This window comes from Burkholderia sp. BCC0405 (genome assembly GCF_902833075.1).
GTDB lineage: Bacteria > Pseudomonadota > Gammaproteobacteria > Burkholderiales > Burkholderiaceae > Burkholderia.
Window position 1 is genome coordinate 1 of the sequence record NZ_CADFEO010000031.1, and the last position, 56,890, is coordinate 56,890.

Annotated in this window: 54 protein-coding genes and 1 pseudogene (1 of these 55 cut by a window edge); 19 read left to right on the top strand and 36 right to left on the bottom strand. The window is 66.8% G+C overall.

All coding sequences use genetic code 11. The features are described from left to right. The 9 genes from vgrG to HWX36_RS34050 form a co-directional block, all read right to left on the bottom strand. Positions 1 to 887: type VI secretion system tip protein VgrG (vgrG, locus tag HWX36_RS34010; RefSeq protein WP_175958139.1), on the bottom strand; the 887-nt coding region annotated here is incomplete at its 3' end. Then, the gene (gene tssH / locus HWX36_RS34015; RefSeq protein ID WP_175958140.1) at positions 878 to 3,574 is read right to left on the bottom strand and encodes a type VI secretion system ATPase TssH; all 2,697 of its coding nucleotides are present in this window, start codon (positions 3,572 to 3,574) and stop codon (positions 878 to 880) included. The genes vgrG and tssH, both read right to left, overlap by 10 nt. A gap of 2 nt (positions 3,575 to 3,576) precedes the next feature. Next, a complete protein-coding gene (tssG, locus tag HWX36_RS34020) occupies positions 3,577 to 4,530 on the bottom strand; it encodes a type VI secretion system baseplate subunit TssG (protein WP_175958141.1) in 954 nt (317 codons plus the stop codon). After that, a complete protein-coding gene (gene tssF, locus HWX36_RS34025) occupies positions 4,527 to 6,389 on the bottom strand; it encodes a type VI secretion system baseplate subunit TssF (RefSeq protein ID WP_175958142.1) in 1,863 nt (620 codons plus the stop codon). The genes tssG and tssF overlap by 4 nt, the downstream gene beginning before the upstream one ends. A gap of 16 nt (positions 6,390 to 6,405) precedes the next feature. After that, entirely contained in the window at positions 6,406 to 6,834 is a 429-nt protein-coding gene (locus tag HWX36_RS34030; RefSeq protein ID WP_175958143.1) for a GPW/gp25 family protein, read from the bottom strand. A 74-nt stretch (positions 6,835 to 6,908) separates the two neighbouring features. Continuing rightward, positions 6,909 to 7,436 (bottom strand): type VI secretion system tube protein Hcp, encoded by a 528-nt coding sequence (locus tag HWX36_RS34035; RefSeq protein WP_175958144.1) that lies wholly within the window; start codon positions 7,434 to 7,436, stop codon positions 6,909 to 6,911. Between the two features lie 150 nt (positions 7,437 to 7,586). Then, entirely contained in the window at positions 7,587 to 9,095 is a 1,509-nt protein-coding gene (gene tssC / locus HWX36_RS34040; protein ID WP_175958145.1) for a type VI secretion system contractile sheath large subunit, read from the bottom strand. Next, entirely contained in the window at positions 9,092 to 9,643 is a 552-nt protein-coding gene (gene tssB / locus HWX36_RS34045; RefSeq protein WP_175958146.1) for a type VI secretion system contractile sheath small subunit, read from the bottom strand. The genes tssC and tssB overlap by 4 nt, the downstream gene beginning before the upstream one ends. Before the next feature lie 22 nt (positions 9,644 to 9,665). Beyond that, positions 9,666 to 10,562, bottom strand: coding sequence for a type VI secretion system ImpA family N-terminal domain-containing protein (locus HWX36_RS34050; RefSeq protein ID WP_175958147.1), 897 nt, complete (start codon positions 10,560 to 10,562; stop codon positions 9,666 to 9,668). 601 nt (positions 10,563 to 11,163) lie between these two features. Here HWX36_RS34050 and HWX36_RS34055 point away from each other — a divergent pair. Further along, a pseudogene (locus HWX36_RS34055) lies at positions 11,164 to 11,422 on the top strand (IS3 family transposase); the annotation flags it as partial. Between the two features lie 497 nt (positions 11,423 to 11,919). Here HWX36_RS34055 and HWX36_RS34060 read toward each other — a convergent pair. From HWX36_RS34060 to HWX36_RS34070, 3 genes are read right to left on the bottom strand one after another with little or no spacing between them, the layout of a single operon-like run. After that, the gene (locus HWX36_RS34060; RefSeq protein ID WP_175958148.1) at positions 11,920 to 12,219 is read right to left on the bottom strand and encodes a hypothetical protein; all 300 of its coding nucleotides are present in this window, start codon (positions 12,217 to 12,219) and stop codon (positions 11,920 to 11,922) included. Positions 12,220 to 12,232: 13 nt separating this feature from the next. Beyond that, positions 12,233 to 13,315: an IS630 family transposase gene (locus HWX36_RS34065; RefSeq protein WP_175958149.1), complete on the bottom strand. Its 1,083-nt coding sequence runs from the start codon at positions 13,313 to 13,315 to the stop codon at positions 12,233 to 12,235. A gap of 22 nt (positions 13,316 to 13,337) precedes the next feature. Continuing rightward, complete coding sequence (locus HWX36_RS34070) at positions 13,338 to 13,568, bottom strand: hypothetical protein (protein ID WP_175958150.1); 231 nt, start codon at positions 13,566 to 13,568, stop codon at positions 13,338 to 13,340. Between the two features lie 769 nt (positions 13,569 to 14,337). On the opposite strand from HWX36_RS34070, the gene HWX36_RS34075 reads away from it, so the two are divergent. Beyond that, positions 14,338 to 14,646: a helix-turn-helix transcriptional regulator gene (locus tag HWX36_RS34075; protein ID WP_175958151.1), complete on the top strand. Its 309-nt coding sequence runs from the start codon at positions 14,338 to 14,340 to the stop codon at positions 14,644 to 14,646. An 82-nt stretch (positions 14,647 to 14,728) separates the two neighbouring features. After that, positions 14,729 to 15,790 carry an alkene reductase gene (locus HWX36_RS34080; protein WP_175958152.1) on the top strand — a complete coding sequence of 354 codons (1,062 nt, stop codon included), beginning with the start codon at positions 14,729 to 14,731 and terminating at the stop codon, positions 15,788 to 15,790. An 18-nt stretch (positions 15,791 to 15,808) separates the two neighbouring features. Here the strand turns inward: HWX36_RS34080 and HWX36_RS34085 are convergent, their stop codons facing one another. Then, the gene (locus HWX36_RS34085) at positions 15,809 to 16,336 is read right to left on the bottom strand and encodes a GNAT family N-acetyltransferase (RefSeq protein WP_175958153.1); all 528 of its coding nucleotides are present in this window, start codon (positions 16,334 to 16,336) and stop codon (positions 15,809 to 15,811) included. A gap of 87 nt (positions 16,337 to 16,423) precedes the next feature. Between HWX36_RS34085 and HWX36_RS34090 the strand changes: the two genes are divergently transcribed. The 3 genes from HWX36_RS34090 to HWX36_RS34100 all read left to right on the top strand — a co-directional run bounded on the left by HWX36_RS34090 (position 16,424) and on the right by HWX36_RS34100 (position 18,450). Beyond that, a complete protein-coding gene (locus HWX36_RS34090) occupies positions 16,424 to 17,035 on the top strand; it encodes a LysE family translocator (protein WP_175958154.1) in 612 nt (203 codons plus the stop codon). A 106-nt stretch (positions 17,036 to 17,141) separates the two neighbouring features. After that, positions 17,142 to 17,444 (top strand): hypothetical protein, encoded by a 303-nt coding sequence (locus HWX36_RS34095; protein ID WP_175958155.1) that lies wholly within the window; start codon positions 17,142 to 17,144, stop codon positions 17,442 to 17,444. Positions 17,445 to 17,493: 49 nt separating this feature from the next. Continuing rightward, the gene (locus HWX36_RS34100) at positions 17,494 to 18,450 is read left to right on the top strand and encodes an alpha/beta fold hydrolase (protein ID WP_175958156.1); all 957 of its coding nucleotides are present in this window, start codon (positions 17,494 to 17,496) and stop codon (positions 18,448 to 18,450) included. Here HWX36_RS34100 and HWX36_RS34105 read toward each other — a convergent pair. After that, complete coding sequence (locus tag HWX36_RS34105) at positions 18,447 to 19,367, bottom strand: phosphatidylinositol-specific phospholipase C (protein WP_175958157.1); 921 nt, start codon at positions 19,365 to 19,367, stop codon at positions 18,447 to 18,449. The genes HWX36_RS34100 and HWX36_RS34105 overlap by 4 nt on opposite strands. A gap of 6 nt (positions 19,368 to 19,373) precedes the next feature. Here HWX36_RS34105 and HWX36_RS34110 point away from each other — a divergent pair, with 6 nt between their 5' ends. Further along, the gene (locus HWX36_RS34110) at positions 19,374 to 20,396 is read left to right on the top strand and encodes a LacI family DNA-binding transcriptional regulator (protein ID WP_175958158.1); all 1,023 of its coding nucleotides are present in this window, start codon (positions 19,374 to 19,376) and stop codon (positions 20,394 to 20,396) included. A 32-nt stretch (positions 20,397 to 20,428) separates the two neighbouring features. On the opposite strand, the gene HWX36_RS34115 is transcribed toward HWX36_RS34110, so the two are convergent. The 11 genes from HWX36_RS34115 to HWX36_RS34165 form a co-directional block, all read right to left on the bottom strand. Beyond that, on the bottom strand, positions 20,429 to 21,316 hold the full coding sequence (locus HWX36_RS34115) for a carbohydrate ABC transporter permease (RefSeq protein WP_175958159.1): 888 nt from the start codon (positions 21,314 to 21,316) through the stop codon (positions 20,429 to 20,431). Beyond that, the gene (locus HWX36_RS34120; protein ID WP_043179796.1) at positions 21,286 to 22,155 is read right to left on the bottom strand and encodes a sugar ABC transporter permease; all 870 of its coding nucleotides are present in this window, start codon (positions 22,153 to 22,155) and stop codon (positions 21,286 to 21,288) included. The genes HWX36_RS34115 and HWX36_RS34120 overlap by 31 nt, the downstream gene beginning before the upstream one ends. A 34-nt stretch (positions 22,156 to 22,189) precedes the next feature. Then, positions 22,190 to 23,428 (bottom strand): ABC transporter substrate-binding protein, encoded by a 1,239-nt coding sequence (locus HWX36_RS34125; protein WP_175958160.1) that lies wholly within the window; start codon positions 23,426 to 23,428, stop codon positions 22,190 to 22,192. A 343-nt stretch (positions 23,429 to 23,771) separates the two neighbouring features. Continuing rightward, complete coding sequence (locus HWX36_RS34130; protein WP_175958161.1) at positions 23,772 to 24,980, bottom strand: porin; 1,209 nt, start codon at positions 24,978 to 24,980, stop codon at positions 23,772 to 23,774. 167 nt (positions 24,981 to 25,147) lie between these two features. After that, entirely contained in the window at positions 25,148 to 26,086 is a 939-nt protein-coding gene (locus HWX36_RS34135) for a helix-turn-helix domain-containing protein (RefSeq protein ID WP_175958162.1), read from the bottom strand. Between the two features lie 63 nt (positions 26,087 to 26,149). Beyond that, a complete protein-coding gene (locus tag HWX36_RS34140; protein WP_175958163.1) occupies positions 26,150 to 26,737 on the bottom strand; it encodes a DUF3156 family protein in 588 nt (195 codons plus the stop codon). Further along, the gene (locus tag HWX36_RS34145; RefSeq protein ID WP_175958164.1) at positions 26,734 to 28,236 is read right to left on the bottom strand and encodes an APC family permease; all 1,503 of its coding nucleotides are present in this window, start codon (positions 28,234 to 28,236) and stop codon (positions 26,734 to 26,736) included. The genes HWX36_RS34140 and HWX36_RS34145 overlap by 4 nt, the downstream gene beginning before the upstream one ends. Before the next feature lie 246 nt (positions 28,237 to 28,482). Next, on the bottom strand, positions 28,483 to 29,823 hold the full coding sequence (locus HWX36_RS34150; RefSeq protein WP_175958165.1) for an aspartate aminotransferase family protein: 1,341 nt from the start codon (positions 29,821 to 29,823) through the stop codon (positions 28,483 to 28,485). A 72-nt stretch (positions 29,824 to 29,895) separates the two neighbouring features. Continuing rightward, positions 29,896 to 31,398, bottom strand: a complete 1,503-nt coding sequence (locus HWX36_RS34155) for an aldehyde dehydrogenase family protein (protein WP_175958166.1) — start codon at positions 31,396 to 31,398, stop codon at positions 29,896 to 29,898. Positions 31,399 to 31,718: 320 nt separating this feature from the next. Further along, on the bottom strand, positions 31,719 to 32,459 hold the full coding sequence (locus HWX36_RS34160; RefSeq protein WP_175958167.1) for a LuxR C-terminal-related transcriptional regulator: 741 nt from the start codon (positions 32,457 to 32,459) through the stop codon (positions 31,719 to 31,721). A 171-nt stretch (positions 32,460 to 32,630) separates the two neighbouring features. Beyond that, positions 32,631 to 33,509, bottom strand: coding sequence for a neutral zinc metallopeptidase (locus HWX36_RS34165; protein ID WP_175958168.1), 879 nt, complete (start codon positions 33,507 to 33,509; stop codon positions 32,631 to 32,633). A gap of 394 nt (positions 33,510 to 33,903) precedes the next feature. Here HWX36_RS34165 and HWX36_RS34170 point away from each other — a divergent pair, with 394 nt between their 5' ends. From HWX36_RS34170 to HWX36_RS34190, 5 genes are all read left to right on the top strand, one after another. Continuing rightward, positions 33,904 to 34,695 (top strand): SDR family oxidoreductase, encoded by a 792-nt coding sequence (locus tag HWX36_RS34170; RefSeq protein ID WP_175958169.1) that lies wholly within the window; start codon positions 33,904 to 33,906, stop codon positions 34,693 to 34,695. A 184-nt stretch (positions 34,696 to 34,879) separates the two neighbouring features. Continuing rightward, the gene (locus HWX36_RS34175; RefSeq protein ID WP_175958170.1) at positions 34,880 to 35,956 is read left to right on the top strand and encodes a LysR family transcriptional regulator; all 1,077 of its coding nucleotides are present in this window, start codon (positions 34,880 to 34,882) and stop codon (positions 35,954 to 35,956) included. A gap of 101 nt (positions 35,957 to 36,057) precedes the next feature. Then, positions 36,058 to 36,744: a DUF4286 family protein gene (locus HWX36_RS34180; RefSeq protein WP_175958171.1), complete on the top strand. Its 687-nt coding sequence runs from the start codon at positions 36,058 to 36,060 to the stop codon at positions 36,742 to 36,744. 78 nt (positions 36,745 to 36,822) lie between these two features. Continuing rightward, a complete protein-coding gene (locus HWX36_RS34185; protein WP_175958172.1) occupies positions 36,823 to 38,142 on the top strand; it encodes an MFS transporter in 1,320 nt (439 codons plus the stop codon). Between the two features lie 49 nt (positions 38,143 to 38,191). Next, the gene (locus HWX36_RS34190) at positions 38,192 to 38,893 is read left to right on the top strand and encodes a DUF2848 domain-containing protein (protein ID WP_175958173.1); all 702 of its coding nucleotides are present in this window, start codon (positions 38,192 to 38,194) and stop codon (positions 38,891 to 38,893) included. A gap of 408 nt (positions 38,894 to 39,301) precedes the next feature. Here HWX36_RS34190 and HWX36_RS34195 read toward each other — a convergent pair whose 3' ends face one another. Together HWX36_RS34195 and HWX36_RS34200 are read right to left on the bottom strand one after the other, a co-directional pair. Next, entirely contained in the window at positions 39,302 to 40,663 is a 1,362-nt protein-coding gene (locus HWX36_RS34195) for an RtcB family protein (protein ID WP_244136599.1), read from the bottom strand. Between the two features lie 161 nt (positions 40,664 to 40,824). Further along, positions 40,825 to 41,808 carry an NAD-dependent epimerase/dehydratase family protein gene (locus HWX36_RS34200; protein ID WP_175958175.1) on the bottom strand — a complete coding sequence of 328 codons (984 nt, stop codon included), beginning with the start codon at positions 41,806 to 41,808 and terminating at the stop codon, positions 40,825 to 40,827. Positions 41,809 to 41,905: 97 nt separating this feature from the next. On the opposite strand from HWX36_RS34200, the gene HWX36_RS34205 reads away from it, so the two are divergent. Beyond that, positions 41,906 to 42,808, top strand: a complete 903-nt coding sequence (locus HWX36_RS34205; protein ID WP_175958176.1) for a LysR family transcriptional regulator — start codon at positions 41,906 to 41,908, stop codon at positions 42,806 to 42,808. Positions 42,809 to 42,859: 51 nt separating this feature from the next. Here the strand turns inward: HWX36_RS34205 and HWX36_RS34210 are convergent, their stop codons facing one another. Both HWX36_RS34210 and HWX36_RS34215 read right to left on the bottom strand, forming a co-directional pair. Beyond that, positions 42,860 to 43,180 carry a hypothetical protein gene (locus HWX36_RS34210; RefSeq protein WP_175958177.1) on the bottom strand — a complete coding sequence of 107 codons (321 nt, stop codon included), beginning with the start codon at positions 43,178 to 43,180 and terminating at the stop codon, positions 42,860 to 42,862. A 58-nt stretch (positions 43,181 to 43,238) separates the two neighbouring features. After that, positions 43,239 to 44,111, bottom strand: coding sequence for a LysR family transcriptional regulator (locus tag HWX36_RS34215; protein ID WP_175958202.1), 873 nt, complete (start codon positions 44,109 to 44,111; stop codon positions 43,239 to 43,241). 170 nt (positions 44,112 to 44,281) lie between these two features. Between HWX36_RS34215 and HWX36_RS34220 the strand changes: the two genes are divergently transcribed. Beyond that, positions 44,282 to 45,742 (top strand): MFS transporter, encoded by a 1,461-nt coding sequence (locus HWX36_RS34220; RefSeq protein ID WP_175958178.1) that lies wholly within the window; start codon positions 44,282 to 44,284, stop codon positions 45,740 to 45,742. A gap of 75 nt (positions 45,743 to 45,817) precedes the next feature. On the opposite strand, the gene HWX36_RS34225 is transcribed toward HWX36_RS34220, so the two are convergent. The 7 genes from HWX36_RS34225 to HWX36_RS34255 all read right to left on the bottom strand — a co-directional run bounded on the left by HWX36_RS34225 (position 45,818) and on the right by HWX36_RS34255 (position 51,902). Continuing rightward, a complete protein-coding gene (locus HWX36_RS34225; protein ID WP_175958179.1) occupies positions 45,818 to 46,015 on the bottom strand; it encodes an oxidoreductase-like domain-containing protein in 198 nt (65 codons plus the stop codon). Between the two features lie 25 nt (positions 46,016 to 46,040). Next, positions 46,041 to 46,241, bottom strand: coding sequence for a hypothetical protein (locus HWX36_RS34230; RefSeq protein ID WP_175958180.1), 201 nt, complete (start codon positions 46,239 to 46,241; stop codon positions 46,041 to 46,043). 185 nt (positions 46,242 to 46,426) lie between these two features. Beyond that, positions 46,427 to 47,812, bottom strand: coding sequence for a cell envelope integrity protein CreD (gene creD / locus HWX36_RS34235; RefSeq protein WP_175958181.1), 1,386 nt, complete (start codon positions 47,810 to 47,812; stop codon positions 46,427 to 46,429). Positions 47,813 to 47,916: 104 nt separating this feature from the next. Next, a complete protein-coding gene (gene creC, locus HWX36_RS34240) occupies positions 47,917 to 49,368 on the bottom strand; it encodes a two-component system sensor histidine kinase CreC (protein WP_175958182.1) in 1,452 nt (483 codons plus the stop codon). A gap of 15 nt (positions 49,369 to 49,383) precedes the next feature. Then, positions 49,384 to 50,094, bottom strand: coding sequence for a two-component system response regulator CreB (gene creB, locus HWX36_RS34245; protein ID WP_175958183.1), 711 nt, complete (start codon positions 50,092 to 50,094; stop codon positions 49,384 to 49,386). A 79-nt stretch (positions 50,095 to 50,173) separates the two neighbouring features. Continuing rightward, complete coding sequence (locus HWX36_RS34250) at positions 50,174 to 50,887, bottom strand: SDR family NAD(P)-dependent oxidoreductase (RefSeq protein ID WP_175958184.1); 714 nt, start codon at positions 50,885 to 50,887, stop codon at positions 50,174 to 50,176. Between the two features lie 106 nt (positions 50,888 to 50,993). Further along, positions 50,994 to 51,902: a sterol desaturase family protein gene (locus HWX36_RS34255; protein ID WP_175958185.1), complete on the bottom strand. Its 909-nt coding sequence runs from the start codon at positions 51,900 to 51,902 to the stop codon at positions 50,994 to 50,996. A gap of 690 nt (positions 51,903 to 52,592) precedes the next feature. Here HWX36_RS34255 and HWX36_RS34260 point away from each other — a divergent pair. The 5 genes from HWX36_RS34260 to HWX36_RS34280 form a co-directional block, all read left to right on the top strand. Beyond that, positions 52,593 to 53,648, top strand: coding sequence for a hypothetical protein (locus HWX36_RS34260; protein ID WP_175958186.1), 1,056 nt, complete (start codon positions 52,593 to 52,595; stop codon positions 53,646 to 53,648). Between the two features lie 94 nt (positions 53,649 to 53,742). Next, positions 53,743 to 54,048, top strand: coding sequence for an EF-hand domain-containing protein (locus tag HWX36_RS34265; protein ID WP_175958187.1), 306 nt, complete (start codon positions 53,743 to 53,745; stop codon positions 54,046 to 54,048). Between the two features lie 43 nt (positions 54,049 to 54,091). Then, positions 54,092 to 54,805 (top strand): response regulator, encoded by a 714-nt coding sequence (locus tag HWX36_RS34270; RefSeq protein ID WP_034198023.1) that lies wholly within the window; start codon positions 54,092 to 54,094, stop codon positions 54,803 to 54,805. After that, positions 54,805 to 56,151 (top strand): ATP-binding protein, encoded by a 1,347-nt coding sequence (locus HWX36_RS34275; RefSeq protein ID WP_175958188.1) that lies wholly within the window; start codon positions 54,805 to 54,807, stop codon positions 56,149 to 56,151. Before HWX36_RS34270 ends, HWX36_RS34275 begins: the two co-directional genes overlap by 1 nt. Positions 56,152 to 56,554: 403 nt before the next feature. Continuing rightward, on the top strand, positions 56,555 to 56,890 hold the 5' end (the start) of the coding sequence (locus HWX36_RS34280) for a DUF4410 domain-containing protein (RefSeq protein ID WP_175958189.1). Its footprint extends 432 nt past the window's final position; the window shows 336 of its 768 coding nt (coding positions 1-336); it begins with the start codon at positions 56,555 to 56,557; the stop codon falls past the right edge of the window.

The window sequence follows — 56,890 nt, forward strand, 5'->3', positions numbered from 1 at the left end:
CCGCGCGCGTTGGCCTCACCCACCAGCACATGCGCTTCCGCCTGGAACGCCTCCAGCCTCAAGCGCGCAAGACGCTCCCCCGTCTGCTCGTCCTGGTAGCCCGCCGCATAGTCGTAGTACTCCAGTTGAACACCCGACAGCGCCGGCTCAGGCTGCATCTGCGCATCACTGTCCAGACGATTCGATGGCGTCAGGTAGTTGAAGTCGCGCAACGCGACGTTGTTCGGCCGCACACGTCGTATCTGCTGCAGCCGCTGTACCCCTTCCCGGCCCTGGATAGCTCGCGCTTCCTCGCCGTCCGGCAAGTACTGAAGCTGCCCGTACGGCGACGGCTGGTCGGAAAAACGCTGCGTGTCGGACACCACCACCACGTGACGGTCCGTCTCGTGCTCGACCCAGAAGTAGATCCCTTCGTCTTCCAGCAGCCGCTTGACGAAGTTCAGGTCGGTTTCCTGGAATTGCACGCAGTACTCGCGCACGTCATACGCGCCTTCCAGCTCGAGGCGGTAGTCGGTGCGCCCATGTCCCTGAAACACCTGCTCAACGATCTGCGGCACCGTCAGGTTCTGGAAGATCCGGCTGTTCTGGTTCTCTTCCAGAAACGACAGCCAGCTTCCCAGTTCCAGCGTATAGGTGTACTGGCCGCTCAGCTGACCGGTGTCGTAGCCACCGAACACGTAGGTGCTGAAGGTCCGTACCGCCCCGTTGCCCAAATCGATGTCAGCCGACAGTGACGTGCCCAGCAACACGTCCAGGTCCAGATCCGGGTCGCTGCTCAACAGGTCCAGTCGATAGGACGCCTCCCGCGAGACGTGCTCTTGAACCGTCAACGCGAGCGCCACCGCACTCGGGGCCAGCGCATCACTGCGCAGTTCGATCAGACGCACACCGACCCTCCCTCTGATCCGGTATAGATCGACGCATCATGTTCGTGCGATGCCGCCCCGCCTTCGGCCACGACAGCGTCGCCAGACGGCCATGCGTCGGCCGAAGTCGGCTCGTCGTCGAACGCGAGCGACAACTTGTCGGCGGCCGAGAGCCGCACCGTCCGCAGCACACGGCCTTCCGCGCGCGCGGCGAGTACGCCACGCGCCACGGCGGGCATCACGTGCTGTCGCAGCAAGTCTCGCACCGCGCGCCCGTTGGCCGGGTGCTGTGCAACGGCCCGCGCGATCCAGCCGGCGACATCGTCGTCGGCGCGCCAGCCGAGTCCGTTCTGTGCAAGCCGCTCGCCGAACTCATCCAGCGCCTGATGTGCGATGCCCGTCAACGCGTCGAGATCGAGCGGCCGGAACACGACGATCTGGATGCGCGCCAGCAACGCCGGGGAAAAGCGCGCCTGTAGCCGCTCGCGCACCAGCGCCTCGAGTTTCGCCTGCGACACGTGCGGATCGGCCTTGCACGATGCTTCGATCTCCGCATCGCCTAGATTGGTGGTCAACAGGATCAGGCTGTTACGGAAGCTGATCCTCCGCCCCTCTCCGTCCTCCATCCAGCCTTGGTCGAACACCTGATAGAACACTTCATGGATGTCCGGATGCGCGCGATCGAACTCATCGAGCAGCAACACGCTGTATGGCTTCTTGCGAATCGCCTCGGTCAGCCGCCCGCCCTTGCCGTAGCCGACGTAGCCCGGCGGCGCGCCCTTCAGCGTCGACGCCGTATGCGCCTCCTGGAATTCATTCATGTTGAACTGCACGAGATTGCGCTCGCCGCCGAACAGAAGTTCGGCAAGCTTCACCGCCGCCTGGCTTTTCCCCGTACCGGTCGGTCCTGCGAGCAACATCACGCCAAGCGGCCTCTGCGGATCGCCAAGACCGGAGTGCGACACGTGCAGCGCCTGCGCGATCGAGCGCACACCGCCCGCCTGCCCTTGAATGCACGCACCGAGCGAGCGCTCCAGATCGACGATCCGCTGCGCTTCGTCCTGCGCGAGCTGGGCGACCGGTACGCCGGTCCATTCCGCAAGGACCTCGGCGATCACGTGCTCGTCGACCCACGGCCGTACCCAGCGGTCGGCGTCAACGCACGTGACCGATGCCGTCGCGTCGCTATCGTCCGCCGGTGAATCTGGCGCCGCTCGCATTCGCGCAAGCCAGTCGTTCACTTCCTCTCGTTGCGTCTCGACGACACGCTCGAGTGCACTCGCCTGCAACGCAAGACGATCGCGCTGCGTCTCCAGGTCGGCTTCGTCGCCCGGCGTCGGCACGCCCATCCGGCGGTCGTTCGCCCGCCAACTGAGGGTTTGTCCGATCGCCAATGCCTGCTGCGCGAGCCGCTCCAGTGCGGCCGGCGCGCAGTTCTGGCTCATTGCCACCCTCGCGCACGCCGTATCCAGCAGGCTGATCGCCTTGTCCGGCAGTTGCCGCGCCGGCAGGTAGCGACGTGACAGTGCGACAGCGCTGCAAAGCGCCGCATCGACGATGTGTACCCCATGGTGCTCGCCGAAGCGCGGCGCGATCGTGCGCAACATGTCGACAGCTGCTGCGTCGCTCGGCTCCTCGACCGGCACCGCCTGAAAGCGGCGGACAAGCGCTGCGTCCGGCTCGATGTACTGCTTGTATTCGGACCAGGTGGTCGCCGCGACCATGCGTAACTGGCCGCGCGCGAGCATCGGCTTGATGAGGTTTGCGGCGTCGCCCGTGCCGGTCGCACCGCCGGCACCAATGAGTGTATGCGTTTCGTCGCAAAAGAGGATCACGGGGTTCGGTGCAGCCAGCACCGCATCCATCACGGCCTTCAGGCGTTGCTCGAACTCTCCGCGCACGCCTGCGCCGGCCTGGAGCCGCGCAAGATCCAACGCCCATACCTGTGCGCCCAGTAGCCCGGGCGGCACAGCGCCCGCGTGGATCTTCTGCGCAAGCGCCTCGACCACGGCCGTCTTGCCCACGCCGGCCTCACCGACCAGGATCGGGTTGTTCTGGCGACGCCTCGACAGGACGTCGATCACCGTCCGCAGTTCGTCGTCGCGGCCGACAACGGGATCCAGCTCGCCACGCGCAGCCTGGGCAGTCAGGCAGGTTGCCCATTTCGCGAGCGCGTCGTCCGGCACCGGCCCTTCGGTGGACAGGTCGCGATCACCTTGTAAAGGACATTCCACCGCCTCAGGCCAACTCGCGGCCAGCGCCTCGTAGCGCATTGCGATCTCATCGATCGCGGCCGCCGTGATGCCGTGCGCAACCCGCTGCTGGAACCAGCGGCGCGTAAGATCGTCGTCCAGCCACGACAACAGCAAATGGCCCGAGCGAACCTTGCCCGACGGCGCGGCGACCTGGCTCCAGATCACCGCCGAACCGACGCTGCGTTCGAGCGATGCGGAAATGTCCCGCACTGACTCGCCGCCGACGTCGAACGTATCGAGCGCCTTCTCCAACCTGTGCTTCACGTTGTCGACGTCGCTTCCCCACTCGGCTAACAGCTTCGCGAAATCACTCTGCTCACGCTGTAGCAGGCAGAGCGCCCAGTGATCCAGGTCGATGAAGGTGTGCCGCCGCGACCGCCCCAGCGCCGTGGCATCGACAAGAGCCGCATAGGTCGTGCGGCCGAGGCAGTTAAATATACGTTCGCGATTCACGTCTAGTCCCGATCAGATTCGTAGATAGTCAGGGTGCGCAGCGCATGACTCGGCCGACACCACGCATCGACGCCAACCCGCATACTTCCAACTTTCCCCGCGAATTCAGGACGCGTGCGAACCTGAACCTTGATGACAGGGTCAATCCTTCCGTCGACAAAATCCGTCGCGACCGCACTTACCGCCATCGCGGCCGCCGAGCGGTGTTGCCAACGGTGAAACTCATCGGCCTCTATCGGACCGATCACGATTTCCATCGAGTGCTGGACGTCCCAGATGCGCGCGCCGAGCCGCCAAGTGCCGAGCCGCCGGCTACCGCTCGACTCAGGCGGCACCGGAATCCAGCGTCCGTAGCGCGGCACGATTCGGAGCGGCACGCGAAAGTAGCGGGCCATCATCCGCCTCAGGTCGGCGAGCGACCGGCGGGATGCGCAGTACAAGCCCGGAAAGGCACGCCGGCAGGCCTGCACGTCCCGATCCCCGGCGGGCCGGGCGTTGGCATTCGCCAGCGCGGTGACCCGCTCCACAAACGGATTACGCGCGCGTTCGTAACCGAGCACCGGGTGCATCGACGACCAGGCGATGTAATACAGCCACGCCAGGTCACCACAGGCAACGTTGACGAAGCGCTCAAACGCCGCGTTGCGCTCGAAGCGCTTTTCCTGCATCGCATGCTCGGTTACGTGCAGCGGCAGTGGACCATACGGCGCAAACAGGCCGAAATGCCGCTGGACGACGCCGACCTGCAGGTGGTCGCCCGCTTCGACCCGCACGGTCGAGACCTCCGTGCTCGCAAACTGCATTTCGGCCGGCTGTTCGATGCGCAACCACGGCGGGCTGCGCCGCGCTTGCCGCACCGGTCCGCCCCGCTCTCGCTCCAGCATATCGACGCGGCGCATCAGCTCGAAGAAGGTGCGGCGTGGCGTCAGCACCCGCCGGATGCGCTCGAGTCTCACAGCAGGCTCCCTTCGCCGGCGGCCGTGTTCACGTGGGTGCTTATCGTTTCGCCGTCGAGCTGCACGACGACCTCGATGCCGTCGTTGAGCGTCGCCGCCTCGGCGAGGGCTTGCGCCAGCACGCGACCGAACAGCCAGCCGCCGCGGTCTGAGTGTGCCGATGCGGAAATGTCGATCTCGACGCGACTCGCCCGCACCAGCGCGAGCGGCGTCGACCGACCGGCCGCAATGAACCTTGCGCCGAGATGAACCGAACGCAGGCTGTCGATCCTTTGCCGATCGAGCGCGTCGTCGCGATTGGCGGCAAGCAGCAACTGTTCGACGATGCGCGCGGTGACGTTCTGCGCCTTTCCGGCACGCAACGCGAGGGGATTCAGGCCGAGGTAAGACGTCGCATCCCAGCACGCGTCGGCAGTCGGCATGCCGCGTGGCGTGCTGGCAGGCCAAAGGCACTCGATACGCCGCACGGCGACGGGATCGAGCAGGCTCAGCTCGGCGTCGAGAAGCGACGATGGCCGCCAGTCGCGGTCGACCACCAGCGCCTTGCCGGAGATCGACGCGATGTCGTCAAGTTCGACCGTATCGCCGGACGTTGAAACGGCGATCAGGTCGTGGCTTTCGAGCGGATCCAAGCGGTCGCGCCGTGCGCCGTCTGCGGACAGCGCGCTCTCCCTGCGCAAGCTGTAGCGAATCGCCTCGTCGCGCCCCTCGTAGCCGCTCGTCGCCAGCACCGAACGCGCCGCATGCGACTTGCCGTTGCTTTCGCACAGACGCACTTCCGTCAACTCCCACAGATGATGCGCGGCCGGCGACATCCGGTCGACCGGGATCCATTGCTCCGTGAGGTTCGGGTCGTACGGTACCGGGTCGAAGCGCTTCTCGTACAGGTTGATCGCCGGCGTCGCGAACAGACGGAACTGATTCACGTCGACTTCGCCGATGAGCCCGTTTGGTATCTGACGCAGCGCGAAGAACAATTCGAATGAGCGCGCGGACGGATCGACCGCGGCAACAGGCGCGAGCGCATCCATGTAGAGGCCGAGCAGACGAGTTGGCTGCGCGAAGTACTCGCGCAGCAGTCGCAAGCCGGGCAATCCTCCAAGCTCCTGCGGCAGCAGCGCTTCCGCTTCGTCGACGCCGGACAGTCGGACGCCCGACGCCGGTAGCGTCAGCACCTTGTCACCGTGCCCGGTCGGCACCGTGGCATACCAGGCGTTGCTTGATGCGAGCAGCGCCTGATGCAGCGCGTACGCCCGCGGCAGATCGCCAGCGAGGCTCAGGTGCAGTGGTGCGAAGCCGCCATCGTCGCGCCGCAGTTCACCGATCGTTGACACGCCTTCCAGCTCGAATCGAAAGCGCAGCACCGCCTGCGACGACGCAAGCCGCTGTGCGAGCTGCGACGGCAGTCCGTTCAGACTCCGGCTACATTCGACCTGCGCGATGCGCAACGGCAGCAACGTGACGTCTCGAGCCGTGGCGAACGTAACGGGAAGCTTGCGGCCGGGCAAGCGGGCTGAGACCAACGAACCACGCGGCAGGGTGCTGCCCCGGAAGGTTTCCGGCGAAGCGAGATCCGGGTGAAACGCAAAACTCGCAATCGCGGGCGTGGCCGCCATAAACAATGGGCACACACGTCCGAGTGCCTGCTGCGCGAACTCCGCGCATTCACGATCGAGGCGTGACTGCACCCGTGCCGACAGATAGGCAACGCCTTCAAGCAACCGCTCGACGAATGGATCGGTAACCGCGTCCGGATGCAGGCCGAGCGCCGATGCAACCTGCGGGTGCTCCTTCGAAAAACGCGCGCCCGCGTCGCGCAACTGACGCAGTTCATCGTTGTAATGGTCCAGGAAGCTCATGGTCGTTCGCCGTTCATCAATCACCGACCAATCTGAAGAAACCGTTCAGATAGTCAAGCGCGAGGCTCACCCGGATTTCGGCCCCGTCGTAGCGGGCTATCGTCAGGATGTCAAAGTACAACGTATGGGGCGCACGCAGGTCATCGCATTCTCTCGGGCGCACCTGGGTCCGTGCGCTCTCCACACGCGGCTCGAAACGGCGTATCACTTCGCAGATATGCCAGGCTGCCTGCATCGGATCGATCCGCGTGGCACCCGAGGCCTGCAACGGCGGGCAGCCGTAATTCAGCACCGAAGACGCGGCGGGACTGTCGTCCGACACGTTGACTCGCCCGCCGCGCGATGCGCAGTTCATCAATTCAACCAGGTGATGCCCGACGACCTCCTGGAGCGAGTCGCTCCGGAGCCGCCTCGAAAGCCTGTTGTAGAGAGATTGCGCGCTCACATGCGTATTCCTGCGTGTTGCGTCCTGGGCCGCAACACGTCCACGGTTTGCTCGAAAAGAAAACGCGTGCCCGATCAGATCGGCGCGTTCTGCTTGAGGTCGTAGCCAGCCTTGATCACCGCCCCCATCGTGCCGTCGTTGCGCTGCTCCCGGTACTCGAACTCGATCTGTGCAAAGTTGATCTTGATCTCGTCCGTCGGCAACACATTGTCGACCTCTCCGCTACCGTGACCAAGCTGCGCCAACGGCATGTTGCCGAGCGTGCGGAACGACGAGACCAGGCCACTCGCAAACGAAATCGTGAGGAATTCATGCTGCCCCTTGCCCGACTTGCGACAAATCAATTTGGCTTTGGAGATGTGGTCTCCGGTCGCGCACATCAGGAACAGTTTGGGCGAGGCCTTGTTCGATACCATCCGGAACTCGAAGTCCTTCATCTCAACCTTGCCCGCGCCGCCGCCGCTGCCGAAGCCCCATCGGCCCGAATTCTGTTCCGCCCATTGCCAGCTCTGAATCTGGATCAGGCCCGGAAACTGCTGATCGGTCGACTCGCCTTCAACATCGTCGATCTGCAGGAAGTAATCCACCAACGCATTTGCCATTACATGAACTCCTAAACAATATAAGAAATCCAGCTCACTCACCGTGCATACATCCTTGTCGCGCAACAGCATCTGCTACGTTGCCGTCGCACGACATTTCGAAGTCCGTAGTCCGTCGCGCGAACGGGATGCCAGACCGGTTGTCGGCGGTCAGCTTCCCGATTCCTGCCTGGCAGATGGCAGCTTCGAAACCAGCCGGAGGGACACGGTCAATCCCTCCAGTTGGAAATGAGGGCGCAGGAAAAACTGCGCGCGATAGTACCCGGGGTTGTCCGGAATCTCGTCGACGACCACCTCGGCAGCAGACAACGGGCGCTGCGACTTGGTGGTCTCGCTGGAAATCGAGGGATCTCCGTCGACATAATTCATCAGCCAGTCGTTCAACCAGCGCTGAGTGTCCTCGCGCGACTTGAACGAGCCGATCTTGTCGCGAACGATGCATTTCAGATAATGCGCGAACCGGCAGGTGGCGAGGATGTAAGGCAAGCGCGACGACAGGTTGGCGTTCGCCGTCGCGTCACCGTCCTCGTAGGTCGCCGGACGATGTACTGTCTTCGCGCCGATAAACGCGGCGGTGTCGGAATTCTTCCGGTACACGAGCGGCATCAGGCCGGATTCCGACAGCTCGTGCTCTCGACGGTCCGAGATCGCGATTTCCGTCGGGCAATGCAGCTCGACCTCGCTGTACAGAGACGGAAGTGAATATTTCGGCAGCACTTCGACCGCCCCGCCCGACTCGATGCCGCGAATCTTCGTGCACCAGCCGTAAGTCTTGAACGCGCGGGTGATGTTCGCGCCCATTGCATAGGCAGAATTCGCCCAACAGAAATCTTCCGAGCTGTTCGGATCGACCTTCTCCTCGAAACCGAATTCCTCGACAGGTTGCGTCGTCGGCCCGTAAGGCACGCGCGCCAGAAAGCGCGGCATGGTCAGCGCCAGATAGCGCGAATCATTGCTTTCCCTCAGACGACGCCAGAAGGCGTATTCGTTCGATGTGAAGATCTTGGAGACGTCACGGGGGTTCGACAACTCGCTCCAGCTGTCCATCTGCAACAGTCCGGGCGCAGCTGCCGCGATGAACGGCGCGTGTGCAGCCGCCGCGATCTTCGACATCTCGGTCAGGATCGACACGTCCTGCATACTGTGATCGAACTGGTAATCCCCGATGAGACAGCCGAACGGCTCGCCACCGAACTGCCCGTACTCTTGCTCGTAGACCATCTTGAAGATCGGGCTCTGGTCCCACACCACGCCCTTGAAGCGGCGCAGCGTCTTGCCAAGGTCAGACTTCGAGATGTTCAGGTAGCGGATCTTGAGGTTCTCACTGGTGTCGGTATTCGATACCAGGTAGTGCAACCCACGCCATGCTCCTTCAAGCGTCTGGAAACGTTTGTTGTGCAGCACCTTGGTCAGTTGGTCAGAGATCTTCTTGTCCAGTTCAGCGACCAATTGCTCGATCGTCTGTGCGACGTCCTCCCTTACCACGACTCTGCTGCGGCGCGCGTACGCCAACAGCGTTTCGACGGCGCTTTGGACCGCCTCGGCGGCTTCATTTGTCCGGGGCCGAAACGACCGGCGGAGAATATCCTTCAAGTCATCGTCGACCGGCTCTTCGACGACGCGTTCGGCCGACGGCTCAAGCTGGCTGAGCATGCTCATTTCGCCTCCTGGCTCGGCGCCGAATCGCCAGACGGCGCACCGGCGGGTGGTTGCGCGGAAACGGAGGGTTGTTCCTCCGCCCATTCCGGGTTCTTGAGCAGTTCGTGGATCAAATCCTCGGCCGCTACTTTCCCGTCCATGTAGGTCAGCAGTTCCTTCAAGCGATTGCGCGCCTCAAGCAGCGTCGACAACTCCGGAATGCGCTTCACGACTTCGGCCGGCTCAAACGAATCCATTGACATGAAGGCCAGGTCGATCGGGATCAGCGTCCCGTCGTTGGTCAGCACGTTCTCGACGTGATAACTCAGCGAAGGCGCGATCTGGGCCATGCGTTCGTCGAAATTCTCAATGTCGATTTCAGAGAACCGGCGATCCTCGACGGGACCCAGCGGCTCTACGTTGTCGCCGGACAAATCCGCCATCACGCCTGCCACAAACGGCAATTCAACCTTTTTCTGTGACCCGTAGATCTCGACGTCGTATTCGATCTGCACCCGGGGGGCGCGACTCTCACCAATGAACTTCTGCCCATCTTTCTGACGTGCCATGCAATATCCCCAAAACCCAGAACTATTTACCGGCGCCGCCAGGTCGGCCTAGTTGCGCCACAAGAGTCACACCTTCCGCATAAAGCTCCTGCATCAACTCAGAAAAATCGGCGCCGACTATCTTCTTTACGCGCATTAATAAAATTGGTGCGGGATGACTTGGCTCATGAACATGAAAATATTTTATTATTTCATCAATAGCGACATCAACATCAGCGCGGCTCAGTATCGATGAGAAATTTCCACGCCGAATTCCCTCCATGTCATGCGCGACAATATTTAAATCCTCATTGGCATTTTTTCCAGCGGCTCCTCGCAACACCCCAACAACATCGGAAAGCAATGCAATTGAATCAACAAAATCTATTCCGCGAGCAAAATTACTCTCAGCCCAACCATTCGTTTCTTCGAAAAATCCTATAACCTCTTCTATTTCACCACACAACTTCCCTATCGCTTCACCTGACACAAATGGTTCGAATTTTTTTTGACGAACATCGGAAATCGATGCACCGATCTCGGGAAAATTCAGGAAGCTCAGCTTGCGCGTAAACTGAGGAGTAGAAAGCCACGCCACCTGAGCCAAGTAAATCTCCAACTCAAGTTCGTTGGAATGGCTTGACGTCTGGATTTTTCGTTGGAAATCTACCAAAATCCTCGACAAGACCGCCATCCCCAAACGAAAGGTGCGAAATTCCTTGCGCTCCAAACCAGTCCTGATATACCAGATCGCAACCCTTACATCACCTTCTTTGTCCAGAAGTCGAATGCATGCCTTCTCAATCGCCGCCCAACCAGACTCGCGCCCCCCACCGTCATTGGAAGACTCTCCATACGAGTCGAGTTCATGCACCATCGAATCGACAAAAATGAAATCGTCGTCCAGCTCGATTAAACTCATCCCCTCAGAGATACTCATTTATTGCAGGCCCAATCGAGTTCGGATGCCGCAATCGAAGCACCGAAAGATTCACTCCAAATATTTCGATACGATTTACTCAATTTATCCTACCCGATCGCGCGACGCATTTCGCAAGTTGAAATTCCTTTCAAGCAAATCAACTTGCAAACAGCCAGAGGTACACATAGCGGCAATTTCAAAATTTTATTATTTTCGAAATTCCAAACTTAGCACAATACAATTAAAATCATTAGAATTAAAATCACCACGAAAAACCGATTTATTAATACTGCCAGCAGTGGTGAGGCATGTTCAGTACGAGTTTATCGACAACGTTCCCCAAGAGTATTTGATCGAAAAAACCACAAACAAAATTTTTATCACAAAATCTTTAAGGAATGTAAAATTACATCGTCCAGGCATTGCCTGCTCACAACCACCGCGACAATGGGAGACGCGAAGGCATTCAAAGCTGAGCGGGAATTCGCGGCATACACCTGACCCTAGCCCATAAAACTGTTCCACTTTGAAGTGGAAAATTCCGGCATGACGTTGTCATCAAGACCAGGAGGTCACATGCCGTGAAGAAGAGCAAGTTCACCGAGGAACAGATCACCTATGCGCTAAAGTGCAGTTGTCCCCCACGGTCTACCGTTACGAGTCGGTCGCGCGGGATCAAGGCGCGCTGGAGATGCGCATCAAGGAAATCACGGAATCACACACATTACGGCGCGCCCCGCGTGTACGTGATGCTTCGTCGGGAAGGCTGGCGAGACAACCATAAACGCGTCGAACGCGTGTATCGCGAACTGGGCCTTTCATTGCGCCATAAGCGACCTCGTCGAAACAAGTCTGCACGGCGCCGACAGCCGAAGCAGCTAGGGTCTGTTGACAATCTCGGGCAAAGCGTAAGGAATGGCTTGAACGCGAGCAGACACAAAACCTGGAGTATCCTTTGGTGCCGCAATAACAGGATATGCAACTGTGATAACAGTGACCAGCGTTCCTTCTTTTCGATGTCTCTCGCTTGATAGCCCTCGCTGGGCAGAGCTTGAACATGCGTATGGAAAGGCTGAGGACATTCCGGCGCTTTTAGAAAGGCTGGAGGCACTGCCACCGGGGTTGGAGTATGACGAGGAGCCGTGGTTCTCACTCTGGAGTTCATTGGCGCATCAGAACGATGTTTTCTCTGCTTCGTTCGCGGCTGTCCCTCATGTGATACGTGTTTTGTCAGGAGCACCAACGAGCGCCACGTGGCCTTATTTCCAGTTTCCTGCCATTGTCGAGGCCTGGCGTCAGCGGAAGGGCATCGAAGTACCAGAAGACTTGCGTGCCGATTACTTCGGTTCACTAGTGCAACATCCCGCAAATAGATTTAATAATTGTCGGGCTGTAAGTAAGGCTGCAGCAGCATGACAACCACCTCGGCCATTTCGTCGAGCGTACCGATGCCTGGGAGAGGTTCCCAACGTCCGCTATGGCTTCGAAAGGCGGCGCCATAACGATTGCGGCCGAGTTCGGTCAGCCGGGCCACCACGGTGGGTTCCTCGTCGTCCAGACGCTTGATCAGCAGATGACGGCCGTAGGCTTGCGTGATGATCTGCTCATGGCCGAGCAGACTGCGCAGTTGCCGCTGCAGCTCAGCGGCGTAGTGTTTGGCGGGTAAAGCTGGCATGTCGGTCCCTCAGTTACGATGCGCCGCCTTGTAGCGGATAGCCCCGGAAACTCCATTTGAAGGGGCGTGCGACCTGATTGTGCTCGCTGACGAACCGCTCGGTCCGCTCACGCAGGTGCGCAGTGCTGGTGTGACTGGCGTGGCGCAACACTCGGCGCGTGTAGCACGCAAACCAGAGTTCGATCTGATTGACCCAACTCGCGTGCAATGGCGTGAAGTGGAAATGGAACCGCTTGCCATGCCGTGCATTGAACTCCTGCCAGACGACCTGGGTGCGATGCGTGTTCAGGTTATCCCAAACCACGTGCACTTGTTTGCGCGGGTACGCGACTGCCACGCGCTCTATGAAGGCGACCAGATCGTCCTGAGTGCGCCGATCGCGGCACTCGGCAAGCACCATCCCGGAATGCACATCGAGCGCGGCAATCAACGCCTGGGTGCCGTGACGGATATATTCGAATTCACGACGACGCAGCCGTCCTTGCGCGGGTGAGCGTCCCGGGTGTTTGCGCTCGATGGCCTGAATACAGGTCTTCTCGTCGATACTGAGCACTACCGCGTTTCGCGGCGCCATCCGGGACAGCTTGCAAATCCCATTGACCTTCTCGCGAAAGGCCGGGTCTGGACTGTGCAGCCATTGCTGGACTCGGTGCGGGCGTACGTCGCCAGCCTGCAGAATACGCTGCACGTGGCTACGGCTGATCTGCTCGACGACGCCGCGCTCCACGGCGCGCGTCGCAATCTCGTCGAGCGTTGGCGTGACTCGTCCCTCAGGGTCCTGCGCTTCACACGCCAGCGCAATCAATTGCAGTCGCGCTTCGTGCGTAATGCGTGGCGGACGGCCACTGCGCTCGCCCTCGCGAATGCCTTGGACACCTTGCCGCGCAATGCGCTTTCGCCACAGGCAGACCGTTTGTACGAATACCCCAAGTTCCCGCGCAATCACCGTATTGGAGTGGCCCTCGTGGGCCCATAACGCGATGCGCGCCCGCATCACTTCTCGCTGCGCAGCCGTCTTTCGCTCGATCAGCGAGAGCAGTTCCTGTCGTTCTTTATTTGCCAGTTTCACTGGCGTCGCATGGCGGCCTCGGCTCATCCTGCAATGATAACTGAGGCAACTATTTATTAAACATAATTACGGGATGTTGTACTAGGAGCCGGTAGGACAAGCTGATCCGTGCCTTCCAGATCGAACCGTCATCGGCCCACTCGATCTGTTCGTCACGCTCAACCATGATCCGTGCGATGACACGGCCATCCACTCTTTTCGTGTCGCGCACCTCCAATACCACGATGCGAGGCTTCGTGCGCCGGCCCTCAACGAACCGGTCATCAAGGGACGGCAACATGCGTTCTCCAATGGCACATTCGTATTGCCGAAAGCTGGTTCTCTTCCGTCACGAGGGAATCTGGTGATCGGGGTTCTTGGCGACGACTGTGGCTCGAAAGATCGCGCTGCAGCGTTGGCGACATCGGATAACGCGGCGCCCATCAGCGGTTGATCGCCCGCCCATCGCTACCCGGCCGAACCGGAACAGGCAGCCCGGCGCCGTGCGCTTTCCCATCTCGTCGTTTTGCCGGATCAACCAGCCACGAACAAAAGTCGCCATTGGATCCTCAAGAAATCCCGCTCGGCCTCGATTGTGCCGTGGAACGCACCCGACCCGCCAGCCGTCATGCGACCGGCGGTCGCCCATCCCGATCAACGCCCCTCCCCTCATCCGCGCGAGGCCGGACTGCACGCCAACTCAGCCAGCTTTTGAACGCCTTCAGGAGTCCGTTCTCCATCCTGAAAGGATCCTATCATGGCCTACTTTCGTCGCTGCGTGCGCGTGCTGCGGACGACCGTCAATCCGCTCCTGACGTTCTGCTGCCTCGCCAGGCAGGTTGTCGAGCTGCTGCACCGTCACGGTGTGCTTTGAGTCTCGTGCGCCCCGCCTGCCGGCGGAGCACACCCACGGACGGCCGCTCGATCCGGGTTCCGCAAGCGCGCTTTTCAAGTTATCCAGAGCTATCAACCCCATAGCCAGCAGTGCTTTCAAACATATCGTCAAGTTCCGATATATGATTCGCCCATCGACGATACCCGTCTGCCCGACCTGAACATCTGCTCCATCCATGCCGACCGAAATCGACATCGACGCGATCCTGAAAGCGCTCTCGAACCCCGTGCGTCGGGAAATCCTCGTCTGGCTGAAAACGCCGGCCGAGCATTTTCCGGCGCAGACGCTGCCGTACGAGCACGGCGTCTGCGCGGGCCAGATCGACGCGCGCTGCGGGCTGTCGCAGTCGACCGTTTCCGCGCACCTCGCGACGCTGCAGCGTGCGGGGCTCGTGACGTCGACGCGGATCGGCCAGTGGGTGTTCTTCCGGCGCAACGAGGCCGTCATCGACGCATTTCACGACGCTTTGCGCCGCGATCTCTAGCCAACCGGCCGTATCGGCCACGCGGGCCCGCGTTGCGCATGACGCGACGGCGCGCCCGCCTTTCGTGAAGAGGTTATTTGCCATGCCCACCCTGTTCGATCCCGTCACTCTCGGCGACCTGACCCTGCCGAACCGCATCGTGATGGCGCCGCTCACCCGCTCCCGTGCCGGTGCGACGCGCGTGCCGAACGCGCTGATGGCCCGCTACTACGCCGAGCGCGCAACGGCCGGCCTGATCATTACCGAGGCAACGTCGGTCACGCCGCAGGGCGTCGGCTACGCGGACACCCCCGGCATCTGGTCCGACGAGCAGGTCGAAGGGTGGAAACGGGTGACGCAGGCCGTGCATGCGGCCGGTGGGCGCATCGTGCTGCAGCTCTGGCACGTCGGCCGGATCTCCGACCCGATGTTCCTGAACGGCGACCTGCCGGTCGCGCCGAGCGCGATCGCCGCGGGCGGCCACGTGAGCCTCGTGCGTCCGCAACGCCCGTACGTGACGCCGCGCGCACTCGAACTCGACGAAATCCCGGGCATCGTCGCCGCGTACCGCAAGGGTGCGGAGAACGCGAAGGCCGCCGGCTTCGACGGTGTCGAGATCCATGGCGCGAACGGCTACCTGCTCGACCAGTTCCTGCAGGACAGCACCAATCGCCGCACCGATGCGTACGGCGGCCCGGTCGAGAACCGCGCACGCCTGCTGCTCGAGGTGGTCGACGCCGCGATCGACGTGTGGGGCGCAGGCCGCGTCGGCGTGCACCTTGCACCGCGCGGCGACGCGCACACGATGGGCGATTCCGATCCGGCGGCCACGTTCGGCTATGTCGCACGCGAACTCGGCCGCCGCAAGATCGCGTTCATCTTCACGCGCGAGTCGTATTCGGGCGACCACCTGAGCCCACGCCTGAAGGAAGCGTTCGGCGGCCCGCTGATCGCGAACGAGCAATTCACGCTCGACACCGCACAGGCCGCGCTTGCAAGCGGCAGCGCCGACGCGATCGCGTGGGGCAAGCTGTTCATCGCGAACCCCGACCTGCCGCGCCGCCTCGAACTCGGTGCGCCGCTCAACGCGCCGGTGCCGGAAACGTTCTACGCGGAAGGCGAAACGGGCTATACCGATTACCCGGCGCTGAGCGACGCGGCCTGACGGCCCGGCAGCGCGTGTTCAGCGGCGCACGTCCGCCCGCATGAACACGCGCTGCGTCTCGTCGAGCCCGAGCGCGACGTGGTGCGCGCGGATCGCACGCAGCGTGTCGTCAAGCGTGGCGTCGTCGACGATGCTGAAACCCAGGCGCGCGTAGTACGGCGCATTCCACGGCGCCTCGCGAAACGTCGACAGCACGACCTCCGCGATGCCTTCCTGCGCGGCGCGCGCCGTCACCTGTTCGATCAGGCGCGCGCCGATCCGCTGTCCGGCATGCGACGGCGCGACATCCAGTTCTTCCAGATAGAGCCGCTGCGCATCGAGCAGCCGGTAGAACGCAAATCCGACGCACGTGCCCTGCGGATCGACCGCGACATACGCACCACCGTCGTCGATACGAGCGAGCACGGCAGCCGCATCGGTCGGCTCGCCGTCGGCGATGTGGGTCATGCCGATGTCGCGGAACCGCTGCGCGGCGGCGACTTCCACGGCGGCCATCGCGGCCGCGTCTTCCCGCGTGGCGGGACGAATCAGGATCGATGCAGTCATGACGGCAATTCAGGCAGACAGTCTGGAACGGCCGTCACTATAATCGAAACCTCATACGTTTCGAACGCCCCACCCACGAGGTTCGTCATGACGTTGTCCGCGCTCGCCGTCTTCGCTGTCGCCCTGCTCGTCACCGCCGGCACGCCCGGCCCAAGCGTCGCCGCGCTGGTCGCACGCGTGCTGACGAACGGCGTGCGGGACGTGCTGCCGTTCCTCGCGGCCATGTGGCTCGGCGAAGCGCTGTGGCTCACGCTCGCGGTCGCGGGACTGTCCGCGTTCGCGCGTACGTTCGCGGCCGGCCTGATCGTGCTGAAGCTGCTCGGCGTCGCGTACCTGCTGTTCCTCGCGTGGAAGATGTGGACCGCGCCGACCGAGACAGGCGCCGACGACCTGCCGCGCGACCGGTCGCCGTGGCGCATGTTCGTCGCGGGCATGCTCGTCACGCTCGGCAACCCGAAGATCATGGTGTTCTATCTCGCGCTGTTGCCGACCATCGTCGATCTCACGCACGTCGGTGTGACCGCGTGGGCCGAACTGGTCGGCACGATGCTCACGGTCCTGATCCTGGCCGACTGCTTCTGGTCGCTGCTTGCGTCACGCGCACGGGCGTTCCTGACGTCGGCGCGCGCCAAGCGGATTGCCAACCGGACGAGCGCGACTGCGATGGCTGGTGCGGCGGTAGCGATCGCGACACGCTGAACGGCGCCCCGCCGCACGCCACGGCATCGCCTGCCGGCCCGCCATGTCACAACTCGGCGCACTGCCTCCCGAACTCGCCGCCCAGTCGATTTCCCGGCGCGAAATCGTGCTCCCGCTCGCCGCCGCGCTCGCATGCATCGACTTCTGTGTACTGCATCGCATCCCGATCTACGGCTGGGAAGGCTGGGTTCTGACCGCCGACGGACGGGTCGGACACGGTAGCGCGCCGCAAGGCACCGTCTGCCTCGCAGACTGGCCGCTCGAGGACGCGGCCGAATTCTGCCGCCGCACGATGGTGTCCGACGCCGAGATGTGGCAGATCGAAAATCCCGGAACGACGGACACACTGCTTTTCTGCATAACGATCGGCGGCACGCCCGAATCGCCGCGCTCGCGCGGCCGTACCTGACCAGCAAACCGGAACGGAAGTCCGCTCACTGCACCGGAGGGGAATCGACATGCAAACCTGGCTCCCGGCTGTCCTGCTCTGCCTGGCCACCACGGTCGCGCACGCGGCCGGTATCAAGTTCGTCAGCATCCCGGCCGACGCAGCCGGCCCCGAGCTGCGCGCGGCCATCTGGACGCCATGCGCGGCACCCGCGCAATCGCTCACGATCGGCCCGTTCCTGCTCAAAGGGCAACGCAACTGTCCGACCGCCGGCGACAAGCTGCCGCTCGTCGTGATTTCGCACGGCCACGCCGGCACGTACCTTGGGCATCACGACCTCGCCGAAACGCTGGCCGACGCGGGCTACGTCGTCGCGGCGATCAACCATCCCGGCGACACGCATACCGACATGAGCCGCGCGGCCGACATTCGGGAGCTCGCCGAGCGGCCGGAGGACATCAAGCGTCTCGTCGACTACATGCTGGCAAACGGGCCCGACGCCGCGCATATCGACCCCGCGCGGGTCGGCTTCTTCGGCTTTTCGCGGGGCGGCTATACGGGCCTCGTGCTGGCCGGCGCCAATCCGGATTTCGTCCATGCGCGGATCGCCTGCCCCGACCCGGCCTGGCTGATCTGCAAGCAGATACGCGACCATGACCTGCCGCCCCAACCGCTGACGCACGACCCGCGGATCAAGGCCTACGTGATCGCCGACCCGATGAACGAATTCCCGACCGCCGATTCGCTGAAGGACGTGCACGCGCCGATCCAGCTCTGGGGGTCCGAAGCCGGCGGCGACGGCGTGGAGCCGGAGACGGTCCCCGCGCTGGCCGGCATGCTGCCGCAACGGCCGGAATTCCACGTCGTGCCGAATTCCGCGCATTTCGCGTTTCTCGCGCCGTGCCCCGAACAACTGGCGCACACCTCGCCTGACATCTGCACCGATGCGAAGGGATTCGATCGCGCGGCATTCCACGCAACGCTCGACGCGAAGGCGCTCGCGTTCTTCAACGCGAATCTCCGCTAACAGCGAAACGTCTTGCGCCAGACGCCCGGCGCCGGCGCATGGTCGTTGCACGCGATCAGCGCGCGCACCAGCGCCCAGTCGTCGTCATCGCAGAAGTCGAGCAGCATCGCGCCAACCAGGCCCCGCTGCTCGCGCAGTCGTTCGGCCAGCCGCGCATGAATGCCCCGCACCCTGCCGTCGCCGTGCGCGACCACCGACGGATTCGCCCCCATCCCGGTTCCGCTGCAGAAGTTGATCGCCCAGCGGCCGCTGTCCGGCGAAGGCAGGTCCGTCAGCAGCGCGTCGATCGCACGCCACTTCCAACCGATCGACGCGGCCACCGGCACGCGATATTCGTCCTGGATCACGAATCCGCCATCGGGATGGTCGATCGTGAACGTCGCGTTGTCGGGCCACGCGGTCAGGTCGATGCCGAGCGGCCGGCTGCTGCGAAAGCGGCGCAGCAGCACGATTGCGCCGCGCACGTCGCCGAGCGCGGGCAACGTGCCGCCGGCATGCCAGCGCAGCCGCGGATGCCGCGCGCGATGCGCGTCGAACGTGGCATCGAAACTGCGCGTACATGCGTGCGCCGGCCATTCGTCCTTCACCGACATCACGATGCATTCGCGCGGATGCGCTTCGAGAAAACGCGCACAGGTTGCCAGCACGTCGTCGAACGTCATGCCGAGCGCGATGCCGCCATGATGGATGTCGAATGCATCGCGCACGTGCCGGCAGCGGATGTCGAGCAGCCGCACGCCATGCGCGAGCTGCGCATCGAGCGGCGCACGCTGGGTGCGCACGAGCCAATCGTCGACGGTATACGCACAGGTGTCATGGCTGCCCGGTAGGGTCAGCGTATGCAGCAGCCGCGCATCGCCGAGCGCCGACATCCAGTCGGCGGGCGGCGTGCACGTATCGTGGCTCGAAGGGATCATGAATCGATGAATGACAAGGAAAGAAAGCCGTGGGTCACGGCGTCGGATGTCGCGGCGCGCGCCGGCGTGTCGCGCTCCGCGGTGTCGCGTGCATTCTCGCCGACGGCGAGCATCGCCCCGCAGACACGTGAACGCGTGATGGTCGCCGCGCGCGCGCTCGGCTACCAGGTCAACCTGATCGCGCGCGACATGATCACGCAGCGCAGCAGCATGATCGGCGTCGTGACGGCCGGGTTCGAGAATCCGTTTCGCGCGCGGTTGCTGTCGGACCTGATGGCCGCGCTCGGGCAGCGCGCGCTCACGCCGCTCGTGACCAATGCGGAAGATCCGCGCCAGGTCCGGCAATCGCTCGAACAGTTGCTCAGCTACCGGATCGCGGGCCTCGTGATGACGTCCGCATCGCCGCCGCTGTCGGTCGCGCAGCAGTATCTCGAACACCGGATCCCGGTCGTGATGATCAACCGCGAGGCGAACCTGCCGGGCGCGGACATCGTCGTCAGCGACAACGCGGCGGGCGCCGTCCATGCGGCGCAGCGGCTCGTGCGGGCCGGCGCGCGCCGGCTCGCGTTCGTCGGGCCGCGCGGCGCGAGCTACAGCGCGCAGTCGCGTGCCGCCGCGTTCGAACAGGCGATCGGGCGGGGCGACGCATTCGACGCGACGCTCGCGCACGTGCTCGACACGCCGTCCGACACCCATGCAAGCGGCATCGAAGCCGCGCGGCAACTGTTCGCGAACGGCAAGCGGCCCGACGGCGTGTTCTGCTCGTCGGACCTGCTCGCGCTCGGCGTGATCGACGTCGCACGCAGCGAATTCGGCTTGCGCGTACCGGACGACGTGCGCGTGATCGGCTTCGACGACATCCCGGCCGCCGAATACGACGCGTATCGGCTCACGACGCTCCGGCAGGACACGCGCGGCCTTGCGCACGCGGCAGTCGACCTGCTCGCCGACCGGATGCAGGCGTTCGACGGCCCGTCGCGCACGCGCGTCGTGCCGGTCACGCAGGTGGTGCGGGCCAGCTGCGCATAACGAGGGGAAATCGGGCGCGGCGGCGCCGCGCGTCACTTGAGCCCGCCCGCGAACCCGCGCAACAGGTAGCGCTGCACATAGCCGGCCACGGCCAGCGTGGGCAGCGACGCCATCAGCCCCGCGCTCATCAGGTCGCCCCAGTCGATGCCGTTCTCCGTCACGTAGCCGGCGATCGCGAGCGGCAGCGTGAAGCGGCTCGGCGTCGACACGAACAGCAGCGCGATCAGGAATTCGTTCCACGCGGCGATGAACACGAAGATCGCGGTCGCGATCAGCCCCGGCGCGCACAGCGGCAGCACGATCTGCACGAGCCGTCGCGCGAGCCCCGCGCCGTCGATGCAGGCCGCTTCCTCGTATTCGATCGGCACGTCGCGCACGAACGCGAGCAGCATCCAGATCGCCATCGGCAGCGCATAGATCTGGTACGCGAGCATCAGGCCGAGCGTCGAATCGAGCAGGTGCAGCCGCTTCGCGAGCGCGAACAGCGGCACCGCGATCGTGATCGGCGGCATCAGCTTCAATGCGAGCACGAGCACCAGGAACAGCAGGTCGAGCCGCGCCGGAAACCGCAGCCGCACGAGCGCATACGCGGCCGGAAACGCGAGCGCCAGCGCGAGCAGCGTCGTGCCGAAGCCGACCAGCAGCGAATTGAACAGCGGCGCGCCGATACCGTTGGACCATACCGATGCGAAATGCTCGAAGGTCGGCGCGGCCGGCCAGATCCGCAACGGATGATCGAGGCGTTCGAGCGTCGGCATGAACGCCGCGCCGGCCATCCACAGGCACGGCAGCAGCAACAGCGCGAGCGCGACGATACGCAGCACCCACGGCATCGCGCGACCGAGAGCGGCGCCCGATCGTGCGCCCGTGATGCCTGCGGCTTGCGCCGTCACGCGCGCCGCTTGCGAACCGTCTGCCATACATACCCCGAGACCAGCAGCGCGGACGCCGCGAGCATCAGCACCGACGCGGCGCTCGCCGGCCCGACGTTGAAGAAGCGGAAGCCCGTGTCATAGATATAGGTCGACAGCGTCTGCGTCGCATTGCCGGGGCCGCCGCCCGTCAACGCGTAGACCTTGTCGAACAGTTTGAACGTGTCGATCGAGCGCAGCAGCAGCGCGAGGCCGATCTGCGGCGCCGCGAGCGGCAGCGTGATGTCACGCAGGCACTGCCACTCGCTCGCGCCGTCGGTGCGCGCGGCTTCGTACAGCTCCTGCGGAATCGATTGCAGCCCGGCGAGCACGATCAGGAACGCCATCGGCGTCCACTGCCACACGTCGACGAGCGCGAGCGACCACAGCGCGAGATGCGGATCGGACAGCCAGCGCACGCCTTCGATGCCGAACGCCGCGAGCAGCGCGTTCAGGAAGCCGTCGAAGTTGAGCCAGTTGCGCCAGATCGCCGAGCACACGAGCGTGGACAGCATCATCGGCAGGATCGCGAGCGGCAGCGCGATGCGCCGCCCCGGAAACGCGCGCACGAACAGCAGCGCGAGGCCGAAGCCCAGCGCGACCTCGGCAAGCGACGCCACGATCGTGAAACGCAGCGTATTGCCGAAGCCGGCCGTGAACGCATCGTCGCCGAGCACCGCGCGATAGTTCGCGAGCCCGGCAAACGCGCGGCGGCCGGCCGAGTAGTCGACCTGGCAGAACGAGTCGATCAGCACCTGCGCAACCGGATACAGCGCGAGCGCGGCGAGCACCAGCAGCGCGGGCCCGAGCAGCGCGACGAACGGCAGGCTGCGGCCGAAGGCTTTCATGCGCTGTGTCCCGGCGAGGGTTCGCGGCGCGCCGTCACTTGCCGGCCGCGGCCGTCGCCTGCGCGATCTTCTGCTGGGCCTGGCGCAGCGCGGCGTCGGGCGCGGCCTGCCCCGTCAGCGCGAGCTGCAGCTGGTCGCCGAGAATGCTCTCGACCTGCTGCCAGTCCTTCACGCGCGGCCGCGCCCGGCCCGCTTCGAGCGCCTTCAGCTGATCCGGATACCAGCGGTACTGGCGGACCAGCGCCGGATCGTTGAACACGCTGCGGCGGGTCGGCGGAATGCCGATGCCGGCGAGGCGCGTCTGCGTGTCGCGGTTGGTCAGGTACGCGAGGAAATCCTGCGCGAGCTTCGCGTGCGGCGCGTCCTTCGGAATCCCCATCTGCCAGATGCCGAGCATCGGCGCCGGGCCGGCGGTCTGCCCGGGCGGCGGCTGCAGCGCGATCTGCCCGACCACGCGCGACTGCTTCGGATCGTCGAGCGCCGGCACCCACGCAGGCCATACCTCGATCAACTGCGCGGCCATGCCGCGCTGCAACGCATCGCGCACTTCCGCCGCGCCGTACACGTCGACGTCCTTCGGCGCGGACGCCTTCAGCGCGAGGAACGTCTTCAGCGCGGCCTGCGCTTCGCGCGAATCGATCGTCACGTTGCCGGCATGGTCGAACACGTCGCCGCCGTAGGCCCACAGGATCGGCAAGAAGCCCGTCACGACCGGGTTGCCCTTCGTGCCGCGGAACACGACGCCCGACACGCTCTTGTCCGCGCCGCCGACGGTCTGCGCGATCTTCAGCACGTCGTCCCAGTTGCGCGGCGGCTGCAGCTTGTACTTCGCGAGCAGGTCCTTGCGGTACGCGAACATCTCGACGTTGCCGACGATCGGCAGCGCGTACAGCGCACCGGCCGCGTTGCGGCCGAGCGCGACCGTGGACGGCACGAGATCGGCGTCCGCGAGCGACGCGGGCAGCGGCTTCAGCCAGCCGTTGCCGATGAATTCGGGCGCCCACGTGTCGTCCATCATCACGAGGTCGTACGCGCCGGTGCCTTCGCGCATCGACAGCTTGAGCTTCTGGTACAGGTTCGCGTTCGGCAGCTTGAGCAGCTCGATCTCGGTGCCCGGGTGCAGCTTGTTGAAGCCGGCGACGGCGTCGGCCAGCCCCTTGCCGTAGATGTCGTCGCGGCCCGCGATGACGAGATCCGCGGCAACGGCGTGTGTGGCGGCGAAGGAAAGCGCAACGGCGGCGGACAGTACGCGCAGGCGGCTCAGCAGGGTCATGTGGTCTCTCTCGATCGGCGTGTGTAGCGGGACAACTATGCGTTGCACACGTGTGCAACGCCGGCGACACGTCGGGTCGCCTGAAACGTCGCCATTGTTCACGTCGACCGTGAAGGTATTGTGGCAAGCGGCAAGCCGGGCAGCCCGAGTCTCGTGTACGGTGCCGGACGGAGCGATCCGGTTCCTGATGACAATGGCGGGAAAGCCGCTCCCGACCTTCCGCGCCATCGCTTGCGATACGGGATTTCCATCGATCTCGACCGTTCAGTTAAGCACACGGGCGATTTTTTTCAAGCATCGCTTTCCACCAGTTGACCGGCGCGCCGCTTCACGCCGCCGGCAATCAGAAGTTCACGCGAATGCCGGCCATCACCGCCAGTTGCCGGCTCGAGTTGCTGTTTGCGAGCACCGGAATCTGCGCGTAGTTCACCGCGTTGCCGTCCGCATCGGTGCCGAGCCCCTTCCCGCTCGCGATCTGGCCGATCGCGATCGCATACAGCGCCGTGCGCTTCGACAGGCCGTAGTTCGCACCGACGTTCACCTGGTGAAACCGCGTCGTGCCGCGCCCGTCGGTGTGCGCGGCGTTGAAGATATAGGCGACGCCGCCCTGCAGAGCGGGCGTGAACATGTACGTGGCGTTCAGTTCGCCGATATCGAACGTGAACGCCTGCGTGCGCGGCTGCGCGGTGGTCGAGAAATAACGGCTGTCGCCGAGGCGCGTATGCGTATAGGTGAGCGCGATCGTCGCATCGCCGAACGTGACCGAACCGCCCGCGCCGAATGCGCGCATCGCGCCCGCATCCTGCAGCAGGCAGTACATCGCCCCCGGATTGCTGCACGCGAAATCGCCGATATAGTCGCTCGCGCCGCCGAGCGCCGCATCGAGCGGCTGGTGCAGGTCGAGGTAGCCGACCGAGAACGCGACCGGCGCACGCGTGTACGTCGCGGCCACTGCATAGCCGCGCTTCGCGGAGAAATCGCCAGCCTGCCCGCCGAAGCTGAACGTGCCGCCGAACGTGAAGCCGTTGAAGTCGGCGCTGATGAACTTCACCGCGTTGTTGAAGTTGAATGCGGCGTTCAGGTTGTCGACGTCGCCGAGGTGCGCGCCGTACGGTGTCGCCCAGTTGTTGCTCGACACGTACGCACCGAGCATGTCGGTGTATGAGTCGTACTGACGGCCGAGACCGAGCGTGCCGATCCCGTCCTGCCGCAGCCCGACCCAAGCCTGCCGGCTGAAGGCCGTGCCGCCCTGCAGCGCCTGCCCGCTCGCGGACAGGAACTGCTGCTCGAGCGTGAACACCGCATCGAGCCCGCCGCCGAGCGGCTCGGCGCCCTGGAAGCCAAAGCGCGACGGCACGAGGTTGCCGCCGCCCATCTGCCACGCATGGCCGCCGCCCGTGCTGCCGTCGGCCCGCGTGAACTGCTGGTTCGTCGAGTAGATGATGCCGGTGTCCACGGTGCCGTACAGCGTCACGCTGCCCGAGGTCTGCGCATGTGCGTGCATGCAACCCAGCGTAGCCGCGGCCGTGGCCAGTCGTCGTCCGATCTTCATGTCCCGCCCCTCAGTGGTCATCGATTCGCAGTGCAGATCGATGGGGTTATCGATATGGGTGACAGGACTCTATCCAGCGAAAATTCAGGACCGCTATCGCAAATCGGCAAACGGTGGCGCGCATTGCCCGCGACGGCGCCTGGCGGCGGCGTCGCGCGGCGCGTGCATCATGCGGGGCGCGTCGTCTGGGACGGCAACTCGCCGAACAGGTCGCGATACTCGCGCGCGAAATAGCCGAGATGCGTGAACCCCCAGCTCGCGGCGGCCTCACCGACGCCGAGCTGCTGCACGGACGTCGTGCGCAGCATGCGGCGCACCGCGTTCAGCCGGATCGTGCGCAGGTAGCCGACCGGCGTGACGTCGGCCACGCGTTGAAAACTCGTTTGCAGCGTGCGGCGGCTGCAACGCAGCGCGCGGCACAGTTCGAGCACGGTGACGGGTTCTTCAGGGCGATCGCGCAGGTGCTTCTCGCAACGGCTCACGATGTCGCTGTAGGTAGCGTGCGTGATGTCGCGGCGCTGGACGCCGATGCCCTGCTCGAGCGCATCGAGGAACATGCCGAGCATCGCGTCGCGGAACATCTTGCGGGTGGCCGCATATTCGAGCTGGCCCGGATTGCGCTGCGCATCGTCGATCAGCGCCGACAGCCGCACGCCGAGCGCGACACCCTGCTCGTCGGACAGCCGTGTCACGTGGCGCAGCTTGCGCGCGCCGGACGCGCCGAATTCGGCTTCGCACAGCTCGTCGACCATGTCGGACGACGCGCTGATCCCGACCAGCCCCATCCCTTCCGGTGTGTGGAATTCGAAATCCTCGCCGGCGTGCAGCGCGAGCAGCGCATAGCCGTCGACGGGCTGGCCCTGGAACGTGCCCGCGAGCGGCACGGACAGCGGCACCGCGAGCGACGTGCGCCCGGCCGGCGCGAGCCCGGTTTGCGCGACGCGCCGGTTGGTCGTTTCGCGGAAGAAGTGGAAATCGTCGTACAGCACCTGCGTGACGGTGCCCTTGAAGCGGCCCGGCGTCATCTGGCGGTAGACCTGATGCCAGCCCGCGATCGCGAGCCCGTGATCGTGCACGTCTTCGTGTGAGCGTGACTGGAACAGCATCGGCATCTCCGGTAAAACCCCTAAACGCGGCCGCCGGGTTCCCCCGGCGCGCAACGCCACAGCTTACCCGTGCAAAATCCTGCGTAGCGCGGTTTCGAACGCAAGACAGGCCGCCGACAGCGCGGCGGCCTGCTCGCCCGTCAGGCGGACGTAGCGGCGCAACGACGGCATCCGGTTCACGACTTCGCTGCCGCCGAACGGCACCATCGCGAGCGTCCAGCAGCCGTCGCGTGCATCGATCGTACAGTCGGTCAGGTGCAGCGGCCGCAGCGCGCCGGCCAGCGCCGGCTCGGCGACCAGCGCGGCCACGGTGTCGACGAATCCGGGGCCGCATCCCCGCACGGCCACCGCATCGATACCCGTGCAGCGCAGCCAGCCGGTCTGGCGCACGCGCGCACTGCCCTGCGCGGCCGGGCCGCACGCGGTTGCCGCCACCTTCACGCTGACCGTATGCATCAGGAACTGGCGGTCGACGCGCTCATCCACGCTCACGCGCACGCCGTTCGGCAGCCGGGCCGTCAGACTGCCGCCCTCATCGGCGTCGCGCTCGGCGCGCAGGTCGGCCAGCACGCGCGCGGCGATCGCGCCGGGCCGATGGCCGGGCGGCGGCGCATCGGGCGCTGCGCGCCAGCGGGCAAGCGCGAGCTTCACGATGCGACGTGCTCGTTGCGCAGCACTTCCTCGACCGGCACCGGCTTGAACGGATGCCGGCGCTGCACGACGAGCGTCCAGAACAGCGCATACAGCGCGGTGAGCCCGAGCATCGCGCCGAACGGCACATAGATGTCGCGCGCGTTCATGCCGGGCGGCGTGATGTACCAGATCGCCAGGACGATGCCGACGCTCGATACGATCTGCGGCAGCGGGAACAGCGGCGAACGGTACGGGCGCGGCAGGTCCGGGCGGCGAATCCGCAGCATCACGACCGACGCGGTGACGAGCAGGTAGGCGGTACCCCACGCGCAGGTCGCGGCGAGCACGAGGTGCAGGATGCTGTCGAGATTGCCGTTGATCAGCCACGCGTGGAAGATCGGCACGATCGCCGCCGCGACGATACCGACCACGGGCGTCTTGAAACGCGGATGCAGGTACGCGAAGCAGCGCGGCAGCGCCCCGTCGATCGCCATCCCGTACAGGATGCGCGGCAACCCGGCCATCAGCGTGTTGATCGTCGCGGCGCCCGCGCACAGGAACGCGATGCCGAACCACACGCGGCCGAAGGGCCCAAGCACCTGCAGCGCGAACGCGGGGATCGCGCCGGGCGTGTCGAGCAGGTGCGTGAGGCCGTCGGAGCTCACCGGCACGTTCGCGACCTGGCGGCGGATCGCCGCGCCGTACAGGAACATGCAGATCGCGACGCCGACGAGGCCGAGCGCCATCGCGCGCGGAATCGTCTTGCCCGGCGCCTTCATTTCCGGCGCGAGCGGCGTGACGAATTCGCAGCCGACGAACATGAACATCGCCATCCCGACCAGCGACAGCACGGCCGGAATCGATGTGCCGACCTCCGAGCCGCCGAACCAGCCGTCGAGATGGACGGCCGGCGCGGCCGCAAGGCCCAGAATCCCGAAGATCATCAGCGACAGCCACATGCCGGCCGTCAGGACGATCTCGAGCTTGCTGAACACCTTGATGCCGATGATGTTGGTGATCGCGAACGTGACGACGAGGCCGACGCCGACGAGCCAGGAACTGTTGTGCTTCTCGAGCGCGGCGTTCAGCGATTCGAAATTGACGAGCGCCATGATGCCGCTCAGGATCGTCTCGGCCGTGCCGGCGAACACGTGCACGAGGAAATACGCGGAGATCGTGCCGGTGATCGCCCAGAAACGGCCGAGCCCGCACGACAGGTAATCGTAAACCGAGCCGGCCGTCGGCAGCATCGCGGCGGCTTCCGAGAAGGTCGTCGCCTGCGCCTGCATCATCACGAACGCGATGATCATCGCGACCGCAAACGCCCAGCCGCCCATCCCGAAGCCCGACGTCGCGGTGAGAATCACCGGGCTTGCCATGATGAGGCCGACGGCGCTCGCCAGCGCGGTCGGAAAACCGACCGCGCCCGCCTTCAGCGCCGTGCCGCCACCCGCTTCAGCCGGCGTACCGGCGGGCGTGCCGCCCGCTGCGCCGGTAACTCCAGACCATCCCGACATCCCTGTCTCCTTGCTGTGTCCCCCGGCCACCGCTTCGTCGGCGGCTGAGGCTACATCTGCGTTGCGGTCAGCCCGGGGCGGCGCTTCAGCCCTTCGTCTCCCGGGCCCCTGTCGATCACACCTCGATCCGATGTCGAAAAAATACGCAGGCAAAATAATCCGGTCATAGCGCAAATCGGCAAACCGGCGGCGACGGCCACGCCGCACGCCGCCGGTTTGCGGTCACGCGCACACGCCGTCATGCCGTCACGCGAACGGCACGGCCTCGAAGCCCGCCGCGAGCGCGTCGACGATCCGGTCGAGTTGCTCGCGCTGGATCACGAGCGGCGGCGACAGGATGATCTTCGTGCCGACCGGGCGCACCATCACGCCGTTCTCCCGCGCGACTTCCGCGACCGCGTTCGCATAGCCGGACAGCGGGTCGATCGGCTCGCGCGTGTCCTTGTTCGCGACGAGGTCGAGCGCGAGCATCAGCCCCTTGCCGCGCACCTCGCCGACCGCCGCGAAGCGTTCCGCGAACGGCTTCAGCGCTTCGAGCAGATACGCGCCCTGCTTCGCCGCGTTCGCCGGCAGGTCTTCCTTCACGACGATGTCGAGGCTTGCGATCGCGGCCGCGCATGCGACCGGGTGGCCCGCATACGTGTAGCCGTGCATGATCGCGCCGCCGAAATCGGCATTCGCGGCGAACGCGTCCTCGATCCGCGCGTTCACGACCGTCGCGCCGAGCGGCACGTAGCCCGACGAGATGCCCTTCGCGAGACACATGATGTCCGGGCGCACGCCCCAGCCGCGGCTGCCGAACAGGCAGCCGCTGCGGCCGAAACCCGTCACGACTTCGTCGGCGATCAGCAGGACGCCGTAACGGTCGCACACCTCGCGCACAAGCGGCCAGTAGTTGGCCGGCGGCACGATCACGCCGCCCGCGCCCTGGATCGGCTCCGCGATGAACGCGGCGACCGTGTCGGGGCTCTGGAACTGGATCTCGCGCTCCAGCATTTCCGCGCAGATCCGGCCGAGTTCCTCCGGATCCTGCGTGAACGGGTTGCGGTACAGCCACGGCGTCTCGACGTGGAAGCAGCCCGGCAGGTTCGGCTCGTAGTTGCGGCGGAACACCGTGTTGCCGTTCACCGACGCGCCGCCGAAGTGCGTGCCGTGATAGCCCTGCTTCAGCGAGATGAACTTCGTGCGGTCGGCCTGGCCACGCACCTTCCAGTACTGGCGCGCGATCTTCAGCGCGGTCTCGATCGAGTCGGAGCCGCCCGAGCTGTACAGCACGCGGCGCATGCCTTCCGGTTCGAGCATGTCGATCACCTTCTTCGACAGCTCTTCCGCGCGCGGATGCGAGATGCCGTCGAACAGCTGGAAGTACTCGAGCTCGTCGAGCTGGCGCACGATCGCGTCCTTCACTTCCTGGCGGTTGTGGCCGACGTTCACGTTCCACAGGCCCGCGACGCCGTCGACGAGTTTCCGGCCCTGTTCGTCGAATACGTAGCAGCCGTCGCCGCGCACGATGCGGATCGGCTTGCGCTGCTTCATGTCGTTCGGGTGCACCATCGGATGCCAGAATTTCGCTTCGTTGTAGCTCATTGCAGTCTCCCCTATCGGATCGGTTGAACCTCGATCGCCGAGGTTCGAGGTTGTCGTGGTTGGCGCAGCGCGTCAGTGCGCGATGCAGACGGATTTGGTTTCGGTGAAGCCTTCGATCGCGTACTGGCCGAATTCGCGGCCGATGCCCGATTGCTTGTAGCCGCCGAACGGCATCGAGGGGTCGAGCGGGATATGGCAGTTCACCCACACGGTGCCGGCCTCGATCTGCGGCACGAGGTTCATCACGCGCTTCAGGTCGTTGCTCCAGATGCTCGCGGCAAGGCCGTACGGCGACGCGTTCGCGAGGCGCACCGCGTCGGCCGCATCGTCGAACGGCACGACGACGATCACCGGGCCGAACACTTCCTCGCGCACGATCGCGCTCTCCGGATGCGGATCGGCGATCACGGCCGGCTTCACGTAGTAGCCGGGCAGGTCGTCGGCCGGCGTGCCGCCCGCGAGGAACGTGAGGCCCGCGCGGCGCGCGCCTTCGATGTGCTGGACGACCTTGTCGCGATGGTGCGCGGAGACGAGCGGGTTGATCTGCGCGGTCGTGTCGAGGCCCGCGCCGAGCTTCATCGACTGCGCGACGCCCGCGAGGCCCTCGGCGAGCTGCGCGAACTTGCTGCGGTGCACATAGATGCGCGATGCGGCCGCGCACACCTGCCCCTGGTTGAAGAACGCGCCGGCGGCGACGCCGTCGAGCGCCTGCGCAACGTCGATGTCGTCGAGCATCACGATGGGGTTCTTGCCGCCCAGCTCGAGCGAGAAACGCGTCATGTTCTGCACGGCCGCCGCGCCGACCAGCTTGCCGGTCGCGGTCGAGCCCGTGAACGAGATCTTCGCGATCGACGGGTGGCTGGCGAGCGCGGCGCCGCACACGCGGCCGCCGGTGACGACGTTGAACACGCCGGGCGGCACGCCGGCCTCGCGGGCGAGTTCGGCCAGGCGCAACGCGGTGAGCGGCGTTTCCGGCGATGGCTTCAGCACGATCGTGCAGCCGGCGGCGAGCGCGGGAATCAGCTTCCACACCGCGATCATCAGCGGGAAATTCCACGGCACGATCGCGGCGACCACGCCGACCGGCTCCTTGCGCGTATAGGCCGTATAGCGCGCGCCGGGCGGGAACGGGATCGACACGTCGAGCGTCTGGCCGGTGATCTTGGTCGCCCAGCCGGCCATGTAGCGCGCGTATTCGACGCTCGCGCCGACCTCGATCTCGCGCGACACGTGAATCGACTTGCCCTGGTTCAGTGTTTCGAGCTGCGCGAGCGTTTCGGCGTCGCGCTCGATCAGGTCGGCGAGTTTCAGCAGGATGCGTTCGCGGTCGGCCGGGCGCAGGCCGCTCCACACACGGGTGTCGAATGCGCGCTTCGCGCTGGCGACCGCGCGGTCGACGTCGCGTTCGTCGGCGTCCGCGACCGTCGCGAGCCGCTCGCCCGTCGCGGGGTCGTACACGTCGAGCCGCGCAGCCGCGTGTGCGGGCTGCATTTCACCGTCGATGAAGAGGCCGAAGTCGCGCGCAACGAAGGTGCGCACGGTGTCGCTGACAGCGACGAAATTCGTGGTGCTCATGGGCGTCTCGAGGATTGTCGTGGCTGGACCGCATGCGCACGGGCACGCGGGCGTCGTTCGACTGTATCGACGAGGGTTCGCGCCCGGTGAGCGCAAATTGGCAGCGCGTGGGCGCTGAGGGGGCGGATTCGAACGTTGCGGAGACGGGGGACGCGCCGGGACCGGAAACTCGCCCGGTTTCGCGCGAACAGACAGGCCGGCGCGCTCAACCGGGGCGGGCATGCCCGCGCCGGTACCGGGTTAATGCCCGGTCATTGCAGGGCTAGTTTCTGAAGCCATGCCCCATCGATTCGAAGTCCGGACCGCAATTATCCGACGAATTACAGGAACAGCGCCCCGACCAGTTCGGTGCGGTTCGACACGCCGAGCTTGCGGTACATGCGCATCAGGTGCGTCTTGACGGTCGGCTGGCCGAGCGCGAGATCGCGGGCGATCTCCTTGTTCGAGCGGCCGTCGCGCACGAGGCGCGCGATCTGCTCCTCGCGGTAGGTCAGCCGCTCTTCGCAGCCGATCCGGTGGATCCCGCGCCGCATGCGCAGCAACGGGCTCAGCGCGGCTTCGACCACGGGCTGCAGCCGCGCAAGCGCGTCGATCTCGCCGGGCGCGAACCGCCCGGCCGTGCTGTCGGCGGCCACGCCGCCGCGCGTTTCGCCCGCCCCGAAGCGCAGCAGCGAGAACGCACCGACCGTCCGCCCCGCGTCGCGTAGCCAGATCTCGACGACGTCGGCCACGTCGTGCCGCCGCAGGAAACGGGTCCAGTACGCAGACGCGTCGCGTCTTTCGTCAGGCAGTTGGGACGCAAGCGTGACGACCGCGCGATCGCCTGCCGCGCAGCGCGACGGATGCAGCGGATCGAGCATCCGGTAGCGCGCGACATAGGTGCGATGCATCGCTTCCGGCATCCCGAACAGCTCGAAATCGGCCGGCTCGCCGCTCTGGTCGAGCCGGTAGAACACGATCGCTGACGGGCTCGCGAACGCGTCGAACGCGTCCACGCACGCGCGCAGCGCGCGTGGCCAGTCGGCGGCGGCCGGGTCGGCGGGAATGGTTGGGGTCGGCATGGTGGAATCGGCTGGGGGCGAACGCATCGAAGATCGACGTTCGGGCCAGCCTACCGGCGCCGAAAAGCGCCGGTGAGCACAAATCGGCAAACCGCCCCGATTCGGCGGATTCGGCGGATTCGGCTCGTTCGGCCGGGACGACGCGGGCGCGCGACGGTGCGCGCGCCGCTTTCAGCGCGCGTTCGCGGCGAACGTGTCGCAGGCGCTCAGCTCGCCCGACTCCATCCCGCGCCGCAGCCAGTACACGCGCTGGTCGCTGGTGCCGTGCGTGAAGCTTTCCGGCACGACATAGCCCTGCCCTTGCTGCTGCAGCCGGTCGTCGCCGATCGCGGCCGCCGCCTTCAGCCCCTGTTCGAAATCGCCGGGTTCGATCAGCCGCTGGTTCGCGCGCTGCGCGTTGTTCGCCCACACGCCGGCGAAGCAGTCGGCCTGCAGTTCCATCCGCACCGACAGCGCGTTCGAGTGCGCCTGGCTCGCCCGCCGGCGCGCGGCGTCGACCTTGTCGGAGATGCCGAGCAGGTTCTGCACGTGATGGCCGACTTCGTGCGCGATCACGTAAGCCTGCGCGAAATCGCCGCCCGCGCCGAAACGCTTGCGCAGTTCGTCGTAGAAACCGAGATCGATATACACCTTGCGGTCGCCCGGGCAATAGAACGGCCCCATCGCGGTCTGGCCCGTACCGCATGCGGTCGGCGTCGAGTTCGTGAACATCACGAGCGTCGGCGGCTGGTACTGCGCATGCAGCTGGGTATTGAACACGCCCGTCCACGTGCGCTCGATATTGCCGAGCACCTTGCGCGTGAACACCGCACCCGGATCGTTCGCCGGCGCGCCCTGCCGCTGCGCAGGCGCGGGCTGCGCCTGCTGCTGGCCCTGCAGCGCCGAGGCGCCTTCCAGTATCACGCGCGGGTCGATCCCGAAGAAATACGACGCGGCGAACGCAACCACGATCGTGCCGATGCCGATCGTCGCGCCGCGCCCGCCGCCGAACCCGCCGGCGCCGCGGCGATCCTCGACGTTCGTGCTTTCCCTTTCGTCGTCCAGCCTCATTGGCGGCCCTCCCTGTTCTTGTCGATGGTCCGGCGCGCGAGCGCGCAACCGGGCAATAAGTGTCGTGGCACGATCCTTCGGCCGATGCAGCGCGCGCGCCGGGGGCACGCTGATGCCGGGATCGCCGGCCTGCCGCTCCGCTCGCACGACGGAATCGGCCGGCCGATGCGCCGCGCGTCGATGCGCGGCCCGCCCGCGCTATTCTGCCGGGCTTTCGTGACTTGTCGCAAAAATGGGGAGGATAGAGCGATTCGGCGCCGGACATCGTCAGCCTTTGCAAAATGGGCAACGACCGGACCGGCCGGATGCCGCTCCCGTTCATCCTTTCGGCTGATACCGGCGCCCGCCGGCGCCGCCTACAGTGACCGGAAACGACACCTTTCCGGAGCACGACATGACACACCCGCAACCCCGCACGATCGCGATCACCGGCGCGGGCACCGGTATCGGCGCCGCGTGCGCGCGCCGCTTCGCCCGCCGCGGCGACCGCGTCGTGCTGATCGGGCGGCGCCAGGCGCCGCTCGACGCGCTGGCCGCTGAAACGGGTGGCCTCGCGCTGGCCGGCGACGCGGCGAGCAACGCCGACTGGGCCCGCTTCCTCCCGCAGATCGCCGAGCGTTTCGGCCCCGTCGACTCACTCATCACGTGCGCGGGTGGACACGGTCTCGGCCGCGCGGACGAAACCGACGACGCGCAGTGGCGCGACGCGATGCACGCGAACCTCGACACCGCGTTCGTCAGCGCACGCGCGTGCCTGCCCGACCTGATCGCGCAGCGCGGCAGCATCGTGCTGGTCGCATCGATCGCGGCGCTCGCGGCCGGGCCCGGCGTATGCGGCTACACGGTCGGCAAGCACGCGCTGCTCGGGCTCGCACGGTCGCTCGCGCGCGACTACGGGCCGCACGGCGTACGGGCGAATGCGGTGTGCCCCGGCTGGGTCCGCACGCCGATGGCCGATGCGGAAATGGAACCGCTGATGTCGGCGCACGGCGACACGCTCGACGGCGCGTATGCGCGCGTCAGCGCCGACGTGCCGCTGCGGCGCGCGGCCGAGCCGGACGAGATCGCGGCCGTGTGCGCGTTCCTCGCGTCGCCGGACGCATCGTTCGTGACCGGTGCGACGCTCGTGGCAGACGGCGGCGCGATGGTCGTCGACGTGCCGACGCTCGCGTTCGACAAGCTTTGATGCGCACGGGTGCGCCGCTCGCGTCGCGGGCGGCGTTGCATGCACTGCCCTCTGCCCTCTACCACCGCCAACGCCACCGCCAACACACACACCACGCGCCCCGCTCGTTTCCCGCCCTCGAAAATCCGCTACCATCGACCGATCCCGCCGCCCCGTCCGGCACCGCCTCACTGTTCGAACGTCGATGAACATCCGGTTTCTTGAAACCTTCGTCTGGCTCGCGAAGCTGGAAAACTTCCGGCTCACCGCCGAAAAACTGCACACGACGCAGGCCGCCGTATCGAGCCGCATCGCGTCGCTGGAGGAGGCGTTCGACGTGCGCCTGTTCGATCGCAACACGCGCTCGGCCACGCTCACGCCCGCGGGGCGCCGCATGCTCGCGTACGCGGAACGGATCGTGCGGCTCGACGGCGAAATGCGCCGCGACATCGATACGGCGAGCGACGCGGGCCTGATCCGGATCGGCGTGATCGAATCGATCGTGCACAGCTGGTTCCCGGCGCTGATGGCGCAATTGCGCGAGCGCTATCCGCGCCTCGACGTCGAGATCACGAGCGACACGACGCTGCACCTGATCCGCCTGCTCAGCACCGACGGCGTCGACCTGATCCTGCAGACCGACCCGGTGCCGGGCCCCGATTTCACAAACCTGCCGCTGTGCGAATTCCCGGTGCGCTGGGCGGCCAGCCCGCGCCTCGGGCTCGGCGGCCAGCCGCTCGACGTCGCACGTCTGGCCGAATTCCCGATCATCAGCTTCTCGCGCCACTCGGGGCCGCACGCGACGATCGAGCGGCTGTTCGCGGCCGTCGAGCGGCCGGCCAGCATCAACTGCATCACGTCGGTCGCCGCGATGATCCGCCTCGTCGCCGACGGCTTCGGCGTGGCCGCGCTGCCGCCCGCGATCATCGGTCGCGAATTGCACGAAGGTACGCTCGAACTGCTCGACGTCGAACCCGACTTCCCCGCGCTGCCGCTCGTCGCGACCTATCGCAGCCAGGGCCTGCCGGTCGCCGCGCGCATCGCGGAACTGGCCAGCGAAGTCGCACGCGCGATGGCCGCCGCCGCGAGCCACGCAAAACCGGTGGCAGCGGCTACGCCCGATAGCGCCGGCAAAACACCCGCCCGTCCCGCGACAAAGACGCAGACGAAGACGAAGACGAAGACGAAGGCCAATACGCAAGCAAAAACGAAAACCAGGCGCGCGACGCCATCCGCACCGCCCGCCACGCCCCCCGCGAAACGCCGCGCTCGCCGCTCATAAGAAAACCTGTTCACCGCGAATTTGTTTTCTTGTTGGACGGGCGCGGCCCGTCTTCGGGACACTGAGGTTCCTGACCTCCCCCCGTCACGAGGAACCCCGCGATGACCCGCCTTTCCCTTCCGCACGGCCAGCTTTGCGTCTGGACGGATATCGACCCCGCGTACGAAGCCGATTTCAATGCGTGGTACGACCGCGAGCACATGCAGGAACGTGTCGCGATCCCCGGCTTCACGCATGCGCGGCGCTTTCGCGCGACGGATCGCGGCCCGCGCCAATACCTCGCGCTGTACGTGACGGACACGCTCGACGTGTTCCATGGCGACGCATACCGGCGCGCGTTCACGCAGCAGACCGCATGGTCGCTCGCGAACTTCGAGCGCATGACGGGCACGCAACGACGCGTCGGAGAACTGACGATCGAGGCCGGCGACGGCGAAGGCGCGCATCTTGCGCTGTTCGTGTTGCCGCCGGATCGCATCGACGTGCCGACGCTGCGCGAGCGCTTCGACGACATGCTGCACGAACCGGGCATCCATGCCGCACGGCTCTTTTGCACCGCGCCCGAGCTGTCCGCGCCGATCGGCGCCGATGCGGCCGCCCGTCCGGCCGCCGATGCGCTCGTGCTGATCGAAGGCAGCGACGCGGCCGCGACGCGCCGCGTGGCCGCCTCGCTCGCCGGACACGACGACGTGCGCACCTTCGACCTGCTGTGGCGCGCCGCCGCACCGCGGCATGCGGCACGCGGCAACGCCGAAACCGAGCCCGCTGCCGCCGCCCAGCCCGCCTGATCGCCCGCGCCGGCCGCACCGCAGGCGCGATGCACGCCAGCGCATCGTCCCGGCGCTTCACCCCGTTCCCGTCACGACATGCCCGACACCATGAGCACTCTCGCCCAGCCCGCCGCCCACGCGCCCCGCCGCGTCCGCAACAGCCGACTCGCGACCGCGAGCATGATCGGCACGTCGCTCGAGTGGTACGACTTCACGATCTACAACACGCTCGCGGCACTCGTCTTCAATCACCTGTTCTTCCCGTCGGTCGATCCGCTGGCCGGCACGATCCTCGCGTTCTCGACCTATGCGGTCGGCTACGTATCGCGCCCGCTCGGCGGTTTCGTGTTCGGCAATCTCGGCGACCGCATCGGCCGCCGCGCGGTGCTGATGCTCACGCTCGTGCTGATGGGCGTGACGACCGCGCTGATGGGCGCGCTGCCGACCTACGCGCAAGCCGGCATCCTGAGCCCGATCCTGCTCGTCGCGCTGCGCTTCGTGCAGGGCGTCGCGCTCGGCGGCGAATGGGCGGGCGCCGTGCTGCTGTCGGTCGAGCACGGCGACCAGAAGCGGCGCGGGCTGTCCGCGTCGTGGACGCAGATCGGCCCGTCGTTCGGCACGCTGCTCGGCACCGGCTGCATCGCGCTCGTGACGCTGTCGACCACGTCGGGCGATTTCCTGTCGTGGGGCTGGCGCGTGCCGTTCGCGGCCAGCGCGCTGCTCGTCGTGTTCGGCTTCTGGCTGCGGCGCGGCGTCGATGAAACGCCGCAGTTCGAGCAGCTCGCCGAATCGCACGCGACCGCCGAGGTGCCCGTCGCCGACGTGCTGAAGTTCCACTGGAAGCGCCTGCTGATCGCGGGCGGATCGCGGATCGGCTCGGACGTGCTGTATGCGCTGATCGTCGTGTTCACGCTCACCTACGTGACGACCGTGCTGCACCTGTCGCGCCCCGTCGCACTGACGGCCGTGATGATCGGCACGGCCTGCAACGCGCTCGCGGTGCCGTTCTTCGGCGCGCTGTCGGACCGCTTCGGCCGCCGGCCCGTGTATCTCGCCGGCGCGCTCGCCGGCATCGTGTGGGCGTTCGTGTTCTTCGCGCTGCTCGATTCGGCGCGCCCCGTCGCGATCGTCGCGGCCGTCGCGATCGGCCTCGTGATCCACGCCGTGATGTACGGTCCGCAGGGCGCGTTCGTGACCGAACAGTTCCCGACCCGCGTGCGCTATGCGGGCGCGTCGCTCGCGTACACGCTCGCCGGCATCGTCGGCGGCGGCTTCGCGCCGCTCGTGATCGCCGCGCTGTTCCGGCAGACGGGCACGACGACGGCCGTATCGCTGTACGTTGCCGCCGCGCTCGTCGTCACGTCGGCCGCGCTCCTCGTCGCACGCGAAACCGCACACCAGCCGCTCGCGGATTGAGCGTCGCCGCCAGCCGTTTCATTCCTTCGCACTTCAAACGGATACCCGCATGCCAACCCTGTCGTTCAACGTGATTTCCCGGCAACGCGCGCCGGCCACCGTCGACGCCGGGATCGAGCGCGTCGTGATCGCCGGCTGGGCCGGCCGCGATCCGGCCGCGATCCAGGCACATATCGACGAACTCGCGGCGCTCGGCGTTGCACCGCCGTCGACCACGCCCTGCTTCTATCGCGTGTCGGCCGCGCTGCTCACGCAGGCGCCGTCGATCGGCGTACTGGGTGCGCGCTCGGGCGGCGAGATCGAATGCGTGCTGGTCGACAGCCCGGCCGGCACGCTCGTGACCGTCGGCTCCGATCATACGGATCGCGAAGTCGAAGCGTACGGCGTTGCCGTGTCGAAGCAGGTATGCGCGAAGCCGCTCGGCCACGACGCGTGGCTTTACGCGGACGTCGCGAATCATTGGGATGCGATCGAGATGCGTTCGTGGCTGATCTCGCGCGATGGCGAGCGGTCGGCCTACCAGCATGGCACGGTGAGTGGCCTGCTGGCGCCCGAGGTGCTGTGGCAGCGCTTCGACGGCCGCCGCACGGTGCCCGCGCGCGGCGCGATGTATGGCGGCACGGTGGCGGTGCATGGCGCGATCGCGGCGATGGGCGACGGTGATGCGTTCGAGATGGAACTGCACGATCCGGTGCTCGGGCGCAGCCTTCGGCATCGCTATGCAGTGGAGGTGTTGCCGGTCGTGGCGTAACGAACCATGAGGCGCGGAACACGGGCACGACAGCGTTCTGTCGCCGCCCATGCCGCCGCTAGTAGGGCTGGAAGCAGTGATAGTCCGGAAAGTCGAACTGCGAGTCGCCGCAATACAGGACGCCAACCAGGTTGGTACACCCGCTCAATGCGAACATCATGGCGCCCGCAACCGACACTTTCCATCCGAAATGCAGCATTGCGCCCCCGTTTTCGCTATTTCGACGTTGACCGCCATGATGCTCATCGGACGCGCCGCGGTATGTGGAAAATTGTTGTGCCGCGAGTAATTCGGTTCGCCGTGACGCTTTCCCGTGCCCGGGCGCAGCCCGAGGCACGGCTAGACGAACGGTGTATCACCGGCCCTGGCGCAAGCAACGACGGCGGCCACGGAGCACGCCGCCGCCCGTCACGCCTTGAACGTGATCCACGGCTTCAGCCTGACCGCGCTGCGAATGAGGCCGGCCTGCTCCTGCGCATCGATCACGGGCCCGATCGGCTTGTAGGCTTCCGGCGCTTCCTCGATGCGGCGCTCGTCGCGCAGCGTGACGCAGCGCCACGTGCCCGGCGCCTGCTCCGTGCGCATCCGCCGCACCGCCTGGCGGCGCACGCTGCGACCGGCGCCGTGGCTGCATGACCACAACCAGTCGGGATGGCCGAGCCCGGTCGCGAGAAACGACGCATCGCCCATCGATCCGGGAATCAGCGCGAAGTCGCCGTCGCGAGCGGGTGTCGCTCCCTTGCGATGGAGGTTCATCCCGTGTTCGCGCAGCACGACGTTATGCGGCACGTCGACCACGAGGGCCGAGCGGGTCTCGCCGGCGAGTTCCGCGAGTTCCTTGCGCACCATCTCGGCAAGCACGACACGGTTGAGCCACGCATAGCGCGCAGCCGTGCCCATCGCGACGAGGTATTCGCGCGCCAGCTCACCGGACAGGCCGTACAGGCCGCTTTCCGGATGCCTGACGCCTGCCGGCCACGCCGCGCGCGCCCGGTCCATCCAGCGCCGCCCGACGTAGAAGCCGACATCGCGCGAACCGCTGTGGATCATCACGACGACATCGTCCTTCGCGAGTCCCGCACGGTAGGCCGCATGCCGATCGAACACCGCGTCGACCACCTGCAGTTCGACGAAATGATTGCCCGACCCCGGGGTGCCGAGGCAAGGATCGCGGAATACCTCGCGCGACCCGACATGGGCGTCCGGCGCATATTTCGCGCTGCCGTCGAACCGGTCGAGACCGATGCACGACGCCAGCTCGTCGATCAGCCGGTCGCGGTCGACGTGCTGCCAGAGCCCCTGCGGCGCGACGCGATCGACGAATGCCGCCGGGCCCGCATCGAACAGCGCGCGAAATGCGTCGCTGGCGACGGGCACGTCGCGCCGATCCGCGAGAATCGCGCGCGTCAGCCGGTCGACGAGCGCCGTCTCGTACGGCGCGAGCGCCGACCGCTTGAGGCCCGTGGTGACGAGACGCATCCCGCAATTGATATCGGTGCCGATCGCGGCGGGAATCACGAATGCGTCGTCGGTCGCGACGATCGAGCCGACGGGCGCGACGCCGCCCGGATGAAAATCGGGCGTCGCGCACGCCTTGCACACACCCTGATGGCCATCCGGCGAACGGACTGCCGCGAACGCGAGCAACTGCCGAACGGCCTTCTCCTCGAGCGGGAGCGAATCGGGTAACAGGACGGACGCCTGCGTCAGTTCATTGCGCAGGTGATAGATGCCGGCGTGATAGTCGACATGGATGCCTTGCCGTTGCAAGGCCTTTTTCAAGCGAGGAAAAGTAGACATCGCTGCTGAAAATGAACAAGGTACGACGCGACCTCCGGCCTTGCGGCGGTCGTGGGTGCCTTCCTGCAGCAGCGTCGAGGAAGGGAGCGCGGATCATAGCAGAACGCGATTGCGTTCGCGACCGCCGTTGCTCACTTGAGACACCCGAGCCCCGCCAGCGTCGCCTCCACTGCCGTGTCGAGCGGCGTCACCGGCTCACGGCCGAGCACCGCGGTCACCCGCGTGTTGTCGAGCCGGATCGGCTCGCGCCACAGGTAGCGCATTTCGAGCAATTCGCGCAGCGTCGTGACGAACGGCGCCGCGGCCCACACGAACCACCACGGGAACTTGCGCACCGTCGGGCGCAGCCCGTGCCGCTGCGCGACGCGCCGTACGGCCTCCGCCATCTGCGTGCCGTCCGCATCCCAATGTCCGCCGAGGTGAAAGCGCGCGAACGGTTCCAGCGTGTCGCGCCGCTCGATCAGCCCGACCATCGCGCGCGCGGCATCCGGCACATACGACCATTGATGCCCGATGCCGTCCCGTCCCGGCACGCTGATGGCCGCAACCGGCTGCCCGGCCTTGACGAACCCCGCCGCAAACCAGCTGTTGCCGGTGAGCTTCGGCCCGAAGAAATCGCCGGCGCGCACGATGATCGTGCGAACGCCTTGCCCGGCCGCATCCTGAAGCCGGCGCTCCAGCTCGACGCGAATCGCGCCCTTGCGCGTCGACGGATGCTGCGGCGCATCTTCGTACAGCACCGGAAACGCATCGGCGCCGTAGTTGTAGACCGTGCCCGGCAGCACGACGGTCGCCCGCTCCGCCTTCGCCGCCGCGATCGTGTTGTCGATCATCGGCAGCACCTGCCCGGCCCAGTTCCGGTAGCCCGGCGGATTCACCGCATGCACGATCACGCTGCAGCCGCGTGCGGCCCGGACGACCGCGTCGCGATCCATCGCGTCGCCGCGCATCCATGCGATGCCATCGCGCTCCACGACCTCGGCGTCGAGCCCGCGCTTCAGCGCACGCACCTGCCAGCCCGCATCGCGCAACTGCCGCGCGACTTCCCCGCCGATCCCGCCGCTCGCGCCGAGCACGAGTGCCTGTCGCTGTGTCCCGCCTGCGTGGGTCGTCATTGCGCTCTCCTTGAATGAACCGTGATGACCCACATTCTGGCGCGCCTTCTGCTATCAAGGAATTGCTTAACCTGATAGATCAGCTATACATTTATGTATGACAACCGATCTGAACTGGGAACGCTATCGCACCTTCCTCGCCGTGCTGACGGAAGGCTCGCTGTCCGGCGCGGCGCGCGCACTCGGCATCACGCAGCCGACCGCCGGCCGCCATGTCGCGGCGCTCGAGGCCGCGTTCGGCCAGACGCTGTTCACGCGCTCACCGTCCGGCCTGCTGCCGACCGAGGCGGCGCTCGCGCTGCGCGGTCATGCGGAAGCGCTGCGCAGCGCGGCGGCCGCGTTCGAACGCGCGGCCGCGAGCCACGGCGCCGGCGTGCGCGGCATCGTGCGGATCTCGGCCAGCGACGTCATCGCCGTCGAAGTGCTGCCGCCGATGCTCGCGCAATTGCGGCGCAACCATCCGGGGCTCGTCATCGAACTGGCACCGACCGACCGCATCCAGGACGTGCTGAACCGCGAGGCCGACATCGCGGTGCGGATGGCGCCGCCCGCGCAGGAGGCGCTCGTCGCGCAGCGCGTCGGCGCAATCGAAGTCGGGATGTATGCGCGCGACGACTACCTGGCGCGCAACGGGACACCCGAGACGGTCGACGAACTCGCGCATCACGTGCTGATCGGCTTCGATACGATCACGCCGTTCATCCGTTCGGCGAGCCGCAGCATGCCGCAGTGGAAGCGGGATGCGTTCTCGCTACGCACCGACAGCAACGTCGCGCAGCTCGCGATGATCCGCGCCGGCTACGGGATCGGCTTCTGCCAGAGCGGGCTCGCGAAACGCGACGCACGGCTCGTGCGCGTGCTGGCGGACAGGCTCGCGATGCAGTTGGAAACCTGGGTCGTGATGCACGAGGACCAGCGATCGAGCCCGCGCTGCCGCGCGGTGTTCGACGCGCTGGCCGATGGGCTGCGTGCGTACGTGAATGGCGAAATCGTCGAATAGCCGGTTCGGGGCGACGGACACGAACGACGTGAACGCATCGCCCGAGCGGCGCTATTCGTAGATTTTCCCGGCGAACAGGATGTCCGCCATGCGCCGCCACGGATTGTCCGGCATGGCGTAAAAACGCAGCCCTTCCTCCGACGCCTCGGCCCAGTCGACCATCGCTTCCAGGTACTCGCCGATCGAGCGGTTTTCCCAGCCGAGCGCGGCACGCACATACGGCGACGGCGGCAGGTCGGCCTCGAGCTGCCGCTCCTTGTTCCAGTCGTGGCCCAGCACGCGCAGGAAGTGGATCAGCGAACGTTCATCGACCACGCGCTCCAGCGCATCCTGCAGCTTCGCGGCCATCCGGCGTTGCAGTTCGTCGTTCATTTTTTGTCCCCTGGCGCGCCTCTCAGGTACGCGCTGCCGCATGACGTGCGGCCCGGTTTTACATCAGCAATTGCCGCGACAGCACCTCGCGCGCCTGCGTGACGGTTTCGCGTTCGCCCGGCATCGGCGGCGTCAGCGAAAACACCGCGTCGGGCAGCGGCGGCAGACGATATTTCGCGCCGAGCCGCATCATGCCCTCGCCGATCGCCGACGCGCACAGGCAGCCCACCCCGAGCCCCGCCGCCAGCATCGACTGCAGCCCGGCCACCCCCGACGCGCTGTGCACGAGCCGGTACGGCATGTGCTGCTCGTCGAGCGAGCGCACCGCGACCTGATGCATCATGCAGTCGTCCGGCAGCAGCACGAGCGGCAGCGGCTCGGGCAACTGCTCGGCGAGCGCCGGCGACGCGACCCACGACAGCGGCTCGCGCCGCAGCACCCAGCGCGTATCGGCCGACGCCGGCCGGAACGGCCCGCTCGACAGGTTCATCACCACGCCGAGATCGACCTGCCCGCGCGCATGCGCCGCCTCGATATCCGCGCTCTTCATCGCGCTGACGTGCAGGCTCAGCTGCGGGTAGCACTCCCGCAGCCGCGCGAGCAGGCCCGCGACTTCGTTGGTCCGGTAGTAATCGGTGATCGCGACGCGCAGCTCGCCCTTGATCGCCTGCCCGCGCACTTCGTCGAACGCGGCCTCGTTCAGCGCGACGATGCGCCGCGCATGCTGCAGCAGCCGCGAGCCGGCCGGGGTCGGCTCGACCCCGCGCTTGCTGCGCACGAACAGCGGCACGCCGGCGCGCGATTCGAGCTTGCGCACCTGCTCGCTGACCGTCGACTGCGACAGGTGCAGCAGCGGCGCGGCGGCCGTCAGGCTGCCGGCGTCCGCGACCGCCGCGAAAGTACGCAACTGATCCAGGTCGAAACCGCGCATCGTCATTCCCCATCCATCGAATTATCCGATGGATCCTACCACCAATTCCCGCTTTTCCGATTTATCTACACCCACGAGAATGGGGGTCGATCGCCCGTCCACGGCCGAACCGGCGCGCCCGGCGTCGCGTCCGGCGTGAGTGTGGCACTCATTCTTTCGGATCTGCTTCCATGACGAACGACATCCTTGCTCCCCGCGTGCCGGCCGGCACGGCCGCCGCGGCGACGCCGCGCAGCCACCACGGCTGGGCGCTGGTGGTCCTGCTGGTTGGCGCGATTTTGCCGCCGCTCGACTACTTCATTGTGAATCTCGCGCTGCCGGCCATCCGCGACGGCATCGGCGCGCGCCCGGCCGAGCTGCAGCTGGTCGTGTCGGCGTACGCGTGCGCGAACGTGGTCGTGCAGATCACCGGCGGCCGGCTCGGCGACCTGTACGGCCGCAAGCGGATGTTCATGATCGGGATGGCCGGCTTCGTCGTCGCATCGACGCTGTGCGGGCTCGCCGGCAGCGGCGTGGTGCTGGTTGGCGGCCGCGTGCTGCAGGGCCTGTTCGCCGCGATCCTCGCGCCGCAGGTGCTCGCGACGATCCGCAGCGTGTTCAGCCCGCAGGAGCAGGTGCGCGTGATGGGTTTCTATGGTTTCGTGTTCGGCCTCGCGGCCGTGATCGGCCAGCTCGGCGGCGGCGCGTTGATCAGCCTGCATCCGTTCGGGCTCGGCTGGCGCGCGATCTTCCTCGTCAACCTGCCGATCGGCATCCTGGCGCTGATCGGCAGCTGGCGCTTCATCCCGGAAAGCCGGCCGCCGAAAGGCCAGCGCATCGACGTGCCGGGCATGGCGCTGCTGTCGCTGTTCCTGCTGATGCTCGTCTACCCGCTCACGCACGGGCGCGAGGCCGGCTGGCCGCTGTGGATGGTCGCGTGCCTCGCCGGCGCGCCGCCCATGCTCGGTGCGTTGCTGGCGGTCGAGGCGCGCCGTCTCGCGGGCGGACACGATCCGCTGCTCGACGTGCGCCTGTTGCGCAACCCCGTCGTCGCGCTCGGGCTCGTGCTGGCGTTCCTGTTCTATACGCTGAGCGCGTTCTTCCTGAGCTACGGGATCTACCTGCAGGGCTGCCTGAACTGGTCGCCGCTCGCGTCGGGGCTCGCGATCCTGCCGCTCGGGCTCGGCTTCCTGTCGAGCCCGCTGCTGATGCCGCGCCTCGTCGGCCGGTTCGGCGGCTATCGCGTGCTCACGCTCGGTTTCGCGATGCTCGCGGCCGGCGTCGCGACGGCCGCCACGCTTGCGGGTGCCGCCGCGCCGGGCCCCGGTTTCTACGCGGGAATCGCGGCGATCGGGATCGGCCAGGGCCTCGTGCTGCCGTCGGTCGTGCGGATCGTGCTCGCGGAAGTCGACACGGCGCGCGCGGGCGTCGCATCCGGCATGGTCACCGCGATGCTGCAGATCGGCGCGGCCGTCGGCGCGGCCACGCTCGGCGGCGTGTTCTTCGCCCGGCTCGGCGCGCATCCGGCCACGCTCGACTATGTGCAGGGCTTCAGGACGTCGATGTTCGCGCTGACGGCCGTGCTGCTCGGGTGCGTCGCGTTGTCGGCCATGCTCGGGCCGCTGCATCGGCGGCTGCATGCGGCAACGTAAGCGCAACGCGAATCGTCGCGACGGCAGGATCTGACGCGGAAACGGTGCGGCTGCAGCCGCTCACCGGCATCCGGCTCACGCGTGATGCTTGCGTTGCGCCTGACGCGCTTCCCATTCGGCCAGCTCGACGCGATAGCGCGCGAGTGCTTCGTCGTAGAGATCGAAGACGCAAGGCGAGCAGCCGCTGTTGCAGCAGTCTTCCAGCTCGGGTTGGACGGGCGGGGTCGGACGGGGATCGTCGACGGACGGATCCCCGGAAGGTTGGTTCGGCACGGCGTGGTCCGGTGAAGTAAGACGATCAGTATAGGTCGATCCGGGCCGCCGCCGCTTTCTGCAGGTCGAATGGCGAGAGGGACATCCGTTCGACGTGCGGCGGCGGCGCGCTCGGCGTCTTGCCGGCCTCGACGACGACCGGGATCGAACCCGGATCCTGCGCGAACACCAGGGTTCTGCCATGGACGACGTGCTCATCCACCGTGCGGATCACAAAACCGTACACAGGTTGTTTTCCCGGATTTGACGAGAGGCGACAGCGGGCGCTTGATCGGCCCGCCCCTCGGAACGTGTGCGTCCGCGACCGCGGAAAGCGTGCGTGAATCGGCGGCGCGATATCCCGCCGTATGCGCCGCATGACGCGCCGGTCGTGACGTTCCCGGCCGGCGCGCCTGCTCGCCACCCGCGCGCTTACTTCGCCTGCGCGCCCGGCTTCACGGCACCCGCCTTGTCGCCCAGCGGCTGCCACGCGGCACCGAGCGAATACCAGTCGACGCGGCGCGTGAGCGTCATGATGCCGGCAAGAATCGCGAACAGCAGCAACGACCCGAGCATCAGCGCGTTGTCTTCCGACAGCAGCAGCCCGTAGAGCGCCGCATACAGCACCGCGAGCAGCACCGCGAACACCGCGCCGCGCTTCACGCTGTGCAGCACGAACGACAGGTAGAACGCGAGCAACCCGATGCATGCGCCGCTCGCCGCGAGATACGCATAAGCGAACTTGACGTGTTCGGACAGGCTCAGCAGCAGCAGGAAGAACAGCGCGAGCGACAGGCCGACCAGCGCGTACTGGATCGGGTGAATGCGCAGCCGCTTCACGAGTTCGTACATGAAGAAGCTCGCGAACGTGAGCATCACGAACAGCGCACCGTACTTCGTCGCGCGCTCGGCCTGCAGATACACGTTCACGGGTTCGATCATCGACACCGACGCCATTTCGATCGCCCCTGCCCCGTCGCCGGAGGCGATCTGCTCGCGCGCCTTCGTGTTGAACGACGTCACGCGCCAGTTGCCGGTGAAGCCGCGCGCATCGACCGTGCGGTTGTTCGGCAGGAACGCGCCGTCGAAACTCGGATGCGGCCACGTCGATGTCAGCGAGAAATCGTTCTGGTCGCCCACCGGCGCGAACGCGACGGAATCCGCGCCGCGCAGCGGCAGGTCGATGCTGAACGGCACGGACGCCCCCGCGCTTGCGTCCGCCAGTGCCGCCAGATCGACGTTCGCGTGCACACCCTGGCGCAGGCTGTCCAGCCGCGTGCCCTGCTCGACGTCGAAGCGCGCGCCGCCGATGCGCAGGTCGGGTTGCGCGGTCAGCCCGCGAATGTCGCCGATGCCGATCGAAACATAAGCGTCGTCGACCTTGAAGCTCACGTGGCCGTCGGCTTGCGGCAGCTTCTTCAGGTCCGGCAACGGCAGCGTGCCGGTCATCCGGCTCGCCAGCTCGTACACCAGCGCCTTGTGGATGCCGCGATAGCGGACGCTGGTCGTCAGCGTGCCGTCGACGTTCAGCGTCTTCGGAAACACGAGCAGGCGCTTCGTCTCGCTTCGCAGGCTCGTCTTCGTCGCGCCGCCGGCCGGCGAATCGTCGCGCACGCGCGTGACTTCCGTGTAGTGCACGACGAGCACGGGGCCCGCCACCGTCTGCGGCCCCGCATAGCTCGACCAGATGCTCTGCAGCGCATCCCTGCGATACGTGGAGCGTTCCTGCACGATGCTTTGCACCATCTGCAGCGGAATCAGGATCAGCAGCGCGAGAAACGCGGTGATCGCGAATTTGAACAACAGGACTCGATTCATGGCCGACGGGTACCGGAGTAAAAGGGTACGGTCAGCATGAGCGGCCCCGGTGAAGGGCGATTGAAGCCGGAGTGAAGCGAATGTGTGGCGAACGTGAAGCGCGCTCAGCCCGGCGACGGCAGCGTGAGCGTCGCGCACGCGCCGCCTTCGTCGCGGTTCGCGAGCGCGACCTGGCCACGGTGCAGCATCGCGACTTCGCGGACGAAACACAGCCCGAGGCCCGTGCTGCGATCCTGTCCGTCGGGGCGCGGCAGCGAATAGAAGCGCTCGAACACGCGCGCCAGCGCGTAGTCGGGCACGCCGGGGCCGTCGTCGGCCACGCGCACGACGGCGACCTGCGCCCTGCCCGCCGGCCGCCGTTCGAGCGCGATGCGGATCGTGCTGCCCCGCGGCGCAAAATCCAGCGCGTTGTCGAGCAGGTTGACGAGCGCCTGGCGCAGCAGGAACGGATCGCCTTCGACAACCGCCGGGGCGGCCGCGTCGTGCGCGTCGAGCGCCAGGTTCACGCCGCGCTGCCGCGCGCGCGGCTCGAGATCGTCGACGAGCTGTTCGAGCACCGGCCGCAGCGCGACCGGTTCACGCACCGACAGGCGCTGCTTCTGCTCGACTTCGGCCAGCGCGAGCAGCTTGCGGATCATCTGTTCGAGGCGGCCGGCCTGGCGGCGGATGTTCTCGGTGAAGCGCCGGCGGTTCGCGACCGGCATCTCTTCCTGCAGGAGTTCGGCCGCGCCGCTGATCGCCGCCAGCGGGCTCTTCATCTCGTGCGTGAGCGTATGGATGTAGGTCTCGACGTACTGCCGGTCCTCCAGCCGCTGATGCATGCTTTCCACCGCGCGCCCGAGCTCGGCCAGTTCGCTCGCGCCCTGCAGCGGCATGTCGGCCCGCTCGCCCGCCGCGATCGCGCGCGCATAGCGCTGCAGGCGCCGCAGCCCGACCACCAGCCACCACGTGCAAGCCACGCCGATCAGGATCGCGCCGCCCATCAGCAGCGCGCCGTACAGCATGATCTTGCGCTGGCTGCGCGCGATGAACGGCGCGACCGTCTGGTTCGGCTTCGCGATCGTCAGCACGCCGATGATCTCGTTGCCGCGCCGGATCGGCGCCGCCACGTGCATCACGGTGCTGCTGTCGTCGTTCGGATCGCTGCGCGTGCTGCGCGCGCCGTACTCGCCGCGCAGCGTCCGGTACACGTCGTTCCAGCGCGAATAGTCCTGCCCGACCGCCTTTCCGGACGAGTCGTAGCGCACGATGCCGTGCGCATCGGTGATGTAGAGGCGGTAGCCGATCGCGTTCTTCTGCACGCCCCACACGTTCGCGCTGACCGGGCGTTCGTGCAGGTTCGAGAGCTGCCGCGCGAACGCGCCGTCGGCGATGTGGCCGTTCGCCATGTCGTCGGCGGCCAGCGTCGCGAGCACCTGCGCGGTATCGACGAGCGTGTCCTCCATCGCCTCGCGCACGCCCGGCTTCACTTCCTGCACGAACACACGCAGCGTGATCAGCGCGGCCAGGCCGACGATCAGGAAAAAGCCGAAGAAGATGCGCAGGCCGATATGCATGGGCGGTGCCGATCGTTACGGTTGCAGCGAATAACCCATCCCGCGATGCGTGCGGATCGGGTCGCGCTCGGGGTCGATCGCGCGCAGCTTCGCGCGCAACGTCTTGATGTGCGTGTCGACCGTGCGGTCGGCCGAATCGAAGGCCTCGTGCCACACGAGGTCCATCAACTGTTCGCGCGAATAGATGCGCCCCGGATGGCGGACCAGCAGCGCCAGCAGCCCGAATTCGTAGCGCGTGAGGTCGAGTGCGTGGCCGAGCCACGACACGCGCGCGCCGTCGGCGTCGAGTGTGAAACCCGGTGCGATGGCCGCAGCCGGCGCGGGTGCGGGTGCGGGTGCCGTTTCGGGTGCGGCCGTCCGGTAGAAACGCCGCAGGATCACGCGCACCCGCGCCGCCAGCTCGCGCGGCGAAAACGGCTTGACCACGTAATCGTCGGCGCCGATTTCGAGCCCGACGATCCGGTCGATTTCATCGTGCCGTGCAGTGAGGAAAATCACCGGCACGTCGGAGAACGTGCGCAGCCGCCGGCACACCTCGAAGCCGCTGAGATCCGGCAGGCCGACGTCGAGCACCACGAGATCGAAGCGCGTGTCGCGCAGGTGGTCGAGCGCCGCCTGCCCGAGCGTGCAATGGACGGTCTGCATGCCGTCGGTGCCGAGGGCGTAGATGATCGTGTCCGCGATCGCCACTTCATCTTCGACGATCAGGATATTGGGCTGATGCATGGTCTCAGGCTGGGCTCGCGCGTTTCCGGTGCGACATTGTACGCACGACCGGCCGCGGCACGAGCCCCTGCGCGCCGCGCTACGCCACGCGGCCCGTCACCGGAATCGACGCGCCGGTGATCGCCTGCGCGTCGGCCGACAGCAGGAAGCCGATCGTCGCGGCGATCTGTTCCGGCCGCACCCAGCGCGTGAAATCCGCGTCCGGCATGTCCGCGCGGTTCTGCGGCGTATCGATGATGCTCGGCAGGATCGCGTTCACCGTCACGCCGCGGTCGAGCAGTTCGGCCGCCAGCGCCTCGGTGAGCCGCGCGACGCCGGCCTTCGCGGCCGCGTACGCGCCCATCCCCGCGCCGGCCTTGAACGCCGCGCCCGCGCCGATGTTGACGATGCGCCCGGACGGGTTCGCCAGCAGGTGCGGCAGCGCGGCCTTCGACGCGTTCAGCGCGGTCTTCACGTTCAGTTCGTACATGCGGTCCCACGTGGCGGCGTCGCCGTCGGCGATCGTCTGCCACACGAACGCGCCCGCGATGTTCAGCAGCGCATCGACCCGGCCGAATTCGCGCTGCACGGTATCGAGCGCCTGCACGGCGGCCTGCGGATCGACGAGATCGATGCCGCCGATGCGCAGCGCGTCGGCCGGCACGCCGGGCAGCGCCTGCGCCGTCGGGGCGGCGCCGCGGCCGATCAGCGCGACGCGTGCGCCGCGCTCGCCGAGCCACGCGGCCGTCGCGACGCCGAGATGGCCGAATCCGCCGGTGATCGCGACTGCCTTGCCTTTGAAATCGTGTTCCATCGATGTTTTCTCCTGGATCGAGGGTTGCTTGATGATGCGGGTTGCATGGGTCGTGCCGGCCATGGCTTGCGTGCGCGACCGGCAATGCGCCACAGCGTAGCGCCGTTCACGCATCCGTGCGCGCGGCGACGAGGCTGCGGCGGCGCAGTTCCTCCGTCGTTTCGCCCTGGTTGTCCGGGCGCCAGCCCGGCGGCAGCAGCACGAAGCGGATCGCGGTCCACACGTCGCGGGCCGTGGCGATGTCGCGGGCCAGGCTCGCCCAGTGCTCGAGCTCGACGACGAACGGATTGCGCGAGCGGGTCGGTGTGACGAGACCGAAACGGCACGGCTCGTCGGCGCGCTCGGCGACATAGGTGCCGAACAGCCGGTCGAACACGACCAGCACGCCGCCGTAGTTCGCATCGAGATAGTCGAGGTTCGACGCGTGGTGCACGCGGTGCGCGGACGGCGTGTTGAACACGTATTCGAGCCAGCCGAGCTTCGGCATCCACGTGTTGTGCAGCCAGAACTGGTACATCAGGTTGAACGACAGGATCGCGAGCACGGCCTCCGGACGCACGCCGAGCCACACGAGCGGCGTGAAGAACATCGCGGCGCCGGCGATCTTGCCGGTCCAGCCGAGGCGAAATGCGGACGACAGCGTCAACTGGTTCGGCGAATGATGCACCGCATGGGTCGACCAGAAGAACCGCACGCGGTGCGACGCACGGTGATACCAGTAGTAGCAGAACTCCTGGCCGACGAACACGAGCAGCGCGAGCGCTGCGCTGTGGAGCGGGATCGTGAAGAGCCGGTGCGCCCACGCGAGGTCGAACAGGGGCGTGGCGAGCGACAGCGGCACCAGCGCGAGCAGCTTGCGACCCGCGAGATCGGCGAGCGACAGCCACACCTCGTTCCAGTCGAACGGTTCGGGCCCGCGGGCGCGGCGCCAGGTGAGCACGGCCGCCTCGACGAGCGAGACGGCGACGATGAAGAGCGTGACGTAGTACGCGAGCTTTCCTGTAGTGGTGAGCATGATGGGCCTTTCCTTCGGTTGAGTCGGACGCGTCGTCGGCTGCACGGGCTGCCGTCGCGTCGAATGGAACGCACTGTAGTGGGCGCGGTACGGAAAGGCCACGCGGGAAGTATGTCGCCGTATGTCGCGGGGAAAGGCGTTCGGGTGGTGCGAGGGCCTGTTCACGCTAATAACGCACGTTCCCCTGTTTGGAAAAAATCATTCGTGGGGCTGGCCCCCAGCAGGGCCGATCGCCGCGTCATGCGCCTCGCGAATACGTCGAGTATTCGCTTCGTCGCGATCCTTGCGCTCGGCCCTGCTGGGGCCAGCGCAAGCCCGTTATTTGCGTGAACAGACCCTTGGCGGACGCTTGCGGGCTGGCGCCGGGCCGGTTGGTGGCTGCGCGTATGTGTGTCCGGCGGGAAATATGTCGCCGCATGTCGCCGCGACATGCTTTCGCGCCGCGCACGACACGTTCCGCCCCCGTGCCACGGCACCTGCCCTCACGCAACCGGGTCGCCGCCAGCCTTGCCCGGCGCGGCATGCCCGCGATCCGCGTGGCCGGCTTGCACATTCGTCGTACTTCGAAACGGCACGACACGTGTAACACCGCGACATCTTTTATGACGCGACGAGCGCGGGTCGTCGCCTCTAAAGTTCGTCCCGTCGCCACGCCGCTGCGTGCCCCGAAACGAACCGCAAGGACACCCTATGAAACCCCGCTTCCTCGTCACCACCGCCGCCCTCGCCCTCGCCTGCGCACCGGCCTTCGCCGGCTGGACCGGCCATGGCACCGCGTACACGCCGCGCGGCACCTACAACGGCGCGCATGCCGGCTCGTGCGGCGGCGGCAGCTGCTCGCATGCGGGTGGCGTGATCGGCCCCGGTGGCGGTATCGCGACCAACACGGGCACCGTCACGCGCACCGCGCCCGGCCAGTTCTCGAACAGCGGCACGGCCGTCGGCCCGAACGGGCGCTCGGTCGAGCACAGCGGCGACACGAGCTGCGCGGACGGCACCTGCTCGCACACCGGTTCGCTGACGGGCTCGGACGGCCGCAGCGCGACGACGTCGGGCAACGTGACGCGCAACGGCCCGGGCCAGTACTCGTCGAGCGGCACGATCACGGGTTCGAACGGCAACACGGCCAGCCACACGGCATCGACGAATTGCTCAGGCTCGACCTGCTCGCGCTCGGGCACCGTGACGGGCACCGACGGCGGAACCGTCACGCATTCCGGCAGCGCGACGCGCGTGGCGCCGGGTGTCGTGACGACGTCGGGCGGCTCGACGGTCGTACACGGCGGCACGGTCTCGACCGGTGGCACGACCGTGATCCACGGCAGCACGACCGCAGGCGGCGCGGTCGTCGTGGCCGGCGGGACGGTGCCCGTCCCGATGCCGGTGCCCGTCGTGGCGCCCCCGCCTGCGGCGGTGGTCGTGACGGCCCCGCCGCCCGTCACCACCGTCGCCGTCGCGGCACCGGCGCCTGCGCCGGCCGCCGTCGTGGTCACGCCCCCGCCGCCCGTGCCCGCCGCCGTCATCGTCACGCCGCCGCCCCCGCCGAAGGCCGTCGTCGTGACTCCCGCGCCGCGCGTCGTCTACGTCGCACCGCCGCCGCCGAAGGTCCTGTACCTCGCGCCGCCGCTGCCGCGCGCCGTGTACGTCGCCCCACGCGCCGTGTATGTCGCTCACCCGCCGCGAGCCGTCGTCTGGGTGCCCGCCCACTGGGTTGGCCGCGTGTGGGTGCCTGCGCACTGGGCGTAACCCGGCGCCCCTTTGCTTTGCTTCGTTTCGTTTTCCATCCGCTTCATCAACCACCCGGCCGGCGCAGACCGTCGGCCACACAAGGAGAAACCCCATGAAGTCCATCAAGAAGCTGATTGCCGTCGTCGTTTTGTGTATCGTCTCAGCAGCAGCGTCGGCCCAGCAGGTGCCGCCTGGCGCGGCGAACGGCGGTGCACGCGTCGAACGTGCGCTGATGCAGTTGCAGACCCGCTTCGCCAGCGCCAACACGACGCACGACGGCAAGCTCACCCGCGAGCAGGCCGCCGCGGCCATGCCGATGGTCGCGCAGCATTTCGACGAAATCGATACGCAGCACAACGGCTACGTCACGCTCGAGCAGCTCGCGGGTTTCATGCGCCAGCGCATGGCGGCCCGTTGAACCCGCACGGCAATCCGGCCGCGCACGCACCGGGAGGCAAGCGATGGAACAGTCCTGCAGGATCGTCGTGCTCGACGACGAAGCCGAGCTGCGCAACATGCTGCAGCGCTTCCTGACCGGCCACGGCTTCCAGGTTCGCGCGGTCGCCGACGGCAAGCGGCTCGACCGCCTGCTGCAGCGCGAACCGTACGACCTGCTGGTGCTCGATCTGATGATGGAGCCCGAGGACGGCCTGAGCGTGTGCCGCCGCCTGCGCGCCGAAGGCCAGACGCTGCCGATCCTGATGCTCACCGCGAAAGGCGACGCCGCGGACAAGGTCGTCGGCCTCGAGACGGGCGCCGACGACTACCTGGCGAAGCCGTTTCTCCCCGACGAACTCGTGGCCCGCGTCCGCGCACTGCTGCGGCGGCAGAAGATGGCGGCCGGCGAGCCGACGGTCACGTCGCAGCGGTTGCGTTTCGGCGCATTCACGTTCGACGTCGGCCAGCAGACACTGATGCGCGACGGCACGCCCGTCGAGATCCATTCGGCGCAGATGCTGCTGTTGCACGCGCTCGGCTCGTCGCCGAACCGCGCGGTGAGCCGCGAGAACCTGCTCGCCCGCGCACGCGGCCGTGACCATGCCGCACTCGACCGCAGCGTCGACGTGCAGATCCTGCGGCTGCGCCAGATCGTCGAGGACGATCCCGGCAAGCCGCGCTTCATCAAGACCGTCTGGGGCATCGGCTACATGCTGGTGGCCGGCATCGAGCCGTGATGCGCATCCCGCTGCCGCGCTCGCTGCTCGCGCGCAACATCGCGCTGCTGGTGGCGCTCGTCGCGCTGTCGCTCGCCTGTTCGCTCACCGTGCTGCTGCACTACGTGCAGCGCCCGCGCATCGAGCGGGCGTCGATCGTCTTTTCCGACTACGTGCAGTTGCTCGACCGCACGCTCGCCAGCCTGCCGCCCGACGCCGGCCGCGCGGTCATCGCGCAGTTCGGCGGCCAGGCCACGCTGCCGCCCGCCGCGCCGCCGCAAGCACCGAACCTGGCGGCCTTCTTTCGCACCTGGCAGCGCGACGTGTTCATGCAGGCGCTCGAACGCCACCTGCCGCCCGACCTCCCGGCGCGCTGGCAATCGGGCGACGACGAGCGCCTGTGGATCCGCCTGCATGTGAGCGGTTCGCCTGTCTGGGTGCCGCTGCCGATGGCCGCCGACGCGCAAGCGAGCGGCATCACGACGGCGCTCGTGCTGTCGGTCGGGCTGGCGCTGCTCGCGGCGCTGACCGGCTACCTGATCCAGCTCCACCTGAACCGGCCGCTCGACGCCCTGGCGCGCGCGGCGCAGCGCGTCAGCGCGGGCGAGCGCCCGCCGCCGCTGCCCACCGACGGCCCGACCGAAATCGCCGACGTGAGCCGCGCGTTCAACCAGATGGCCGACGCGCTGCAACAGGCGGAAGCGACCCGCTCGCTGATGCTGGCCGGCGTGTCGCACGACATCCGCACGCCGCTCACCAAGCTGCGCCTGGCGATCGCGATGGCGCTGCCGCGCGGCACGCACGACGCGCTCACCGCATCGTCCGAGCATTACCTGGACCAGATCGATACGATCCTGCAGCAATTCATGGACTACGCGGGCAGCGGCGAGCGCGAAACGCCGCAAACCGGCGACCTGAACGCGCTGATCGGCCAGCTCGTCGCGGATTTCGCGGGGCTCGGCCACGCATTCGACTTCGACGAAGGCGAGGTGCCGGCGTTCGCATTCCGTCCGATCAGCGTGATGCGGCTACTGATGAACCTGATGCAGAACGCGGTCGTCTACGGCCGGACGGGCCTCGGCGTGCGCACGTGGGCCGAACGCGGCATCGCGTATGCGGTGGTCAGCGATCGCGGTAGCGGCATCGGCGCGGCCGAACTCGAACGACTCAAGGCGCCGTTCAGCCGAGGCGCGAACGCGCGCAGCCATGCGGGCGGCACGGGCCTCGGCCTCGCGATCGTCGAGCGGATCGCCCGCCAGCACGGCGGCTCGCTCACGTTCCGCGACCGCGACGGCGGCGGGGTGGAGGCCGTCGTCGCGTTGCCGCTCGATGCGTCGGCGGCGGTGCGGCGGTCGTTGTCGGCTTGACGGGCTGGCTGTGTGGGGACCTGCTTGCTTGCCTGTCCGCCTGTCCGCCTGTTCGCCTGTTCGCCTGTTCGCCTGTTCGCCTGTTCGCCTGTTCGCCTGTTCGCCTGTTCGCCTGACTGCCTGACTGACTACTGGCTGACTGCCTGCCTGACGGCTCGCCCGTTCGTTCGCCGGTCGGCATGGCGGCCTGCCTGCCGTGCATGTCCGCACACAGCGGCACGTGACATGCGCCGACATAATTCCTGCGTGGCGCATCGCGCCCGGCCTCCGCATACTTGCGCCTGCGTGTTGCGCAACGGCATGAAACCTCTCCCCAGCCAGCGATCACGCCCCGCTTCCGATCGTTCGCGTTCCTGAATGCCGCGACAGTATCGGCAACTTCATCCAGGCCACGGAGATCGACATGTTTTCTTCCCTTCACGCACTTGCTGCCCATGCCAAACGTCTGACCAGTGTCGCGCTGATCGCCGGCACACTCGCGATGACCGGCTGCGCATCGACCGCGACCACGCCCATGAGCGCCGCGCCGGCAGCCCGCACGCAGCCGCAGGTTCGCGCGGACGTCATCTATGTGTCCCCGTTCGACGTGGACACGACCGACGTCAAGGTCGACGGCGGGATGATCGGCAAGATCGCGACCCTCGCGAGCGGTTCGTCCGCCGACGCGCAGCGCCAGCAGAGCGCGCTGAAGACCCGCGAGCAACTCGCCGACGCCCTCGTTCGCGAACTTCAGTCGCAA

Coding starts and splice junctions, on each gene's coding strand:
- tssF (WP_175958142.1), bottom strand. CDS start 6,389: ATGAGCTTCCTGGACCATTACAACGATGAACTGCGTCAGTTGCGCGAC.
- HWX36_RS34275 (WP_175958188.1), top strand. CDS start 54,805: ATGCGCATCCCGCTGCCGCGCTCGCTGCTCGCGCGCAACATCGCGCTG.
- HWX36_RS34160 (WP_175958167.1), bottom strand. CDS start 32,459: ATGCCGACCCCAACCATTCCCGCCGACCCGGCCGCCGCCGACTGGCCA.
- HWX36_RS34065 (WP_175958149.1), bottom strand. CDS start 13,315: ATGAGCCGAGGCCGCCATGCGACGCCAGTGAAACTGGCAAATAAAGAA.
- HWX36_RS34250 (WP_175958184.1), bottom strand. CDS start 50,887: ATGGAACACGATTTCAAAGGCAAGGCAGTCGCGATCACCGGCGGATTC.
- HWX36_RS34155 (WP_175958166.1), bottom strand. CDS start 31,398: ATGAGCACCACGAATTTCGTCGCTGTCAGCGACACCGTGCGCACCTTC.
- HWX36_RS34200 (WP_175958175.1), bottom strand. CDS start 41,808: ATGACGACCCACGCAGGCGGGACACAGCGACAGGCACTCGTGCTCGGC.
- tssB (WP_175958146.1), bottom strand. CDS start 9,643: ATGGCACGTCAGAAAGATGGGCAGAAGTTCATTGGTGAGAGTCGCGCC.
- creD (WP_175958181.1), bottom strand. CDS start 47,812: ATGAATCGAGTCCTGTTGTTCAAATTCGCGATCACCGCGTTTCTCGCG.
- HWX36_RS34085 (WP_175958153.1), bottom strand. CDS start 16,336: ATGACTGCATCGATCCTGATTCGTCCCGCCACGCGGGAAGACGCGGCC.
- HWX36_RS34105 (WP_175958157.1), bottom strand. CDS start 19,367: ATGATCCCTTCGAGCCACGATACGTGCACGCCGCCCGCCGACTGGATG.
- HWX36_RS34190 (WP_175958173.1), top strand. CDS start 38,192: ATGCCAACCCTGTCGTTCAACGTGATTTCCCGGCAACGCGCGCCGGCC.
- HWX36_RS34185 (WP_175958172.1), top strand. CDS start 36,823: ATGCCCGACACCATGAGCACTCTCGCCCAGCCCGCCGCCCACGCGCCC.
- HWX36_RS34170 (WP_175958169.1), top strand. CDS start 33,904: ATGACACACCCGCAACCCCGCACGATCGCGATCACCGGCGCGGGCACC.
- HWX36_RS34100 (WP_175958156.1), top strand. CDS start 17,494: ATGCAAACCTGGCTCCCGGCTGTCCTGCTCTGCCTGGCCACCACGGTC.
- HWX36_RS34080 (WP_175958152.1), top strand. CDS start 14,729: ATGCCCACCCTGTTCGATCCCGTCACTCTCGGCGACCTGACCCTGCCG.
- HWX36_RS34205 (WP_175958176.1), top strand. CDS start 41,906: ATGACAACCGATCTGAACTGGGAACGCTATCGCACCTTCCTCGCCGTG.
- HWX36_RS34120 (WP_043179796.1), bottom strand. CDS start 22,155: ATGAAAGCCTTCGGCCGCAGCCTGCCGTTCGTCGCGCTGCTCGGGCCC.
- HWX36_RS34070 (WP_175958150.1), bottom strand. CDS start 13,568: ATGTTGCCGTCCCTTGATGACCGGTTCGTTGAGGGCCGGCGCACGAAG.
- HWX36_RS34260 (WP_175958186.1), top strand. CDS start 52,593: ATGAAACCCCGCTTCCTCGTCACCACCGCCGCCCTCGCCCTCGCCTGC.
- HWX36_RS34090 (WP_175958154.1), top strand. CDS start 16,424: ATGACGTTGTCCGCGCTCGCCGTCTTCGCTGTCGCCCTGCTCGTCACC.
- HWX36_RS34075 (WP_175958151.1), top strand. CDS start 14,338: ATGCCGACCGAAATCGACATCGACGCGATCCTGAAAGCGCTCTCGAAC.
- HWX36_RS34110 (WP_175958158.1), top strand. CDS start 19,374: ATGAATGACAAGGAAAGAAAGCCGTGGGTCACGGCGTCGGATGTCGCG.
- tssC (WP_175958145.1), bottom strand. CDS start 9,095: ATGAGCATGCTCAGCCAGCTTGAGCCGTCGGCCGAACGCGTCGTCGAA.
- HWX36_RS34215 (WP_175958202.1), bottom strand. CDS start 44,111: ATGCGCGGTTTCGACCTGGATCAGTTGCGTACTTTCGCGGCGGTCGCG.
- HWX36_RS34060 (WP_175958148.1), bottom strand. CDS start 12,219: ATGCCAGCTTTACCCGCCAAACACTACGCCGCTGAGCTGCAGCGGCAA.
- HWX36_RS34265 (WP_175958187.1), top strand. CDS start 53,743: ATGAAGTCCATCAAGAAGCTGATTGCCGTCGTCGTTTTGTGTATCGTC.
- HWX36_RS34220 (WP_175958178.1), top strand. CDS start 44,282: ATGACGAACGACATCCTTGCTCCCCGCGTGCCGGCCGGCACGGCCGCC.
- HWX36_RS34255 (WP_175958185.1), bottom strand. CDS start 51,902: ATGCTCACCACTACAGGAAAGCTCGCGTACTACGTCACGCTCTTCATC.
- HWX36_RS34210 (WP_175958177.1), bottom strand. CDS start 43,180: ATGAACGACGAACTGCAACGCCGGATGGCCGCGAAGCTGCAGGATGCG.
- HWX36_RS34135 (WP_175958162.1), bottom strand. CDS start 26,086: ATGCTGTTCCAGTCACGCTCACACGAAGACGTGCACGATCACGGGCTC.
- HWX36_RS34115 (WP_175958159.1), bottom strand. CDS start 21,316: ATGGCAGACGGTTCGCAAGCGGCGCGCGTGACGGCGCAAGCCGCAGGC.
- HWX36_RS34050 (WP_175958147.1), bottom strand. CDS start 10,562: ATGAGTATCTCTGAGGGGATGAGTTTAATCGAGCTGGACGACGATTTC.
- HWX36_RS34175 (WP_175958170.1), top strand. CDS start 34,880: ATGAACATCCGGTTTCTTGAAACCTTCGTCTGGCTCGCGAAGCTGGAA.
- HWX36_RS34150 (WP_175958165.1), bottom strand. CDS start 29,823: ATGAGCTACAACGAAGCGAAATTCTGGCATCCGATGGTGCACCCGAAC.
- HWX36_RS34130 (WP_175958161.1), bottom strand. CDS start 24,980: ATGAAGATCGGACGACGACTGGCCACGGCCGCGGCTACGCTGGGTTGC.
- creC (WP_175958182.1), bottom strand. CDS start 49,368: ATGCATATCGGCCTGCGCATCTTCTTCGGCTTTTTCCTGATCGTCGGC.
- HWX36_RS34145 (WP_175958164.1), bottom strand. CDS start 28,236: ATGTCGGGATGGTCTGGAGTTACCGGCGCAGCGGGCGGCACGCCCGCC.
- HWX36_RS34180 (WP_175958171.1), top strand. CDS start 36,058: ATGACCCGCCTTTCCCTTCCGCACGGCCAGCTTTGCGTCTGGACGGAT.
- HWX36_RS34270 (WP_034198023.1), top strand. CDS start 54,092: ATGGAACAGTCCTGCAGGATCGTCGTGCTCGACGACGAAGCCGAGCTG.
- creB (WP_175958183.1), bottom strand. CDS start 50,094: ATGCATCAGCCCAATATCCTGATCGTCGAAGATGAAGTGGCGATCGCG.
- HWX36_RS34165 (WP_175958168.1), bottom strand. CDS start 33,509: ATGAGGCTGGACGACGAAAGGGAAAGCACGAACGTCGAGGATCGCCGC.
- HWX36_RS34035 (WP_175958144.1), bottom strand. CDS start 7,436: ATGGCAAATGCGTTGGTGGATTACTTCCTGCAGATCGACGATGTTGAA.
- HWX36_RS34125 (WP_175958160.1), bottom strand. CDS start 23,428: ATGACCCTGCTGAGCCGCCTGCGCGTACTGTCCGCCGCCGTTGCGCTT.